Raw genomic sequence first — 56,888 nt, forward strand, 5'->3', positions numbered from 1 at the left:
ATTCTAGTGGGAAAAGGCATCATAACAAAATTTCCCCGAGTTTTTTTATCCTTTTCAATAGAGCTTAGCGCTAAATCTAACGAAATAGGAATGCCTATTTTATCAATACTTAATGGAAGACCATATAATTGCAAAAGCCAAAGAACGTCTTCTACTACTCCTTCTTCAGAATATCCCATTTCTTCTGCTATTTTAGCTTCACATACCATACCTACAGATATAGCATATCCATGAGAAATCTTAAAATTAGATCCTGCTTCTATGGCATGACCTATTGTATGACCAAAGTTCAATACTACTCTTATTCCTTTATTCTCTCTTTCATCTTCTTTAACTACCCCTAGCTTATCATTTACTGATCTATAGATAATTTCTTCTAATGCATCCTCCTCTTTATTTAGTATCCTATCTTTATTTAAAGAAAGAAAATCATATAGATCCTTATCTAAGACCAAGGAATACTTTATAACTTCTGCTAATCCCTTCTTAAGTTCTTCTAATGGTAAAGTTTTAATGAAATTTAAGTCTATTACTATATTACTTGGCTGGTAAAATGTCCCTAGTATATTTTTAACTCCTGCAAAATTAACTCCATTTTTACCTCCTATTCCTGCATCTACCATTCCCAAAAGTGTAGTAGGGACGTTTACCAAATTTATACCTCTAAGATAAATAGACGCAGCAAAACCTGCTATATCAAGTACAGTTCCTCCACCAACTGCAATAACATAATCTCCTCTATCGAAATCATTATCAAACAAAGTTTTCACTATATCTAAAACGTTGGATAAATCCTTTGCTTGTTCACCATCATCTATAGGAATCACAACGTCTGCTTTAGGATTTATTCGAAGATTTTTAGAATAGATTATTGCTTTCTTTTTATCAAGCTCAGATAGAAAATCTTCAAACTTTTTTCCTATATCGACGTTAATTTCAAAAGAACATATATTCTCCTTAATATTTTTCATACAGATCTACCGAGAGCCGAAGCTAAAGCTTTTATCCTATTCATAAGAACTTCGAAAGATTCTGGAGTTAATTGTTGCTCAGAATCACTTAGCGCACTTTCAGGATGTGGATGAACCTCTATTAGCAACATATCTGCGCCAGCTGCTACAGATGCTAATGCTAAAGAGTGAACTAACTCTCTTTTACCTGCAGGATGACTCGGATCTGCGCAGATAGGTAAATGGGTCATCATTTTTGCCGCAACCATTCCTCCAATATCTAAAGTAAACCTTGTTGATTTCTCAAAAGTTCTTATTCCTCTTTCACATAATATCACGTTTCCGTCTCCTCCATAAAGCAAATATTCTGCTGCTTGTAACCATTCCTCTACTGTATTAGCCATCCCTCTTTTTAGGAGAACTGGCTTTCCTATTGAAGCCACTTCTTTTAATAAAGAGAAATTTTGAGCGTTTCTTGCTCCAATTTGCACCATATCTACATACTTCTTAAACACTTCAGAATCTTTAGTGTCCATTATTTCTGTGACTATTGGCAAACCTGTCTCTTCGCCTGCAGTTTTTAGAATTTTTACTCCTTCCTCTCCTAAACCTTGAAATGAATATGGACTAGTCCTTGGTTTATAGGCTCCTCCTCTTAAAATTGAAGCACCTGCCCTTTTTACTGCTTTAGCAACACTTACTACTTGCTCTTCTGACTCTACAGCACAAGGACCTGCTGCAACGACTATTTTATTTGTACCTATTTCAGTGCCTTTAACTTTAAATGATGTAGGATCTTTTTTCCATTCGTTACTAGCTAAGATATATGATTTTTTGGTTTTAACTGCAACTTCAATATCCTCATCTACAATCTTTTCTGCCTCACTATCCGGCCATACTAATAGTAAATTTTTTCCATAAAGATTAAGAAATTTGTATGATGAAGATGATAATTGTAATTTTTCCTTTAAGGTAGAGTAATCTCTTTTATCTTTTAATATGAAAAGAATCATTTCTTCTCACCTAAAAATTCATTATAAAGATTATTTAGCTCTTTCATACCTAACTCTCTAGCCTTTTGAGAGTATGGATTTAATTCCTGGATCTCCATTATAACACTATGGAGATCATTAACTCTTTTTATTATCTTATAAATATCCCTAAAATTTGTAGTTTGGAAATTTGAAAAATCTACATCCAACTCTTTAGCAAGTAGCTCTATACTTTTACTCAATGCCATTAAATAAAAATGTGGTAAAACTTGCACTACAGCCATTGCCTTTTCATGATTTTCTAAACTAGTCTGTATAGGAAAAAGACCGCAATTCCTCCAGAAGTCCAAGATTTCTTTTGAATCAGGAAATGTTATCGAAGGAATTACGGCTATTTTTTCACCAACTGGATAAAGATATGGACCAAAGAGAGGATGAGAAGATATATAATTAAAATTATTTTCAAGCGACATTTTTTCTAAAAAGCCAAAAATAGAATGTTTAGTAGATAAAATATCTATAACTTTTTTCCCACTAAAATATGGAAAAAGCTTTTTCATAAAATCCGAAACAATACCAGACGGCGGTAAGGTAATTATTATAATCTCTCCCCATTCAACAGCCTTATAAGGCTCCATGTAGGCATATCCAAATTCGCTTGCGAGCCTTTCAGCTTTTTTTATATCTCTACCAGTTACTACAACTTCTTGTGAAGATATTTTAAATAAAGAAATTAGAGATCTAGCCATTCCTCCATATCCTATTATAGATATTTTCTTTATGTAGCTAGGATTTATCTGAAAAATTTTTGAATAAGAGAAAATTAAATTTAATAACGGATCTATCATTGACTCAGGGATGCCATATTTCTGAGATAAAGACAACCATCTTAACCTAACTGATTCTTCTCTTTTTTCATCTGTTATAGGAAAATTATTTTTTTGTTTTATTTTGCCTATTTTACCAGATAATTTCATTCTTTCAGATAACAAATAAACTAACTTTTCATCTATATTCTCTATCTGTTTCCTTAAGTCGTCTATCTCACTCATTTAATCAGCTCTAAAGCAGAGTTTACTATAGACTTATCAGTTATATTGTAATAGTCTAATAATTCTCTTTCACTTCTTGCAGATCTTCCAAAAGTAGTAGCACCAACAAATCTCATTGGTACAGGATATTTCTTAACTACAACTTCTGATACAGCAGAACCTATTCCTCCATATATACTATGTTCCTCTATAGTAACTATTCTACCAGTTTTTCTAGCATAGTATTCTATTGTAGATTCATCTATAGGTTTTATAGTCTCTAAATTTATTACTGCAGTGCTTATTCCCATTTTCTCTAATTGTTCAGCTGCTTTAAGAGCGTCCCATAAAACTACTCCAGCTCCCATTATAGTTAAATCATCTCCGTCCTTAAGCACGTAAGCCTTACCAATCTCGAACTTGTAATCAAGACCATTGGTTATTGGAGGAGAATATTCTCTTCCCATTCTATAATATATAGGACCTCTCTCCTTCATTATCACTGGCAAACCTCTAATAACATCAGCAGGATCTGCTGGAACTATCACTCTCATGTTAGGAAGAGTACGCATTAAAGCTATGTCTTCTAAAGACTGGTGACTAGAACCGTCTCCGCTATCACTATATCCAGAATGAGTAACCAGAATTTTGACATTTAAGTTCATTCTACTTATACTATTCCTTATTTGTTCCCATGCTCTCATCGTAAACATTGCAAAATCTACTACAGCAGGCTTCTTTCCAGTAGCTGACAATCCAGCAGCAAAATTTACCATATCTTGCTCGGAAATTCCGACATTGAAGTATCTCTCTGGAAATTTTTCCTTAAAGTAAGAAGCCCTAGTAGAATCGCCAACGTCAGCAGTTATTACTATTATGTCAGAATCTTCTTCCCCTAACTTTACTAAAGTTCTACCAAAAGCTTCACGAATTGAAGAGAAACTTCCTTGTAACATCAGGACTCGCCCTTTGTTTTTTACTATTTTCTATTGGAGTGAAACCTTTACCTCTGAGAGTTTTTGCAAAAATTACTGCAGGCTTCTTTGCCTTCATCGCCTCTTCAACACTATTTACTATACTAGAAATATCATGGCCATCACATAAGAAAGTCTCCCATCCTACTGCTTTCCACACATCATGCAGAAACTCTTTAGGTTTAACATCTTGAGTCGAAGCGTCTAACTGAAATCCATTAATTTCTATAAATGCTATTAGGTTATCCACTTTTCTAGCTACTGCATGTGTCATTGCTTCCCAGATCTCTCCTTCGTCTTGTTCTCCATCTCCCATAATTACAAAAACTCTACCACTTCCATTAGACATTTTTATTCCAGTGGCAACACCAATACCAAAACTTAATCCCTGCCCTAAACTGCCTGTAGACATATCTATGCCAGGAATGTATACTTCTGGATGACCTTGTAATAATCCGTTTATTCCTTGAATTTTCCATAATTCTTCCTCTGGTATAAGTCCTTTCTCATGCAATACTGCGTATAAAGCTGGAGCTGCATGACCTTTGCTTAATATTAACCAATCTTTGTCTGTAGGATTTTTACTTTCTCTCACGTATCTGAATAGTAACGTAGTTAAAATCTCTATGCTACTTAATGACGACCCTACGTGAATTGATTGATCATAGAACTGCATTTTTATAACATTCTTTCTAGCTCTTTCTGCAATCTCTTGCAACTTTTTTAATTCTTCTAATGATATTGGAATTCCATCACTTCCACCTTTTCCCATTGGTGCAACAACTAAACCCCCGAATATAGAATAATTCTTATTTTTTAAGCTTTCATTATTATCTATGGAACGATATTCTAGGCAATTATTAGCCTTAGGTTTAGAGCTTCAGGAAAAGATTTCTTCTTTAAAGGTAGCTGTTATAGGATGCGGTGCTTTGGGCTCGGCTCTTGCAGAAATGTTAACTAGATTAGGAGTAAAAGAATTAGTTTTAGTAGATGCAGACGTAGTAGAATTAAGCAATTTACATAGAACTCACATATTCACTGAGAAAGATTTAATGAGACCTAAAGCATTAGTTTGCAAAGAATATTTAAAAAAAGTAAATAGTAATATAAAAATAGACACAATATTAGATATTTTAGATAGCAAAAATGCCGAAGAAATAGTTAAAGGAAACGATATAGTGTTTGATGCTCTTGATAATGTAAATTATAGACTTGTCCTCAACGATGCATGTGTCAAAAATAATATACCATTAATATATGCCGGTGTAACTGGAGAATATGCTTCAGCTAAAATAATAATTCCTGGTAAGACCTCATGCCTCTCTTGCTTTTTAGAACCTATTGATGAGCGTAATGCATGTGAGATAATAGGAACTACTATCGCTACAATAGATATTATAACGTCTATTCAAATTCAATTGCTCATAAATTACCTTAGAGGAAGATACGAGGATGAAATGATTTACATTGATATGGAAGATTTAAGATTGGAAAAGATAAAAATGAAAAGAAATTCAAATTGTGAAGCATGTTCACTACATCAGTATAAATATCTTAAATCAAAATTTTACACATGTGGAATGTTAAGATCTGAAAAAAGTGGGAAAAATATTTTTAGATCTTCTGAAGTAGAAATATATAAGGATAGTGAAGGTACTATTATATGCTATAATGAAAAATGTTTTAAGAAAAAAGAAGCATAAAGCTTGTGCAATTTAAATATGTTTTTACTGCATTATTGCCAATATTAGTCGTTGTAGTATATTCTATAATTTTTAAAATAAATATTATAGAAATAGTAAGAAGTTTAACTCCAATAATTATTCTAGCTTTTGTTCTTTCATATCTTGGACAGATATTAGTAATAGCTCTTAGAGATAAGAAAATTGTAGGAGTTTCTTTTTACACAGCTTTCAAAGCAAGATTATTAGGAAATTCTATAGGACTAATTTTACCTGGCTGGGTTGGTCAAGAACTTACTAGAGCCACAGTATATAGCAAAGAACATGTAGAGCTTATTCAAGGATTTTCATTATCGCTATTGGAAGCTTATTACGATGTAACAGTTGGATCACTTATGTTTCTTGTCCTATTACCTATAAGGTTCATTGCAATAGAATTAATTTATATCTTCATAACAATAGGTAATATAATAGGCTGGTCTTTGGGACTAGCTTACGTATACACTACTGCAGGTAAATCAATTAGAATTGAGAAGAGTATAGTTAAATTAATCGGATTAGATAAGTATTATTTTGTATTAAATAAAGGAAAACAGGCAATGAAAGATAAAATTGAAGGAAAGAACTTTATTACATACTTCTCTCTTACAGTCTTGGGATATTTAGTTCAATCACTATCATTCTTGGCTATGGTCTCAGATTACTTTAAGGATATTCTGATTAATATGACTTTTTTTGCTGCTACTCTCTTCCCCATACCAGGAGCATCAGGAGTTTCAGAAATTGCATTCTCCTTATTTCTTCCTCCGCATTTCGTAGTAGCTGCCGTAGTTTTAGAATTACTTGACTATTTTATAGGTTTCATATTCATTAGGGATATAGACATTAATGAACTTAAAAAAGAATTCTACAAAATTAAAAAGTATGGAGAGTTTTATCAAGGATCCGAATCCTGAAGAAGGCTTAAAACTTATCGAATCTCTATATAACGAAAAATCATTATGTGTAAAAATTCCCTACACTCCAGATTCTATAATATTTTCTAGTTTACTAATGAAATATTTTAATGGCGATTTTGCTATTAGTTTCTCTTCCTTAAATTGTGAAGTCCAATTGCTTCAGAACGAACAAGGAAAATGGATCAATAGTAATGATAAACAAGTATTTTTGGGAAACTCAGCTTTTAGTTCCATATTACCATTAAGTAAAGACGATCTACTACCAATTTTATCAGGAATTTCTATAAGTTCTTTCCTAGAAAGGAGAAAAACTAGTGAATGGGAAAATAAAATAATTGAAAAAGCAAAAGCTATGGGAGTAACTGTAGAGAAAAACGTAAAAATACCTGCCTATAATGAACTGCCGCTCTTCCTTTCTTTAATGCTATCCTTTGATCCATATTTACCACAGATTACTGGAAATAGAGAAAATGCTATCAATTTTATTAAAGAGCTTGGGGTTAATGAGACGACTAAATTAAGTGAATTAAACGAAACACAACTCAATACATTTCTTTATAAAATAATGACAATAGCAATCAAGCTAAATCCTAGAATTTCCAGAGATGACATAATTTCCGATAGAATATTTTACTTTAATTACGATCTTCTTGAGGTATCTCTGGCATTAATCTATTTTATGGATATTATAGGAAGCAAATATTTAATTCAATTTTCATTAAATCCATCAATAATAGGAATATTAATAGATAAATTTAGAGAAAATGTAGCAAAAGGATTCAAAATTGATATTCTAGATAATAAAGGAAAGTACTACATAGTAGATTCAGAGCTTAAATCTCCTACTCTAATATCAATTTTCTTACAGCAAATAGAAAAAAACAAGATAATTAAGACAATAGTTATAAAGGATAATGATACATATCTAACTTCAAGATATTTTTTATCATCAGAAGAAGAAGGTTTGATAAAAATTGATATCAAAGATAAAAATTAAGTACAATACGGAGAATTCAGAGGAAATATATAGAAGTATAAAAGTAGATAACATAGATCTTCCTGATGGCATGAAAATTAACGTTAATAAAGGAGATAATTATATAGAAATCTATATAGAGATGGAGATAAAATCTTCCAAAGACATTTTAACTCTTCGTAACACTGCAGATGAAATATTAGCACATATAGAAGTTATAGAAAAAGTAATTAGTAACGTTAATTCTTGATTATCCACTACTCCAGTTAATCAATTAATTTAAATACTTGAGACAGCTAACTCTAATTTATGCCATTAAGACCAGGTAGGTGTTACAGACATTTTTCAGGCCCAGCTTATACTAGAAAAGAGTATATACCGGGTGTACCTCAACCAAAGATAACTAAATTCACAATGGGAGATCCAAATAAGGATTATGATTATGTGATAAAATTAATAACGAAACAAATTGGTCAAATAAGACATAATTCACTCGAAGCAGCTAGAGTTATAGCATTAAAACAGATTTCAAGCGCTATAGGAAACGAAACAGATTTCTTCATATGGGTATTAAAGTATCCCCATCATGTAATCAGAGAAAATAAAATGATGGCTTTTGCTGGAGCAGATAGATTACAAGATGGAATGAGACTATCTTTTGGAAAACCTATAGGAACAGCAGCAAGAATTGAAAAATTAGGAGAAGTAATAATGCTATTAAAAGTAAAGAAAGAACACTTAGAGATTGCTAAACACGCATTTAAAGTTGCTCAATCAAAACTTCCTCTTGATACTGAAATAGTAGTAGAGCGTATACAAAAAGGTGCATAAAATCAGTGAGTTATTTTTTTGATTACGACAGAGTTATAGAAGAAATTGAAAAAAGAGGAGCTAAAAAGGTTCTTTTACAATTTCCTGAAGGTTTAAAATATTTTTCTACTGAAATAGTTGAGAAAATTCAATCTAAAATGCCAAATGTTGAATTAATAATATCTGGAGAGCCTAGCTGGGGAGCCTGCGACGTAGCTGAGGACGAAGCTAATATAATCAATGCAGATTTAATAATTCACTTTGGACATACTCCGTATACTTGGTATTATCCAAAGTTTCCTACAGTTTTTATAAATGCTGAAAGTAGAATTGAGATAAATGGAGAACAAATTTCTGAATTAAAAGAAATTCTAAAACAATACGACGCTAAGTCTGTAGCACTAACGTCCACAATACAACACCATAATGTTCTAAACAAAATAAAGGAAAACCTTAGGGAATTTGAAGTAATAATTGGAAATCCCTCAAATCCTTTCATGTTTCCCGGTCAGATATTGGGATGTGACTATAAAGCAGCCACTTCTGTTAATGCCGACGTATATGTAAATGTGTCTGGAGGAGAATTTCATGTTATAGGTCTTGGTCTAGCAACTATGAAACCTACCATCAAGTTGGATCCATACACAATGAAAGTAGAGGACATGACTAATGAAGTTAACAGAATTTTGAAAATAAGATATTCGAAAATATTAAAGGCTATGGACGCAAGAAATTGGGTAATAATACAAGGTGTAAAAGTGGGCCAAAATAGGCCCTTAATGGTAAAGTATTTTGAGAAAAAGCTAAAGGAGAGAAATAATAACGTCTTTATTGTAACAAATAAGGTATTAAATATAGATAACTTAAGAAATATAGATAGAAGTTACATAGATGCTTATATAGTAACTTCTTGTCCAAGGCTTCCAACAGATGATCTATTTGAGTTCGAAAAACCGGTCTTAACACCTGGAGAAGCAAAAATGATTATAATCAATAAATTAGAACCATATATATTCCCGTGGTAAAAAATGAGAGGACAAGGAGACTTTGTTTACCCTGGAGAGGAAATCGCAGTAATAGAAGAATTCTCTGCAGGAGAAAATACATATGAAGATAATGGGCAAGTAAGAGCTTCGTCATTGGGTAAAGTTTTTTATGATATGATTAATAGAAGGAGTAATATTTTATCAGTAAAAAGGCCTATATTATTAAATCTCAAAAAGGCAAAATATGTATATGGAACAGTTACACTAGTAAAAGAAGATTCTGCTACAGTTTCTATAAACAGCATAGAAGAAAGATTCATAAGTCCATCAATAACTGGATATCTTCATATTTCACAAATTTCTAATAAATACTTAGAAAAAATAACCGACGGTATAAAATTAGGTGATATTATTAAAGCTAGACCATTATCTATCTCAATACCTCTTCCCTTAACATTAAAAGGAAAAGATTTAGGAGTTGTACTAGCTCAGTGCTCAATTTGTGGAACGTTAATGATAAAAACAGACGAAGAACATTTAAAGTGTCCTAACTGTGGTAATATAGAAAAAAGAAAACTTGGTAACTATGCGGTGAAAAAAGTTGGAAATTAAAGTAGTAAAATTATCAGGAGATTACCTAGAACTTGAAATAACTGGCGAAGATCATACATTAGGAAATCTAATAGCAGGATCATTAAGAAAGGTTCAAGGTGTAAAATACGCGTCTTATTATCAACCACACCCTTTAATAGATGCCATTTCAATAAAACTAATGACTGATGGGACTATAAAACCATTGGATGCGTTATTGAAAGCTATCGAAATTGCTAAGGGAACTTCAGAGAGATTTGCAGAGGAAATACAAAAAATATGAAAAAAGAAACAAGAATAGGAATATTATCTGAAAATAATAAGTTATCCTGTATTTGTATTTTTAGAGGATCCTTTTTGGAACATTTTATATTAGCATCTAATAAAGAAGACGCTCTAAGGAAATTGGAAAAATCTAAAGTAAAACATGAAATTAATATGAGTAATTTTGGCATAGGAGAAAAATATTCAGGAGACCTAGAGAATACGTGCAATATGATCCTTGAGAAAGTATCGGAAAAAATAAATAAAACAAATGAGTAGGATATTAATATTGTCTCGGTGATTTACCATGAAGTTCTGCCCAAAATGTAATTCTATGATGGTACCTAGAAAGATTAATGGAAAATCAGTATACAAATGTCTAAAATGCGGATATGAAGAAGAAGTTAAACAAGAAGAGGTAATAACTACAAAGATAAAGCATGATGTAAAGGAAAAAACTATAGTTTTAGAACAAGACGAATTACCTGTTGGAACTCAAATAATAAAAGGTGTTGTATGCCCAAATTGTAAAAATGATGAGGCATACTTCTGGATACTACAAACTAGAAGTGCGGACGAACCAGCAACAAGATTCTATAAATGTACAAAATGCGGAAAAGTATGGAGAGAGTATGAGTAAAACAAGCGTAAATCTTATTTTAGTTTGTTGAAATGTTAAAATGGACCCGTAGCTCAGCCAGGATAGAGCGCCGGCCTTCTAAGAAGGTCGAAGTAAGCCGAGGGTCCCGGGTTCGAATCCCGGCGGGCCCGCCTATCCTCAAAAATTCTTCCTTGGTTTTACTACAGTAAATTTTTGCCCTAAAAATTCAGAATAATAAGTACCTAAGTCTCTATCATATTCCTTGGCCATAGGCTCAAGTTCTTTAATCTCCTCTTCTTCTAATTCCCTATATTCGTATGTAGGTATACCAACTTTTTCCTCAAACAAGCTTTTAGCTAATTTTTTGGCATCTCCTTGTAATCTATTCATTATCTCTATATATGGAAGATTTCTCAAATCTTGATATTCTTTATCAGATATTAGTTTGTCTATCAATAACGCTTTTAGTAGCCTTAAAACTTCAAATCTGTTTGGCTGAAGACCAAGTTTAGAAGGATCTAATTTTCCTCTAATATAAATTCTTCCACCAACCATTCCACTTCCAACATAATTTCCAGTAGGTTCTGCCTTAGTATTATTAAATATTAATATAACACCACCAGCCATATATTCCCCCAAGTAATCGTCTACTCTTCCTCCTATTATAAGGTAAGGTCTATTTCCCTCATATTCCCTCATCTGAATACCTACTCTATTGCCAGCATTTCCCTTAACAAATATTTTACCACCCTGAAATGCTTGACCTAGGACATCTCTTGCGTCTCCATAAATAACTACCTTTCCTCCATGCATTGTATCACAACAATCGTCTGCAACGTTTCCATAAACATATATTTCATTATTCTCGTTAAGATTAGCTAATGCATTCCCCACATAACCATATAGCCTTATTTTTTTACCAGCTTTTGGAAATGATATTCCTATATATCTATGAGAAAGAACATTTATTACTGTAATTTCAGACTTATTCAATTTTAATATCTCTTTATTTAAATCTTTATATCCAATATTCGAAGCATCTATATCATAGGTACTAGAATCAAAATGAGAAGAAGAGAAACTTTCTATTTCTTCCCTACTTCTTCCATAACTAATAACTCCCTTTTTTAACGATGCTATAAAATACGAACCAGGGGCTAAAGTCCATACTTTAGCTTTTTTATTTAACAGTCTAATTTGATTTTCTTCACTTGCTATATAATAATAATTTTCATCTTCGCCTATAATTATAGGTCTAAATTTAGATCTATCAGCAATACCTATCATATAAAGATCATCTCCAGAATCATAACCTATAATAGCTGTGAATGGACCATCCAATCTAGCGTTTCTATACCTATAATCCTCTTCTGTAGTCAATACATTGGCCCTCCTAGAGGGATTCATCATTATTTTTACTGCCTCTTCTATAGAAAGTCCCTCACTTATTAGCTCTTCAAAAAGAAAAGCCATAACTTCACTGTCAGTTCCAACGAATCCTTCCCATCCCCTAGATTTTAGAAATTCTAAGTTAGCACCAAAAGAACTTACGTCACCGTTATGAACTATAGCTATATCAAAAGTTGAAAAAGGATGAGACCAAAAAGGATAATGCCCTGGAGAATTTGTCGGTTGTCTAGTATGAGCTAACCATAGATCTCCAGAATAATCTTGAACATTATAGATCTTAGCAATATCTTTTGGATATCCTACACCTTTAAAGACATCTAAAGATTTCCCAACACTATATATCCTTCCTTTGTGTTTCTGCCATAATATCTCATTAATATTTCTAGTAACTTTTTTAATTTGGGCAACGTTACCTAATGTAATCTCGAATTTACAATCACAAACATCACCATCAACATAAGAAGAACTCAAAACTCTAACACCATATTTTTCTATCATTCCCTTAATTTCGTCTATATCGCCAGAATAGAATGCCTTGACTAGATATCTATTCTCACTATTTAAATTAAAAACAGCAAAACCTGCTCCCTTATCACTTCCCCTATAACTTACTGCATCTATAGCGTTGACTACTTTTTCGCCTTCTATTTTAGGAGAATTAACTTTCCTTAATATTCCGAAAACTCCACAACCCGAAGGAGAAATCATAGAGAACCAGCCTGTTTAACCCTTATTTTTTTAGCAATATAAGAATTCAAATTAACAGCTCTAAGAAGTTCCCTATTTCCAGTCAAACTAGATTGAACACTAAATACTCCGGCTGCCCCTGCCAATAGTGCAATCTCCTTCTTCATACCTACTATAATGTTAAAGGCCTTCTCCTTTAGATTTCCCTTACTTCCCTCACCTATAGCAACCTCAAGTATCTTATAGGGCACTATAACAGAGTCAGCACCCAATAGAACTAATTTAAATACATCACCTGCATCTCTTATTCTAGAAGACTTAGCTATAATATCAAATTTATTCCTAATACCAGTTTCTCTTAGCTTAGTATCAAACTCTGATAAAAGAATTTCTAAATCCTCATCCATAATTTCCTCATCAAGTATATATCCATTTACTTCCTTAGAAAAACAGTCAAAGCAATCTGATACTAAATAATAACTATCCTTCTCTATTTTTGTGCTCCAATTTGCTATACCTTTCTTATCTCTACTTAGATAGACCTCCTCATAAGGAGATAAAACATTTTCGTCGAAAACCAAAGATCCCCCAGCAAGTGCAGCCCATGCAAAAGCTTCTTTAAACTCCAAAGGAGCTTCTGAAATATCAAAAATTATAGGTAATGAGATATAAACTCTTCCCTTATTAAGCAGGAAACTAGTATCAATATCCTCTCTATATGGATCTATAGGCGGTCTGGTCACTTGAGCACCATCAGTTCTCAACCAATCTATTATCCTAGCAGGTTTTTCAACATCTGGCGGAGAAGTACTACCCATACTAGTTATCACTGGCTCACCTTTGTTAGCTAATTCATGTATATTAAACTTCCTCCTTTTTGTCCACAATTCCCCAAGTTTAGGATTAAGTTCCTCAGATTCACCCCTAATTTTCAATATATCCAAGACATCCCTAGAAAGCCCATAACCATATAGCAAATCTCTCCTACTTCTTAATTCTCTTATACTATTCAAACCTAAATTCTCAACTATACTACCCAATTCCATTTTAAAACCATTAATAAAATTGATCAAAGATTTAGTACCGAACTCCATATCGAGAAATCTAGATCCATCAATTTTATTTGTAAGAGCAGTTGGACATGATCCAATATGGCATTTATGCACCATGACACAACCCATGGCTATTAAAGCCCCAGTACCTACACTTACAATGTCTGCTCCTAGAGCTATTAATTTAGCTGCGTCAGTAGCATCTGCTATCCTACCTGCAGCAATTATAGTAAAATTATCTCTCATACCTTCTTCTTTTAAAACAGAATCAGCAGATGCTACAGCTAATTCAATAGGAATACCTAAATTATCTCTAATTATTGTAGGAGTGGCTCCAGTACCAGCTCCATGACCGTCAATTATTACACCGGCAGCTCCCATCCTAGCTATTCCAGATACTATATATGGCACATAATTAGTAGCTGCAACTTTTACAAAAACAGGTTTTCCAGTAGCCTCCTTTAATGCTTCTATCCTCTGTCCTAAATCCTCAATAGAATAAATATCATGATGTGGAGCAGGAGAAATTGCATCCATGCCTATAGGAATTCTCCTTGTCTTTGAAATAGCCTCGGTAACCTTACTACCAGGTAAATGACCTCCTATACCAGGCTTTGCACCTTGCCCTATTTTTATAACTACACCCAATCCAGCATTCAAAACATCTATATCTACACCAAATCTAGCAGAAGCCCATTGAACAAATATCCTCTTGTGTTTAGCAACTTCAGGATGCAATCCTCCTTCTCCAGTACCTGCTAAAGTTTGCGTAAGATCAGCAGCTTCTGCTATAACTATATTAGGATTCCCACTTAACGCACCATAAGACATATCACCTAAATACAAAGGGGCCGCCATATCAATTCCAGAAAATCTTAAGGAAAGATCTACATCATTTTCATAGAGAGTGTTCCTTTCAACTTTAAATTCAATCCTATCTAGAATTCTTAAACTCTCCCTTCTTTTCTGCATTATTTTGAATGGTCTTCCTGTCAAAGCCAAATGTCTTATATGATCTATCTTATCAACAGTCCAAAATTCTGAATCAGTCTGTTTCGGTATAGGTAAATACTTATTTATTATCAGCATTATCAGTCGCAGATTTAAATTTGATAATATTCTTATATATTTGTTAATGAAAATCTAAAAGGTATTTTTTAGTTTAATCCCATGCAAATTTAGGTTTCTATTTATGATGTATATAGTTCGTATTCATAATCATTATCTTTTATAAGTTACTATATAATTATTGCAGTGGATAATTTTAACAATAATTTAAAGAATAACGTAATTCATTATAAATTAAACAAGCTTCGACAGAATAAGATAAACATAGTTTAGAACAGAATATCTATTAAGAAAAATATATAATTTATCATTAAGAATGGTCAAGATAGTTTACATTACCTTGAAGAAAATTTACAATAGTTCCTCTACCTACATTATCAGAAGCTAAAGAAATTACATAATTTCTATATAATATCAATATTATATAAGAATCATTTTTTTCAAAATTCATTTCTTCATTAACATTCTTAACTAATTTAACGTTATTATAAGAGAAATTATAATGCTTTACTGATTGATTATAGAATACCGAAACCAAATTATTATAGAAATTTCTTGCCGACTCGTTGGTAGTAAAATTATATACTATTACAGAAAAATTTCCTTTAGGTCCTAAATAGATTGCCTCATATCTATCCGGAGTCTCATTCATTATACACATTTTCTTAAAATTATCGTACTTCTGAGGTAGAAAAAAGGATGGCTCATGATCAATTAACAAAATAATTGATAAAAATACTAATGCTATAGCTACAAACAAAAAGACATATCTATACTTCATATAAAAACACCAAAATAACTTAAAAAAAGAGATTAACTTATTTTCCTTAATACTAAAATTATCGCTACTATACCTAATATTAATCCAACTATAGCTGCTGCTAAAGCTCCGTAAACTATTCCCGAAAGAGAGGAGTAATCAGACTTTAATGTAGTTTCAGTATTACTTAAACTAATTACTGTAGAATTAAGTGAACTTTCTTCAGACTTTAACGTATTTACTTCGGTTGACAGAGAACTTGCGGTACTAGATAAGCTTGATACTGATGTACTTAGACTACTTATTGATGAATTCAAACTCTTTATTTCATGATTTATAGTACTAATGTCATTATATAAGGTACTAATATTACTATTCAAATCAGATATCTTAGTTAAAGTTTCATTAATCAAGTTTGTCAGAGAGTTTATTTCACGATTAATCTGAGTAAAGTAAGGCATAGGATTAAGCTGGACATCTGTAAATATCTCCTTCATTGCACTGTATCCTGAATATGATGCATTAATCATTAAGTATCCTTCTGTTGGCACATTAGATATATTGTACGTAAACTCATACATTCCAATAGTAGAATTATAAGTTGCAGACTCTGTCATACCATTAAATGTGACTGTTACAGTTGCAGTACTTACTGGGGCTCCTTCAAAATCTACTGTCACGTAACCAGTTAACATTGAATCTCCTATAGTTATTATCTCATTAGGATTGGAAACCTTAGCGTAAGTAGTTCCATTATAATACATTAGATTTACCTGAGTTAACTCAACTTGTAATTCTTCGACTAAAACTGTATATTTAAACGTATAAGTTTGAGGAGCTACTACAGTTATAGTCTTCGTTAGAGGAACATATGGCGAAGGAGGTACTATACTAACGGAATATGTTCCAGAAGGTAGCATGAACATTGCAACACCAGTAGAATTAGTAGTCTTAGTTATTCCCATTATAGTTACGCTTGCTCCAGATACTGGAACATTCTCAGGATTATAGATCTCTATATATACAGTAGCTAATTGAGGTTCATATTGGATAGTAGTCGAATTCGTAAAACCTTTTGAATTTCCTACTAAAACGCTATACGTACCATATGCTGTATCAGTTGTTGGAAATGTAAATAGATCAATTTCATAAACGCCAGTAGAAGATGAATTGCCAGATTGAACAGCTATGGTTGTCCCATTAGGAGCTTTTAACACAGCATTAACTTCGACATTTGGCGCCGTAGTACCTAATACTATTACTGTTTGTCCAGGATGATATATCTGTTGGGAAGTAGCTACAGTTATACCTACAGTGGAAGCAAAAACAGTAGAAACTCCAGAAACTACGAACAACGCAAATAATATGGAAATTAGATACCTAAATGATTTCATACTTAATCACCTAATCTAAATAAAACAAAAGAAATAAAAAACATTTTAACTTACAACTTGGACCTGCTCTGTGAATTCTGCTGGTATATATGGAATGGTCAAGTTAGCATTCCTTGCTAGGAACATTGTCACATTATATGTGCCAGGCATAGATGGAGTCCATACTAATCCTTCTGTAAATGTTGATCCAGCTGGTACTACAGTTTGTCCAATTAATATTGGAGTTACTACTGTGGTTCCTACATGAACTTCTACTGCAAACCATACTGTTGCATTAACATCTCCAGTATTCTTTACTGTAAATAATAGATCATATGATTGATTAGCCGTTAATTGAGTTACAGCAGCTCCTGTTGTCTCACTAATTGCCTGGAAGCTTACTAACTGGAACTTTATAACTATTTGCCCTACGTAGAAGTACGCATTACTAGATTGTTCTAATAGCACAGATTTGCCATTTATATATAGAGATGGAGTATATTGATTAGGTATTTCTGTTACACTAGTATTTACTAGGATTGGATTAACTACTCCAGTCTTTATTGGTAATACACCAGGCATTCCTTCATATGATCCGTATGCACTATATGGTACAACTCTTAGTTCTCCTGAATAGTTATCTGTTGGAACTGGTATTCCGTCAATTATTTCGTATTGTTCTACCAATGGTAATGTAGTTAAAACTCCAGTAACTGGATTCCTTACAGTTACATTAAATGTGGATTTTAATCCTACTAAATCTGGTGCAATTACTGATACTGTTACTAATTCACCAGCAGAAGTTGTTGGGAATGGAACTACATTAACAGTGCTATTAGTAATTACAGTTCCATTATACATTATTTCAGTTTCAGGCTGAACTTGAGCAAAGTCTACTTGTCCTACAGTGTATGTCTTTACGCTACCATATGCTGCTACTATTCCCTTACCTGGTGCTGTTATTTGAGTGAAAGACCATTGATTACCTATTACCGTTGCAGTGTCAGTTATGTTAACGTTCAAAGCTGTTAAACCGTTTAAGGTTGTAAATACTCCTGGTTCTCCTTCCCAAGCGGTTGTCGGAATATCAATTGACCAATATCCTGTACCATTTAAGTTAACATAATACCCTACTCCAGCTGCAGATACCATAGTACCAGACGTAAATGTATCTCCAGCAACTTCAGAACTTGCCTCTGCTAATTGTGCAGATAATATTTGTCCATACACGTCTAAAGCTCCATTAGGTGAGACTAAATTATCATTTGTATTGTTAGATGGATGCTGGAATAATGTGAATAATGGGCTTCCTAATAATATCTCTATTCCACCATATGGACCTTCTACTGGAGGAGCTACTACCATAACTTGAGGTACTTCGTCATTAACGGATATTGTCTGAACATGATATTGAGTTACGGAAGATGTTATTGTACTTAATGTGCTAACTGGATTAATTACATAGAAGTATGCTGTAGTGCCTGGAGTAAATGTATATCCAGCAGTAGTTAATCCATTCATTGGTGCTGTAGAATTGCCCATATATACAATACCACTAAATATGGAGTTTCCAGCAGAATTTTCACTAATTATAGCAGACTGATCATTTTCCACCTTTACTAAAGCTCCTGTTCCATTCCATGCAGTAAAGTTGGCATATAAGAACGCTAAGTTTGTTATTTTTATGTTATGAGCTTGAACTAATCCTGGTGCATATACTGTCACATTAACTGGAGCTCCTGGATTCGCAGAACCTACTGAAGACATTATTTTCATTGGTGCAGCTAATATTTCATCAGACGCTAGAGCTGATAATTTCGATACTGGAGATGTATATGCTACAGTGAACGTCATTCCTATTAATTGATTTGCAGTTAAAGGTTTCCCAGTTATATCGCTTTCAGGTATATAATTACTATCAATAACTAAGAAGTACCCAGTAACTCCATCATATGTTCCCTTAACTAGCTCATAATTAAATGTTGTAGTGAAGTTACCGCTATCTGGTTTTGTCTCAGTTGCTGATAAAGATATGTTTTGTACAGTAGCACCAGTTGGTATATAATATAATGGTAACGTTAAATCACTACTAGAGTTGACCACAACCAAATTTCCAGTAACGCTTAATACTGAATTTGGCAATGTTTGACCTTCCTGTGTATCTATTATTGAGACGTCTACATAGTGAGTATCAGTAAATACTGCAGGATTTGCTACATATGATGGTATATATGCTACACCAGATGTTGTAAAGGTTGACTGTGTTGGTGGTTCTAAGTATACTACTGGTGCTATAACCTGGAATGTAACTAACACGCTTAATGGAGAATCTACTACATAGTCATATATTTCGACTTGCATCGTTGTGCCTGGAGATATTGGCTCTATATGTAATAGGAATAATGTGAAGTTAAATTGTCCGTTTCCTGTTGGAGAAGTTATTGTAGATGGAACTTCAAATTGTCCTAAGTTATAATATGCTACTGTTCCATTAGAGAATGTTACTTTTACTGTAGCATTAGCTATTTGAGTACCGTTGTATTCCAATAATGAGTAAGTCTTTTCATTAATTACATTCAAGGTAGTTAATTTACCGAATGCTAAATTAGGTTCATAGTAATTGAATACTATGTGAGTTGTAGTATTAGGTAAGGTAGTTACAGTAGGACTTACTAACGTCAAGTTAGGAGTTAATGTTTGAACTGCTACTAAAGATGATGTATTAGTTGGTATGAAAGTGCCAGTAATGTACCAATATGCAGCTCCTATATCATTTGTTGCGTATGCAACAATCTTTGTAGTGCTGAAGTCTTGTGCTGGTAATACTATTGTTGTTACATTATAGTAGGAATTCTGAGTAACTACTATTTGAGGTCCAAAACTTAACTGTATTAAAGTACCAAACATAGGACTACCTGGAGATACTTCTGGAACTGTTATCTTTGCTGTTTTAATTACAGCTCCAGTTATAGTGCTTATAAATTGTAGATATACTGCATGTAAGTAGTTAGTTACGCTAAAGTTTGTTACATTGTCAAAAGCAGATATATATAGCTCACTTGGAGTTGTTGAAGATACAGTTACAGACTGTGGGACAGTTTCTTTAATCTGCCCAGTTACCATATATGATGAGTTATAACTAAATGGATCATAGAATTCCTCACTTATTACAGTTGCAGTAGTAAAATATTTACCAGTTATAAGTGTATAGTAGTTAACTGGGACTCCATCAGTCTCATAAGTAGAGTTTGAGGTAGCATAAATAGTGTAATTACCAGTATATACACTATTCTGGAATACTGTAGTAGTTGAAGAGTCTCCAACTGCGAACGTGGTAGTATTCCTTGTATTAGATATTAGTGTAGGCAAGTAAGATACGTTCTCGTAAAATGTCATAGAATCCTTACCTATCATAGTTTGATTGAACGGATCATACTGGAATGCAGGATCATATACAAAGGATTCCCATGTAGAGTTTATCGGTACATAATTTTCAGTAGTATATACACTTATCGTATATGAGGAGGCACTATTTTGTAATACATTTAATGTTAACGACTGACCAGAAGATACTACTGTAACACTCGTAGCAGAAGAGGCTGCTGGATCTTGAGTTGGAATATTATATACGTTTAATATGTCAGTTGTTGTCTTGGCATAATCTTCTACTTTTACAGGAGAAGAATTTAGTGTATTTACCTTCAATGCATAATTAACATAAACTGGCATACCCGAGGGATAGAGAACATATCCGCCTGTCGAATTTACTACTTCTTTATAAGTAACACCATTAATTTTTACTGTAGTATTTTGGTTGAAACCTAAGAGTAAGTAGAATGTGTTAGTACCTGGTACCCAGTAGAAATCTTGATAATCTCCAGCTAATGAATAATGTACACCATTAGCTACAATATATGTGTCTGTAGCTAATTCTACTAATGCTTGAGTTACGTTGCTAGAAGCTACTGATCCTAAAGTTGGATTGTTTATAGCAATTAATGTTACACCTGCTAATGGCAATACTGGTATGTTAGATACTATCTGAACATTGCTAGTTGCGGCATTTGTTGGGAATGGTATTCCCATGAATATTTCAAATGATAGCAAGAACAAAATACCTATAGAAATACCTTTTAAGACTTTTAGATCCATACTACTTTTCACTGGTCATTATCTAACAAAGTATCGTTTATAAAATATATGACACAAAATGTATACTATGAATTTAAACATAAATTGAAAGTAAAAACAACGATTTAAAAAGATTTCTTTTTTATTTTTAACGCGTTTTTTATTTTGTCCAACATTTAACATATATTACAGTTAAGTTCTAATTATAGGATAAATTACTATCATTTTTAAATAGTATACTACAGTAAACTTATGAATAATTTTAAATCTAGAGTATGGAGATTCTTATATGAAAAGTGTTTTTGTAATTATAGCGATTATTGCTATAATATCTTTATCTTTACTGAGTTATGTTTTATTATATCCGAAGACTATGTTCTTAAGCTCAAATAGTATAGATAGCATTCTAGGAGGAAAATGGAAATTAACTAATGATGGTGAGATTAAATCTATTCAAGGTTCAATTCTTACATATTTTCAGGAAAATAGTCAAAATTCGTTCTTAGCTAATTATTCGTCTAATTACGCTAGTATGCAATTTTACATTTTCAAATATAATTCAAGTAAAGTTTCTTTACAAATTTATTTTACGTCGTTTAAATTATATAATGAACTACATTGGAATTTATATAATATTTCGTCACGAAATATTTATGCTTATTTTACGCAAGGATCCTATTATGAGTATATAATTTCTTCTAATGGGGAATACGTCTTAACTATAATATATCTTGGTAAAAATGTTCCTACAAGTTCTGAGGCTTTTCTTCTTGCTTATAATGAATTAAACTTGATTAATGGGCCTGCCGGGATTTGAACCCGGGATCACGACGACCCGAACGTCGCATCCTAGTCCAGGCTAGACTACAGGCCCAACAACTTATTTTGCACTTCTACATAAAAATCTTATGACAAATGATTTCATTATCGAAAGTGTAGGAAAAAGAATTTCTGGAGATATAGTTTGGAGTTCTAACATAGGCCTTTCTATGAGAAAGTGGAGGGAAACTTTTGGTATTTCGCAAGCCGAAATTGCAAGGATTCTAGGAATATCTCAATCAGTTATCGCAGATTATGAAAGAAATAAGAGACAGCCAGGCTCTTTGTTTATCAAAAGATTTGTTGAGTCTTTAATACAAATAGATGGTAGAAATGGATTTAAAGTAATTAAAGAGCTTGCAAAATCCTTTACTCTCAATTTTTCTTTTATAATTGATATGAGAGATTTTGTAACTCCACTTCATCTTCAAGACATAATAGTAGCTTTGGATGGAGTTCCAGTAAATTCTACAGTTAATAATGATCAAATTTACGGTTATGTTATAACAGATAGTATAAAAGCTATAACTGCCTTAAACGGTATGGAATTTTATCAGTTTTTATCTATATCTTTTAATAAAATAATAGTATTTACTAAGGTTACTTCTGGTAGATCTCCTGCAATAGCTCTTAAGATTGCACCAATAAAGCCTCAAATAATAGTTTTACATAGACCTATAAGGATGGATCCTCTTTCAATATATCTCATGGATAAAGAAGGTATAACAGTTATAGTATCTTTTAAGAAAAATGAGGAAGATATAATGAAGTCACTTAGGAGTCTTGGCTCCCTGTCAGAATCATAATTGCTTTTGCTATATCTCCGTTTGCTTTTTCTAAAGCTTCTCTTGCTTCAGCTTCGCTCTTTCCTGTTTGTTCTGCAATAAACTTTACATCTTCTTCCTTAATTTCTTTCCCTGTACTCTCCTCGTTCTTCTCTTCTCTTTTTTCTCCTCCCATAATTATTATAGCTTCTTGTCCCATTGCAACTGTTTTTGTTACAGTTGGGGATTCGATTATTATCTTCCCATTTTGTGTCTCAATTATAACTCTAGTAGCGTCAATATTCTCAGTTTTTATTCCCATTCTTTCCAAATTTTTCATATCTTTTGGCTTTATCTTCATCATTATAATATAGTTATACTCAAACTTAATATTTGCGGTTACGGATTTTAGCAAAATGAATTACAAAATAAAGATACTAGGTGGAGGACAGGAAGTAGGCAGAGCTGGAATAGAAGTATCTAATGAACAAGAGAGCATTATATTAGACTATGGAGTTAATTTTAGTCCAGACGATTCTCCTAATTTTCCTTTGCAAGAAATGCCTTCTAAAGTTGACGGTTTCGTAGTATCTCATGCTCATTTAGATCACGTTGGCGCTTTGCCAATTTATCAGATTTCAACAACAAAACCAGTTTATGGCACAAGACTAACTAAACAAATTGCAGAATTGATAATAAAAGACTTTCTTAAGATCTCTGGAGCTAAGGTTCCATATGAATGGGTTGAATTAAGAAAGACTATGGATAATTTCCAGACATTTGATTATAATAAAGAGTTTCAAATTGGTTCCTTTGCTATAAAAACCTCTAATGCAGGCCATATTCCTGGCAGTGCAATAACTTTAGTTAAGACTGAAAAAGGAGATGTAGCATATACTGGAGATATTAATTTGGCTAATACTAAGTTAATGAGGCCTGCTGATTTAGAAATAATGAAGTCAGCGAAAGTGATAGTTACTGAAGCCACGTATGGTAGATTCAATCACCCTGAAAGAAAGAACGTTATTGATGAGTTCTATAGTTCTATCCTTGAGGTTTTAGAAGGTGGAGGAACCGTCTTAGTTCCAGCTTTTAGTCTGTCTAGGAGTCAAGAAATTTTAGCTATATTGGCTGAGAAAGAAATTCCTTATCCTGTATATTATGATGGTATGTCTAGGACAATCATGGAATTGATGATAAATAATCCAGAGTATATTAACGATATAGACAATCTAAGAAAAGCATACAATGAGTTTAGATATGTAAGAGGATGGGAAGATAGGAATAAAGCATGGAAAAATAATGGAGTAATAGTAGCTAGTGCTGGAATGCTTAAAGGAGGACCTGCAGTCTATTATTATAAGAAACTAGCGGAAAATCCTAAAAACGGTATTTTCCTAGTAAGTTATCAGGCTGAGAATACTCCAGGTAGAAAATTACTAGAAGCAGGTAAGTTTACTGATGAATCTCCTTTGCTTAAAGCCAGATTTGAGATGTTTGATTTTTCAAGCCACGCAGGTAATAGACAGTTAATGGATATAGTTAAATCCTCGTCTGCTCTAGAGAAAGTTATAATAGTTCACGCATCATTAGATAACGCTCAACATTTTGCGGAAATGGTTAAGGAAGAACTAGGGGTTGAAGTTAAAGTTCCAGAAAACGGTGAGGAGATTGATGTATAGGTGTAAGCTAAATGATACTGCTTTTTATTCATGCAGAAAGCTTCTCATTTAAGGTTAAGGAAAAGGCTGTAAAAAGCGCAGAAGAAGATTTCCTAGATTACTTGAAAAAGGATAATACACTAGTTGTTTTTACTACTGTAGAAAAGAATGATAATGATGAAATAATAAATAAGGCTTTGGATAATATTTTGGATATTTTTACAAAAGTTAAGGCTTCCAGCGTAGTAATCTATCCTTATGCTCATTTATCTAGTGATTTAGCCGATCCTAAAAATGCCGTAACTATTCTGAAAAAATTGGAAGATAATTTGAAAAATAAGTTAGAAGTATATAGAGCTCCTTTTGGATGGTATAAGGCTTTCTCTATATCATGTTATGGCCATCCATTAAGTGAGTTATCTAGGAGAATAAGGAACGAAAAGGATATTCAGAAGGCTCAAGAGATGAGTTTATGTGAAAAATTCGGTTTTCCTTATTCCCCGAAAGCATCGTTTATGAAAAATGCTGTAATAAAATTCTTGGAAAACTCGATAAATCCTAAAGGTACCATAATAGGAAGTAAGGATGTACCAAAGGGTTATTTATCTATCGTTTATTCTAAACCTGAAGGACGTATTTTGCCCTGTGTTAATGAAGATCCTATAATCGAATTATATTATAATGGACTTAAATTAGATTATCCTAAATCTTTTAACGATTCTAAGAACACGCTTATAATTTGGGATGATAATAGAGTTAATATTGGAAATCTTATTTATTATATTTTATTAAAGTCTAAGGAAATGCAAACTCCTAGTCTTCCTCTTTGGATGTCGCCCATTCATGTTAGGATCTTACCAGTTAGTGAGGACTATATTCAGAAGGCTTTAGATTATGCAGAAATACTGAAAAATAAGGGAGTAAGAGTTGAGGTTGATAACAATAACGATAGTCTTGGAAACAAGATTAGGAGAGCAGGAAGTGATTGGATTCCTTTCATAGCAGTTTTTGGTGAAAGAGAATACAAGACTGGGACTTTGACAGTGAGAATAAGAGGAAAGAGCGAACAAAAGAGTTTGAGTTTAGATGAATTAGTTTCAATTATAATGGAAGAAGATAAAATTCTTTTGAAACAAAATACGCCAATAAAGATGAAAGATGATAATAGCTGAAGTCCCTCTTAAACTTACATTATTTGGAGAACATGCAGTAGTTTATGAACAACCTGCATTAGCCATGGCAATTTCTGAAAAAATGATTATAAAGGTAAAAAGTAATGAGAAAATGATTATAAAATCAAACTCTCTTTCTATAAAGGGAATAAAGGTAGACCTTAATGATCTTAAGTTAGAAAGTGAAGAGACTGGTAAAATTCTATCCTATGTGATAGGCGCTTTAAGTTATTTCAAGGAAAAGAAAAATGCATTAATTGAAATAGAGTCTCCAGTAGATCCTTCGGTAGGTTTAGGTACTAGTGCTGCTGTTATTGTAGGAATAGTTTCTGCATATTCAAGATTTTTAGGTTACGAATTAACAAACGAGGAAATTGCAAAAATATCTCATAATATAGAGTTATCTATACAAGGTATTGGTAGTAGGATGGATACGTATACAACCGCATTAGGAGGTCTAATTTACTTTCCTAAAGATGGAGGATACGAAATTTTAGATCAAAATTTGGAGTTAACGGCTGGATACATAAAAAGAGTAACTACGACTAAAGACATTTTGAAATATGTTAGAAATATGAAAGAGAAAAACTTTGAAATATTTAATGATATAATAAACACTATAGGCAAAATCACTGATAAAGCTAAAAATTTGATAAAAGATGGAAACGAAGAAGAGTTAGGAAACTTGATGTATATAAATCATGGTCTTTTAATGTCATTAGGAGTTACATATCCATTAGTTGATAATTTAGTTTCCACCGCAAAAAACTTGGGAATAAGGGGATGTAAGATAAGTGGTGGTGGTGGTGGAGGTGCTATTATTTGTACCAACGATGTGAAAGCTGAAATTCTTTTAAATACAATAGGAGCTAGAATTATAAATTGTAAAAAATCAGAGCATGGAGTTATGATAAAAGAAATAAATTAGTATAAAATTAGTTTCTCTTATATGTGCGGAATAATAGGAATAATAGCCAAGGATAAATCTCAACATTTAGCTTCTATAACTTACGAATGCTTACAAAGGCTAGAGTATAGGGGTTATGATAGCGTAGGTATAGCATCATTAGGAAAGAAGGGAATAGAGGTAAGAAAAGCAAAAGGTTCTGTTGAAGAAGTTGTAAAGAAATTTAATGCACTATCAATGACTGGAGAAATATTTTTAGGTCATACAAGATGGGCAACTCATGGAGAGCCTTCAGATTACAACGCTCATCCTCATATGGATTGCAGTAACTCGATTGCCGTGGTACATAATGGCACTATAAGAAATTTTATGGAATTAAAAGAAGAATTGGAATCGTTAGGTCATAAGTTTAAGAGTGAGACTGACACTGAAGTTATACCTCATTTAATAGAGGAATTCAAAAAAAGAGGTATGAGCACATTTTCGGCGTTTAAATCTGCTATAAATACAATAAAAGGAACGTATGCAGTATTGGCCTTAATTAAGGATGATTATAAGATATATTTTGCAAAAAAATTTAATCCCCTTGTTATAGGTATCGGCGACAAGGCAAACTTTATCTCAAGTGATATACCTAGTTTTCTTCCATATACAAAAACTATAATAACAATACAAAACGACGATATAGGTTATTTATCATCAAACGAAGTATATATAGAGAATAATGATATACCAGTAAATGTAAGTGAAAGAATTAGGCAAATAGACTGGGACGCATCTGCTGCTTCTAAAGAAGGATTCGAGTATTACATGTTAAAGGAAATTTACGAAACTCCTGAAGTAGTGATGGATACACTATATGGACTAAAAAACGACGCAAATATCGATAAAATAATTGATAAAATAAATTCTTCTAAAAGAATAATAGTAGTTGCTGCTGGTACTAGTTATCATGCAGGCCTCTATTTTTCTCTATTATTGCAAAGAAATGGATATACTACAATTCCTGTTGTAGCGTCAGAATACTATAATATAAAAACAGGGCCTGATGATTCGGTTATAGCTATAAGTCAAAGCGGAGAAACAATGGATGTTATTATGGCCATCAGAAAATTTAAAGAAAATAATAGCTCTATAATTTCTTTAACTAATGTAATAGAAAGTGCTATATCTAGGGAAAGTGATTTCAAAATATATACTAGAGCAGGACCAGAAATAGGTGTAGCTGCAACTAAAACTTTCACTACACAAATTGCAGCATTAACTTTCATTTGGAGTAAGATAGTTGATAAAAAGATAAACTTTGAAAGCATAGGAGACGTCATAAGAAGCTCTTTAGATAAAAGCGGTGAAGCTAGAAGAATTGGAGAGGAACTAGCACAGAAAGAAAACGCGTACTACTTGGGTAGAGGAATTTCTTTACCGTTAGCAATGGAGGGATCCCTTAAAATAAAGGAAATAGCATATTTGCACGCCGAAGCTTATCCAGCAGGTGAAAGTAAACATGGTCCCATCGCTCTCATAAGTAATGGGTTTCCTGTAGTCTTCGTAAATACTGGAGAATTTACAGAAGAATTGCAGAGTAACGTTCAGGAAATGAAAGCTAGAGGAGCCCTTACTTATGGAATAAGCATAAACAGTACTCTTAATACGCATAAGGAAATTTTACTTAAAGTAAGTGACGAAAATTTAGCTGTTTTCGCTTTATCTCCAATAATTCAACTTATAGCTTACTATGCAGCATTAGCAAGAGGAAATAATCCTGATAGACCAAGAAACTTAGCTAAAACGGTGACTGTAGAATGAAAGCTGTAATATTAGCAGGTGGCAGTGGAGAAGGACTTTCTCCCTTCACTCAAAAGGAACAAAAGGAATCAATATCAATTCTTGGTAGATCCATAATTTCTTATACATTAGAAGGTCTCAAGAAAGCTGGAATTAAAGAGGCTATAGTTATAGTTAATGAAAAACAAAAACAAATAGAGGAAAGTATAAGTACTGATATTTCTATAGAATTTGTAAGACAAAAAAGAAACGGGATATCTGGTGCAGCTCTTGATGGGATGGAAAAAGCTGGGGATGATGAAATATTATTGGCATTTGGAGATATAATAGCTTCTAGTGATTTTTATATTAGTCTAATGAATGTTTATGCTTTAGGCGCAAAAGCCGTTTTCTCGTTAGTTCCTGTCTATGAAGGAATGCAAACTTATGGTTTAGCTAAAATAAAAAACGATAGAATTGAAATTGTAAAAGAAGGATCTACATTAGCGTTAGCTGGGGCTTATATACTCCCATACGGTGATTTTAATAATTTACTGGAATATTTTACTAAACTAGCTCCTATTTCAAAATTCTTCGTATGGTCTGGAAATTGGATTGATATAGGATATCCTGAAGATCTTTTAAATGCTATAGAACTTCTTCTTAGAAATTCAAGGACTATAATTTCGAATTCAGCTAATATTTCTAAGACTGCATTAATTGGAAGTAATGTCGTAATAGATGATAATGCAGTAGTAGAAGACTACGCAATAATCAAAGGCCCCACATATATAGGTAAAAATGCGTATATAGGATCCTATTCATTAATTAGAGATTTTTCTTCTATCGAAGAGAAATCTAGTATAGGAGCATATTGCGAAGTCTCTCATTCTCTAATAGAACCGTATTCTGATATAGGCTCTAAATCATATGTTACCTACTCTATCATAGGTAAAAGAGCAAAAATCGGCGCTTCAGTAATAACGTCAAATTATCCAGCTAACATTATAAGAGGAAAAGTAAACAAATTAGGGGCATTAATTTCACCCGAAGAAACAATATCTCATGGATCTGTATTACCCCCAAATTATAGAAAATAACTTAAAAATCTTTTTATTTAATATCATTTTATCGTAAATGTTGTCATTCTGGAAAACCTTCATAGATTTCTGATAAATTATTTAATGTATTACAAGAGTTTAGATAGAACTTAACTAAAATTTATAAGCTTTCGATTATATTTTTTAATTTATTATAAGATTTATAAGATAATAATACAATATAAAAAACTGAAAGAATAAGATACTTTATAAATACGGGGATGTAATTTTGAGGTAAAGAAAAGCTAGATATTATGCCTACAAATTAGAAAATGAAAGAAATTGGGGGTGTGGGTATCCCCCACTATGCGACCGCCGGGATTCGAACCCGGGATCTCAGGCTTGGAGGGCCCGCGTCCTAAATCCAGGCTAGACTACGGCCGCTCTCACTAAATAATAATAATGAACCTTTTTTATATTTTTCTGACCTAAAAAAGGGTTGTTCATTCATAATTATTAACAGAGACTTCTACACAAAATCGTATATAATTAGTTATAATATACTAAGATCAATTTTAAGTTAATTATATTTAATTAACATACAAATTTACTTTATATATATATTAATTGCTAAGCCATTTTTCATTTTAGCAAATACATCTATACTAAATGCATAACTATTAAATACATTTAGCCATAAACTAACTTTGCCTAAACTCTAGATCTATACAAGTCTCATCTTTAGCTTTCGTATTACTTAAAATATACTGAAATCCACTCATAACTCCTTCTATTATTGCGGAATAAAACATAATTCTTTGATTAGAATGTTCGGGAATCTTAAAGTTTGCAAAGACCTCTAATTTATCTGAATTAGAATTAATAATAATATCTACATTATCTGACAAGAAAAACTCTAGAATAGATTTAATAATTTCGTTATTACTATTGGTATTATTTAAATTAATTCCATTAGACATAATATAGGAACTAGTTAAACTTTTGTATATTTTTTTAATATATTCTACTTTATCTTCAATGGACGTGTTAGAAAGCAATAAATCTAAAATACTTACTGGCATATATATGCCAAAGTATTTGTCAAAATATATTTTTTTATCTATATCATCATATAATTCGGTAAATTTTTTTGATTTTTTAATATAATATGAATTTTTGCTAAGTATAATATTAACAAAGTCGTTAAAACTTTTTACAGTGCCATTATCAAGATTTCCATTTTTTACAAACTGAAATGTAGAATTTATTTCGTCAAAATTCCAAATAGGGGTAAGCTTCTTTCCATTGACTTTTTTAGGCATTATTTCTAATATCTTCCAGACTTTATATAAAGATTATCGAATAGTTTACATGACTTGATTAAAATTACTATTAGAATATAACAAATTAAATTAAAACCTAAGTTATTAACAATCAAGTATAGTTAAAGATTAGGATATAACTTAAGTTTTATATTCCCCTATTCAGTAAGTTAATAAAGTGGGCCGGTAGCTCAGCCTGGAAGAGTGCTCGGTTTGCACCCGAGAGGTCCCGGGTTCAAATCCCGGCCGGTCCATATCATTTGATAAGTTGTTTTCATTATAACTATGTAATATTTGCTATTAATTGTCCAATACTTTAGCATAAACAATATTAATAAAATGAATTTTTCTGGATATGAATAAAAACATATATTAAATAAAAAGGATAATATTGACAATAGAAATTGAAAGAGTATAGTTAAAAATATATGTTTAAGGATTTTAGTAGAAATCATAAAATAGAAATAGACTTCGTTAGGAAAATCATTAGACCACAATGCTAGCAGTCTCCTAGAAATTGAAAAATAAGTATTCAAAAGTTTCAATATGTGGAGAAATAATCATATTAAGAATTTAGAATGATTACAATAAAAACTATATACGATATAAAAATTATTATTTTAAAATTATATCTAAATATCCATAGTAAATATACTCTCCCTTGTTAGTAAAAATGTATGCCACATAAGCATAGCCAGGATTACTATAATATTCGTCACTTGAAACCAATGTTTGCAAAGCATTTCTTAAACCAGATCCAGGATATATATCATTATTTTCACTATTTGCTATATATTCATGACCATTATATGTAAGATTTAGAAATATAGAAGAAGCCTGATATGATAGAGCGTTCTCATATATGCCGTAAAATATCACTACGAACCCTGTTCCGTTCATATTTAATGGAACAATTAGACTCAAACCATCTATGTATCCAGAAGATAAATATAGTGTTAAGCTATCTGGCTGAATATTAATTTTTGGGTCACCGTCCTCAGAGTTTAACGGAAGACTCTGTGGGTATACTATATTTCCTAATTGCGTTACAATTGAGATATTTCCGCTCAAAGGAATTTTTATCGTAGGATATCCACCATAATTAGCGTTTGCATTGGAACTGATCACATATATGTTTTCATTAATTACTTTATTATTATCTATTATATGTTTTACAATTATCGGAATTGGAGGATTCTGATATATTACAAGGTAAATATTATGATTACCTTCATAAAAACCTACATCACTTCCGAATTCTTGTAATTGTTCTTGTGCTTGTGTGAAATATGGTTGTGCATTTTCTTGTGCTTGTGCCTCGTTTGATGGCATTGAGTTAATGTAGTATGTTAATGGTATTATTATTGCTATCATTATCATTAGGACGAATATCATCCCTATCGGTGCGGATAATCCTTTTTTCATCATTTTACCACCTCGTATCCTATTCTGTAATAGTTTCCTTGTATGTTTACCATTATCCATATTATGCTGTCTGGTTTTGCAAAATATACTGAGCCTTGTTTATAATCTTGTATAGGGATACTCCCTTGATAAATTATGTTTCCTTGTGTAGTGTAAACTGTAACTTCAGTGTAACTATTGCCTACTTCTTCGCCCATTGATGGAGTTACTACTGAGGCTGAGTTTAGAAGGGATGGACTTACGACAAAATCTGTAATAAGCAATGTTCCATTGTAATTGTAGTCTTCTATTACTACTGGAATTGGATTGCCTTCTCCTAATTCTACGTGAAGCCCTTCTGAGTAGTATTGTGCCTCCTTTAGTATTGTTGCTTGTGAAAATTCTACTCCTGCATATGCTGAGAACAAAGAGAGTACTGCAATTCCTACAACTACAGTAGCTATAACTATAATGAAGGAACTTATTGATTCCATGATTTTATATCACCTTCAATAATTTTATATAAATCACTATTATTTTTCAAATTTTCAGTAAATATATCTACTATAGCATAATCCTTGAAATCACGCAAAAATATTAATAAAGAACTTAAATTGCCATCCTTTGCTAAAACTATGTTATATAAATTACGTAATATTAAGAAATTTACTTTATAACCATTTATTTCCAATGATCTCTTTAATTCTTGTAAGTTTTTTCTCAATATGTTTTTAGATGTCTCAAGGTCTCCGTTTAAATATATTCTACTAATCAAGGTATTCATGGTCTATTTAACTTTTTAAATAAAGAATAAGGGACCCTAAAACGAAACTTTATATTAAAAAACGCTATTCTCAGATTATAATATTAAAAGATCGTATTTATAAAATTATATAACTGTAAAATTACTTATAATTTTTAATAATATATTTTAAATTAAGATATATGATATATATAAAAATCATTTCCTCAAGTTTGATAAACTAATATAATGAATACGAAAATGCTCTAACTACAAAGTTTTGAAAAGTTATAGTAGCTTATTAAGAATACTAATATTATTGAGATAAGCTAGTAACATTGTGAACTCCTACGGTGATTTTCACGAACAACACTCCTAAACAAGAAGACAAGCTTTACAAGAGTGAGACTAAGAAGACTAGGTATAGGGGAGGAGGTGGTGAAGGCCCTCAAGTTGACCCCAATCAAGTAGTTCCTTCGGCTCTTCAAGCCATCGCCTAGCCATGTTAGAGGCAAAGCATGTGGAGCCTACTACGCCCTTACCGGTAGACCCAAAATCATTTTAAAAATACAAATTCAACACTAAACCTCATATTTTCTTCATAAGTAAAAGAACATATTTCATTATACTTATAATCAGGAGCAGTAAGAACAATGTATTAAATAATCAATGTAAATAAAACGGATTCTATCATACTCATCTCATCATTTTTAATATTATAATAATATTTCTTAGTTTACTTTCAGAAATATAAAAGATCCAATATAACACTTAAAAATTTCTAAAAAATATTGCAGAGTTAATTATCTAATTTCATTAAATTCACATGAATTACTAATAATAAATAAAAATTATTTTTACTAATCAGATTTTGGGTATACCGCATGGTGGAGTCTTTCGCCTCCTTTGAATTCCCTGTTAAGATAAAGAGCCCTACTTAACAATTTATTTATAAATATAACAAAGTCTATTTTATGAAGTGGTATACAGGTACTGGAGATTCAGGAAAAACTAATGTGCCTTCTAAGGGAAACGTATGGAAATTTGATGAAATAGTAGATGCTCTAGGCGATTTGGACGAGCTTAATGCCTCTTTAGGAATTTCAGTCTCCCTTTATCCAGAGATAAAAGATGTAATAGAAGATATACAAAACGATATATTTTCCATTTCATCAGAAATTTCTGGTTTTAAGATGAATTTCTCTAACGAAAAAGTTAGAAAAATTGAAGAGGAAATAGAAAAGATTGATAAGGAAATAGATCCTTTACATAATTTTGTTTTACCTGGTGGACATATAGCATCATCTTATCTTCATCTATCGCGAGCAATATGCAGAAGAGCTGAAAGAAAAGTAGTAAAATTAATGACAGAAGGTATTTCGAATGATATTCACGTAAAATATCTTAATAGACTTTCTACTCTTCTTTTTGTTTTAGCGTTATGGATAAATAAAAAAACTGGCAATAAAAATGTAATATGGAAGTCAAAGTGAATACTTATATGCATAATATGCTGATAAGTTGTCCTGCGCAGATATTCCTACGGATTTGAAAATTGATGGTCTCTCAATTTTTATTTTATTTGATATGATATTTCCTATTTCTAAAATATTTTTGTTCTTAAGCAGTCCGCTTTCTTTTGGCTGAATATAATCTCCGCTTTCTTTTGAAACAGCGTCCAATGAGTCTACAATATATGTTTTAATTTTCCTTATTGTGCTGTCGTCCACTTCTCTAGCATCTGGAGTAAAAGCACCTATACTTACTAAATGAAAATCTTCTTTCAGCTTGTCTCCATATACAACCGGTGTTGTTGATGATGTAGTAGAAAAAATAACATCAGATTCTTTTAGCAAAGTGTCTAAATCTACTGCTTCCCCTCCTACTTTTTTAGCTAAATCCACGTGCCTTTTCCTAGCAGAAATAAGTAATCTAGAAACAGAAAGATATCTCAAGGCAGTTTTTGCATGATATTCTGCCTCTAGACCAGCACCTATTATTCCTAAAGTGCCAACTTTTTTCCCATAAGAAATCTCTGTTGATAATACACTAGCAGCAGAAGTTCTTATTGCAGTTAAATATGTGCCATCGATATAGGCTAAAGGTTCACCATTATCAGGCGATAAGAGAATAACTGCGGCCTGAACTGGCGGTAATCCTTTTTCTTTATTTTTATTTATAACATTCACTATTTTTACTACAAAAGAAAAATCGGTATATGAGGGCATTACCCCCCACCAATTTCCTTTAATAATAAAGGATTGCCTTATTGGTTGATTTACTTTACCTTGAGAGAAAAGTACGAAAGCTTCTCTTACTGCATTAACTGCTCTATCTGGTGTCAATATCTCGTCTAATTTTTCCTTATCTATGAAAATCATTTAGTTACTTAATCAGTTTAAGGTATAAAATGTATGCTTTAACTATGTTAAAGCACTATTAGAAAAAAATTGAATAGAAACTTTATGAATAACTTTCTATAAAATATTTGTTATGCGATTAGTATCTCAGGATTTAGAAAACGGAGACAGTTCAGCGATAATAAACTGGGCTAAAAATACTGATAATTTAATTTCTGTAATACCAAGTGTGGTAGAAGTTGAGAAGAATATGATAAAAATGAAATTTACAAGGATGTTCTTATTCTCGTTTGAATCGAAGTTTTCCATTCAACCTTCTTTTATAGGTAATGGGCTTGTTGAGTATAAACTTATTGATGAGAAAGATAATACATTTAAGATAATATTTTCTGCTGAAGGTAAAAAAGGAGTTAAAATTTCTCTTTCATACTCTGGAGAAAAAGAATGGATAGTAGGCAAAGGATTACAGAAAATCCTTAATGAAATAAGCAATGGTGTGAATAAGGAAATACCAAAGGTTCAAATTAAAGAATCAGAACAAGATTATTCAGAAAATTTATCTAAAATATCATATTTATCAAAATTAATTATGAAGTCAAGATTAGTTAAGTCGCAGGAGACTTCAATAACTGAAGGAGGACTTATAGACTATATTCAAGAACTAATATCTCAATTCTCAGAATATCCAGTAATATATATTTCTGGAAGCGGATCATCGACTTTTAGGATTCTTTTTGTCAACGGAACATTAAAAGGCATATATGTATTAAAAGAAGGAAAAGACTATTTCGGAGACGAAAATATACTGAATAAATTATCTGGCAATTTTAAGATTCACGTTTATGTAGTAATATCTCCTGAGATTTTAGAGGTGATTAAATGAAAGTTCATAAACCGTTTGTTTTATACGAAGATGGAGATCATAAGTTTGTATGGCTAGGTCTTGACGAATCTGAACATGAAAAAGGAATACTAACAAATCAGTATCTTGTAGTAGATGGAGATAAAGGAGCTCTATTAGACGCTGGAGGTTACTTTGTATTCGAAAGAGTTTACGAAAATGTAAAAGAATTCATAAAACCAGAAAATGTAGTTGCATTGTTATTTTCTCATCAGGATCCAGACGTTATAGGATCATTGAACTTATGGTTAGATGTAGCACCTAATGCCACAATTTATGCATCAGTATTGTGGGAAAGATTTCTTCCACATTTAGGCTTTGAAGCTGGAGGAAGAATAACAGATATCCCAGATGAAGGAATGGAAATAAAGATAAATAAAGATTCGTTAAATGCGATTCCTGCTCACTTCATGCATTCACCTGGAAATTTCCATTATTATGATCCAGTATCTAAAATTTATTTCTCTGGAGATTTAGGTGCTGCCGTTTTCCCTGAAGGAAAATGGTATCTAATGGTAGAAGATTTCCAAGAACATGCAAAATATATGGAACCTTTCCATAGGAGATACTTAGCTTCAAGAAAGGCAATAGACTTATGGCTGAAGAGAGTTAAAAATCTTGATATAAAAATGATAGTCCCTCAACACGGTTCAATTTTTGATGGAGAAAATGTAAAAAAATTCATTGAATGGGTAAATAGTCTAGATAAGGTAGGATTAGATTTAATGGAATAGCCAAACTACTTTTTAAGGTTTTTTGATAAGCTCATAATTGTGAGATTAGAATTAGGTTCTCCTCCTGAAGATGGAGACCTATATAATGCATTTATTAATGCGCTTTATGCAGCAGGAGCAGGAAAAGGAACTATAAAAATGTACAGCGTAGCTATTAGGGAATTTCTTGAATTTGTAAAAAAAGATCCTAGGAAAGTAACTTCAGATGATATAAACAGATGGATAATTGAATTATCTAGTAAAGCCAAGGACAATAGATCTAGAAGCGTGACAATGCGATATTATGTAATAGCAGTAAGAAGATTCTTAAAATGGCTAGGTATAAACGTTAAGCCCGTAATGCCTAGGGCTAAAAGAAAGGAAATCAAAGCTCTAAGTGAAGAAGAAATACAGAAAATTTTAGCTAGTGCTAGAACCCTTAGAGACAAGCTTATTATAAAACTTTTAACAGAAACTGGAATGAGGGCAAATGAGCTTCTTAATATTAATATTAGCGATATTGATTTTAACAGAAAAATGATAAGATTGAGAGTTACAAAGAATGGAGAAGAAAGAGTAGTTTTCTTCACAGACGATACTTTAGATCTAATGAAGAAATATTTGAAAATTCATGATGGAGAAAAATTATTTCAAATGACTTATCCAGCTCTTTATAAGGCAATAAGAAGATTAGGAGAAAAGGTAGGTATTAATGGGCTAAGACCACATATGCTAAGACATTCTTTTGCTACTAATGCTATAAGAAAAGGAATTCCTCTTCCTGCAGTTCAAAGAATTTTGGGACATAAAGATATAAAAACAACTCAAATTTACACTCATCTAATTCTTGATGATTTAGAAAAAGCATATAGAGAGGCTTTTGGCTAAGCTCTTCCTGTAAATCTCCACTTTACCATTTCTGCAGCGTAACTTGCTAGATCGGATATGCTATTAAAAGATGCAGTTTGTAAATGAAGATATTCGAATCTAGCTTGATTTTCTAACATTTTTTGTCTTAACTCCTTAACTTTTTGAGAGGAGAGTATTTTATCAAGCTTTTCTTGAGATAGATTTCCCACTATTTCTCCATTCATATCGTCAGGATATGGAAGATCGCCATTAGGATATATAGTTATAGCATAACTTACTAACCTTTTTGGAACTTTACCTATTAATGCATTTATGAATCCCCAAGAATTATTTAACGTTGATGAATATTTCTTCTTTAATTCTGATAAAACTTTATAAAGCTCCATGTTATCTGGGGCAAGCTTTACTTTAGCATTTGGATAATCTACTGCAGGCAAAACTAGGATTTTATAGTTACATTCTCTAACTTTCCTTATTTTGTCTTCTAGTTTATATAAATTATATCTAGTAACTACAGTTTGTACATTAACCTTTAAGCCATAGTTTCTAAATTTACATAAATTTTCTAAAGCTTTAACATTCCAATGGTATTCGTCAATAGAGTAATGTAAAAAGTCTATTTTATCCGAAAGTTTAGAGAGAAAATTTTCATCGTTCAGTTTATATCCGTTGGTAGTTAACATAACATAAAACGATCCGTCATGCGCATATTGGAGTAAATCAAGAATGTCGCTCCTAGTAGTTGGTTCTCCACCTTCAAATGATAATACAACAACTGATGAGTCTCTTAAATTATCTATAATTCTCTTAATTGTATCCGTGTTCTCTACACCTAATTCTCCATTATAATATTCAGGATTACAGAAAGTACAACGTAGATTGCACTTTGATGTCACTTTAAAAGTAGCGTAACCTGGGTTAAAGGGGTCTTTAAGTATCTGAGTTCTAAAAAACCATCTAATTGCTTTAAGGTCTCTGTTCATAATCTACCACTTAAAAATTTCCTTGTGTGATTTAAATATTCTTCAGCATTGTCATCTATCATTTTAATTTCATTCTCCTTTAATCTTCTCACAACTTTAGCTGGTATACCTACTGCGACACTATATGGGGGAATTTCACTACCTTGAGTTACTACTGATCCCGCACCTACTATTGAATATTCACCTATCTTTGAACCGTTAAGAAGTATTGCTCCCATTCCAACTATTACATGAGAGGATATTTTAGCTCCATGAATTATAGCATTATGTCCAATAGTTACTCTGTCGCCTATTTCGATCTTATATCCAGGGTCTGTATGAACTGAAGAGTTCTCTTGAATATTGCTCTCTTTTCCTATATATATTGAATCATTATCTCCCCTTATAACGACATAATGCCAGACACTAGATAAATCCCCTATCTCCACATCACCTATTATATATGCAGTATCATGTATGTATGCCTTATTAGATACTTTAGGTTTTTTACCTAAGTACTCTTCTATTGGCATATTATTTTTTCTTTAATTTAGCTATAAAAAATCCAGTCATATCATGAATATTTGGATGAAATCTTATAGAAAATTCTACTTCAAATCGTGGATCTTCTATTACTTTCTCGTTTTCCCATGTTGTTACAGTACATGTAGAGTATATTACATATCCACCATCTTTCAAAATCTTATACGCTGAGTTTAGAAATTGTTTTTGATAAACATAAAAATTCAAAATATCATCTTTAGTTTTCTTATCGTAAATTTTTGGTCTTATTCCTAATGCTGAACACGGAGGATCAATTATAACTTTATCTACGTTTTTTAATCCTATTTCGTCTGCATATCTAGAGTCTTTTACATATAATTCAGCATTAACTCCAAGTTTATTTAGAAGATTTCTCATTTTTTCTATTTTTTTATGTGTGTGATCAAGACCTATTATTCTAGCTCTAGGCTCCAGCTGATAAACATGAGTTAGTTTTCCTCCAGGGGATGCTGTCATATCTACTATGGTCTCGTTAGGTTGAGGATCTACTATTCTGGCAACATACATAGAGGCTTTACCTTGAGAATAAAGTAACCCATCTTCAATTTCGTTCAATTCTCCTATTTTTACGGAATCATATAATGATTTAGTAATATTAACAACTATATCAGAATTACATAGAATTCCTTCTCCAACCAAAATTCCATTATCACTTACCACTGATACTTCTTTTCCCTTACCTTTTATACTCTTAACGCCAGGTTTATATACATCTGCACCCATCATTACACTTTCGGCTGTTTTTTTATCAACTACAACTACTGTATTATGTAATTCTATCTTGTTAGGTCCTTTGATCTCAGTATAAATTGCTTCTTCAAAATCTTCATCTCGCCTAAAGCACGGAAGTCTCTCTAAAATCTCGTTTGTTGTTGTTTTTAATGTATTTACTCTCAGATAGAGTCTAGAATTCGGCTTTTTTATAGAATCTAAGAACGAATTAAGGTTTTTACCATATACTTCTTCTAGATTACCTAAAACGAAATTATCATAGTCTAACTCCATATTACTTTTGCACCCGTATTATTAGGTTCTGTATAAAAACCGCCAAAATATGATACTAGTTCTTCACACTCTCTTTTATTACAAAACGTGAAAATCGATGGCCCAAATGAGGACAAACCTGCAGGAAAACCCTTGTTTTTCATTTTAGTCATTAATTTCTTTACTTCGTCAGTCTGAAGCGAATTTTCTAACTTCTTAAATCCTAATCCTTGAATTCTATCTAAGGCATCTAGAACTCCTTCTAAATCTTTTTCCGAAACTGATGGAATAAATTCCATTAATACTACTCTACTCAAAATATCTATCCCTTCAACTTTGGCATTTTTAAATATTTCCAACTCTTCTTTTCCAAATATTCTTCTTCCATTAGGAGTATTTACATATATATACCACGGAAAATCAGTTCTTAATATTAATGGAGGCGGCGGAGATGCTGAAAAGTCTGAAGGTAATGCTTCCTTCTTAACTTTTTTAGAATGTCCGCCATCTACTATAAATCCTCCATATTCAAAGGCATATACTCCTATCCCAGATGTAGAACCTCTTTTAACTATCTTTGCTATTTCTGCCGAATTCTTTCTTATCAATCTCTTTTCTAGCGATAATTTAGATAATGTTAAAAGATATTGTGTAGTATGACCTAGACCTATATGGCTATCATAGTCTTCCTCTATGCAAAAATTGACCTTAGGAATTCCTTCATAATTAAATACATTACAATTTCCGTCATTTACCACTATTCTTGGATATTTTAATGCTACACCCATACCTCCATCAAATCTCCCATATTTACCTTCTACATCAAATAATGTAATATGAATTCTTGATAAGCCAAATACCTTAATCATTATCCTTATTAGACTAATGTAAGAAATTAAAACGATTAACTTATGAGTTTTGCAAATCTTCTGTACGAATGGTATAAGAAAAAACCTTCAGCTACTTTCCTTTTAGGTGATACAAATCTAAATTATGAAGATGCTACAAGAGAAATATCTTCCATTGCATCAAACATTTCACAAGGCGAAACAATAGTTCATTTTGAGTTTAATAGTATAAAATCAGTCTTGCATTATCTTGCCGCGTTTTGGGCTGGAGCAAAGATAGTATCTGTAGATCCCTTAACTTCTGCAGAAGACCTAAAATTCATATTAGAGGATTCTCAGCCAGATAGAATATTCGCTGATGATGAAACTTACTCTAGGGAAAAGAATATTCTAAAAGAGTATAGAATATGGAAAGACGAAACTAAAAACGAGTTTATAAAACCATATGATTATATGGAGAACGAAGTTGGTCTAATTTACTATTATGCAGGAATAGCAGGAAGGACAATGCAAGTTCTTCATAGTGCTAATAGAGTTGGACTTAATTCGGCTTCCCTTTATTCCGCTATTAATCTTCATAATATTTCAACAATACTAACTGTCCCATTAGCTCACGTTTTAGGAAACAGTGTATTAGGAATAGTATTAGAAGATGGAGGATCCTTATATGTAATGAAAAAGTTTGATGCAAAACAAACTATAGATATAATTAATAAGTACTCTATGAATTTTCTAGCTACTGTACCTATGGTTTATGACGCATTAATTAAAGAAAATGGAAAATTAGATAGCTTAGAATTATGTATAAGTACTGCGGCACCACTTTTTCCTTCTACAATTAATGGATTTAAGGAAAAGTTTGGTAAGGATATAGTGCAACAATACGGTTTTACAGAAGGTTTAGTAATTACTTTTCAACCAAAAGAATTTTCAAAAGTTATAAGCATAGGCAAACCGTTACCTAATGCAGAAATTAAAGTAGTAAAGGATGACGGTAAAGAGGCAAAACTTGGAGAGACAGGCGAACTTTGGGTTAAAGCTCCATGGCTAATGTTAGGCTATAAGGATATCGAAGAAACTGCCAAGGTATTTAATGAAGGATGGTTAAAAACTGGTGACCTAGTAAGTTATGATAGTAACGGATTACTTTATTTTAGGGGAATAAAGAAAAGAATGCTTAAGTATAAGGGGTATCCTATATTTCCAAGAGATTTAGAAGAAATTCTAAAGTCTAATTCTAATGTTATTGATGCCCTTGTATTTGGGGAAGATTCTGGAAATTTAGGTTCTCAACCAGTTGCAAAAGTAGTAGTAAAGAATAGAAAATCTAATCTTGAAGAAGAACTACTTAATTATGTTAATTCGAAAGTCGCATTTTATAAAAGGCTAAAGAAGATATATATTGTGGATAAAATTGAGTGAACTAGATAATTTAATAAAAGAAATTTCGGAAAAGCTACAAAGAAAAGGAGAAGATTTTTTAGGATCAAAAGAGGCTTTAACGATTACAATAACGGATCAGAATATCAATGAGATAATATCTAAGAACAAGGTTGTGTTAATAGACTTCTGGGCACAATGGTGTTCTCCATGCCACCTATACGAACCAATATTCGATAAGGTAGCTGAAAAATATAAGGGTAGAGCTATTTTCGGTAGACTTAATGTGGATGAAAATCCAAAAACTGCAGATGAGTATCAAGTTTTAAACATACCAACAACGCTAATTTTCGTAGACGGCAAAGTTGTTGATAGCATTGTTGGAGCAGTAGATGAAACTACGCTAGAAAGTACATTGGCGAAATATATATGATAGAAACAAAGTTAGAAAAACATTTTAAGAATTTTATTTTAAATTCAGAACTAAATGATGCTGGAATTATATGTATTACAGGAAATAACGGCAGTGGAAAGACTACATTTCTCAATTTATTATTAGGAATATATAAGCCAGATAAAGGATATGTCAAGATTAATAATAAAGATATAACTAAGTTGCCGGTGGAAAAAAGGAGAATAGCATTTGTTAATCAAGATAGCTATATACCAGAGTTAACTGTAGATTCACATATTTTATGGGGAGCTAAATTAAGGAAAATAAAGATTGATGATAACGAGATTAAAGATCTAAAAGAAGCTTTAGGTATAAAATTCTCTGGGAAAGTAAAAAATTTAAGTTTAGGTCAGAAAGAAAGAGTGGCAATTCTTACAGCAATATTATCTAAACCTTATTTTTTACTAGTAGATGAGGCATTTTCAAATATTAGCGATAAAAAGGATTTCCTATCTAAATTAATAGAAATTCTAAAAAAATATGATATTGAAATGATATTCACTACACAAGATTTAGAGGATGTTAAATTTTCAGAAAAACATTACATAATGAATAGGGGTATTCTTCGAAAAAGTTTTTAATTTTAATTATACTGGAAAGGCCTTAAAACAATAAAGTAGTTACAAAAAAATATAAATAAATAAATAGTTTTCATACTTTATCTTCTATAAGCTTTTATACTCTTTAACAAAACGGCTTAACATGCCATCAAATGCGGAAGAAGCATTAAAGTTTCTAAAAGATAATAAAATCGAGTGGGTAGATTTGCAATTTACTGATCTGCCTGGTAGATTACAACATGTTACTATTCCAGCTTCAGATTTCGACGAAAATAGCTTCAAAGAAGGTTTTGGAAAACTTGATGGAAGCAGTATAAGAGGATTTACTATGATATATGAAAGCGACATGATTCTACAACCAATACCACAGACTATGTCAATAATACCTTGGATGAATGGTGTTGCGAGAGTACTAACAAAAGTATATTGGGGAGGAGGAAAAGGAAGATTTGAAAGAGATCCTAGGTTCATTGCAGAAGAAGCTGAAAGAACACAAGAAGAGCAGGGTTATACTTCGTTTTTTGGGCCAGAACTGGAATTCTTCATATTTGATAGAGTAGATTTAGACGTAGCACTTCCTCAAAGTGGAACTGGTTATAAAATATACGCTAGAGAGTCTCCATGGCACGATAATGGAGGTTTTATGATAAGATATAAAGAAGGATACTATCCAGCCCCTCCAATAGATCAATTAATGGACATAAGAGTAGAGGCAGTTGATACATTAACAAAGTATTTTGGATTCATAATAGAAGCTACTCATCACGAAGTTGCTACCGCAGGCCAAGGAGAAATAGATTTTAGATTTTCGACATTAGCAGACACTGCAGATAAAGTTCAAACGTTAAAGTATGTTCTTAAAAACGTAGCTGCTAAGCATAATATGGTTGCAACTTTTATGCCAAAGCCAATGTATGGAGATAACGGAACTGGAATGCACACTCATTTTAGCTTATGGACAAAAGACACAAAAAAGAACTTAATGTATGATCCTAATGACGAATATGCTGAAATAAGCCAGACTGGAAGATATGCCATTGGAGGAATTTTGACTCACGCTAGAGCTCTTTCTGCAATAGTTTCTCCAACAGTAAATAGCTATAGAAGATTAGTTCCAGGATTTGAAGCACCAGTATATACTGCATGGAGCAAATCTAATAGAAGCGCTATAATAAGAGTACCGTCTTATTATAGAGGAATGGAAAAAGCTAAAAGAATTGAATACAGAGCTCCAGATCCTTCAACTAATCCCTATCTAGCATTTTCCGCAATATTAATGGCTGCATTAGATGGTGTAAATAAAAAGATAGATCCAGGAGATCCAGTTGATGAGAATATTTATCACTTAACTCCAGATAAAAGAAAAGAACTAGGAATAAGAGAATTGCCTAGATCTTTAGACGAAGCCTTAGATGAACTAGAGAGCGATAATGAGTTCCTTAAACCAGTTTTCAATTCATCAATGTTAAATGTATATGTTGACCTTAAAAGAGACGAGGCAAAAACATTACAAATGTATCCTCATCCAATGGAACTATATTATTACATGGACTCCTAAGGTAAGTAAATACCAGATTTTTTTAGATATTTATATACTTCGTTTAAGTCTAAATAACTATCAAATTCATAGTTATTAATTGCCTTTTTCATTATACTATAGTCTTCTCCTATTAGATTTGCGTATTCTGGTATCCATCTATCTTTAGACTCTAAGAACCACGAAAAAGAACTTTCATAAAGATTCTTGATTTTTTCTTCATCTAGATCTGACCTTATAGCCATAGTACAACAATGTACAGGCTCGAAAACATGGCTTATCTTATTTCCTTGATCCTTTAGAATAGAAAGATAAGGTTCCCATATAGCTATGGATTTTATCTTTTTTTCTTGAAAATTAGAGACTAGATCTTCTGGAGAATTAAAAGGGACTATTTTAACATCCTTAAAATCTGCTATAGTCCATGTTTCCATGCTAGAAAGTACTGTAGAACCTACTTCGCATGATTCGCCTATTATGCCTGCGCCTCCCTTTGCACCTCCAGCTATTATCTTTATATCAAAGGCTTTTGAAAAAATAATCTGAGAGACTACTGGAGAGAAGCCTATATCAAGCTTTCCTAGCGCTAAGTCTCTAGTAACGTCTATTCCGTTCTTATATATTATTATACTAGGTGAATATCCACTATCCTTCAGCTTTTTGTAAAAAGGCATTATAAAAGGATATTCGGCAGCTTTTATTATACCGATTTTTATTATTCTGGATTTGAGAGAAACTTCTAAACTTTTCCCAGCTATTATTTTCCTTGATATTATACCTTCCTTTTCTAATTCCGAAAGTATCTCTGAAACTCTGCTTTTGGATATGCCAGATAATTTAACTAAGTCAGTCTGAAGCAGAGAACCATTTTTTGATAATAAATCGATAATTATATCTCGTCCTTTCATTATTTATATTTTTATAAAAAGATCATATTAAACTTAAACTTTTATTAGACGAATCTAGCATCCTTAATACCTTATTAACTAGTGCCTTATCTTTCTTGAAAATTCCCCTAGTTGCTACAGATAATAGTTTAGCCTCCTTATCTTTAACTCCTCTTACATATACACACATATGCAAAGCATCTCCCATTACCATAACTCCTTTAGGTTTAATGTCGCTATTCATTAGCGCGTCTGCTATTTGGCTCACTAGCCTTTCTTGAATTTGAGGACGTGCTGAATAATAATTCACAATCCTAATGATCTTGCTAAATCCTGCAACCTTGCCATTTTCTCCAACAATATATGCTACGTGTATTTTGCCTATAAAAGGTAAAAGATGGTGTTCGCATAACGAAGAAAATTGTATATCTCTCAAAAGAATCAATTGATCTTCCTCGTAGTTCGTATCGTCCTCTTCATTCAGTTTAAATACCTTAATTGTAGGTTGAGATGTTCTTAAACCGTATGTCATATCTAGCAATGCCTTTGCGACTCTAGTTGGTGTTTCTTTTATTCCCTCTCTGTTTGGATTATCTCCCAAAAGTTCTATTATTTCTTTAACGCGCTTCGCTATCTCTTCTACTAGTTTTTCTTGGTTTAATGATGTTTCCATACCTTTAAATGTTAGAGGAGATTGCTATAAATATATTTATTTTAAAAAATCTTATAGTAATTTATAAGCAGTTTCTAAAACTTCTGGTTTTCCAGATGTTACTATCATTGTATCTTCTATTCTTACGCCATATTTACCCTTAATATAAATTCCAGGTTCAACAGTTATTACCATATTCTTCTTTAAAACATCATTAGAATTGAATGAGATATAAGGACTTTCGTGAACATCTATACCAACACCATGCCCAGTCGAATGAACAAAATATTTTCCAAATCCGTTTTTTTCTATTACATTTCTAGCAATTCTATCAATTTCAGAAGCCTTTATTCCATCAGATACTGCGTCTATAGCTTCTAATTGCGCTTCTAATACTATTTCGTAGATTTTCTTTAAATCGTTTGAAAATTTTTTAACTAGCAAAGTTCGTGTGCTATCAAAACAGTATCCCTGATATTTTGCTCCTATATCTATAACTACACTGTCTCCCTCCTTTATTACTCTATCTGTAGGTATGTGATGAGGTTCAGAAGAATTTTCTCCAGAAGCTACTATAGAAGGAAAAGCATAATCTTCTGCTCCCTCCGTTTTCATAGTATAATCAATAAGTCCTGATAATTGTTTCTCATTAACTTGTTCTGTTGCTTTATCAATAGCAATTCTCATAGCCACTGATGTTATTTCTCCAGATTTTTTTATTATATCAAGCTCTTCTAAATCTTTTATTGACCTTAATGCGGATATTTGTGAAGAAATATCTTTTAGTTCAAACTTACTACTTAACCGTAAATATGTGCTGGCATCTAGCGACGAAATATCTGCAAATATACTATTTCTACTAGTAATTTTTTCAATAGCATCAATAATCGATGTATATTGTATATCCTCGCTAACTTTTGTCGGATAATATATTTTCACATCCACTCCCTTAGTTTCTAATGCTCTATTCTCTTCTAGAAGAGGAGCTAAAAGGGTAGCTACTCCGTCGCAATACAATAAAACTCCTGCACCGTTATATCCAGTAAAATAAAAAATATTGGAACTTCCAAATATTGCTCCACATCCTTTTTCTATAATATTAGAGAGCTTGTTTATTCTCATATAACATATACTTGAAATTAGGCTCTCTAATAGATATTGCTATCTCAAAAGCATGCGTTATTACTTCTTCTTTTACATCGTCTTTCAAGTCTGCCTTTAATATACTGAAAATGTCAATAGTCTTATCAGTTTTATATAAACAAGTTTTCAATTTTCCATCTACTGTTAGTCTTATTCTATTACATCCTGCACAGAATATAGGATTAGAATAAGGTTTTACCATTTCTACTATTAGCCCTGATTTCAAATAATATCTAGGTCTAAAATGTTTATTTCGTATTACACTTTTAATAGAATTAGATTTTATATATTCTTCTATTTTGCTTAAACTTTCATGACATGAAAAAGACTCTTTCCCTAAGCCTACTGGATGTAACTCAATCAAATGGACTTCATTTACTCCAAGGTCTTCTGCTAGTTTCAAAAATTCTATAGTTTCTTCCTCATTTTTCTTATTAACCACAAAATTAAGCTTTACTGGTTTTAATCCAACTTCTACAGCTTTCCTTATTCCAGATATTACCTTGTCAAAGGCATCAACGCCAGTAATTTCCTTAAACTTAACTTTATCTATTGCGTGCAAACTTACATTAACTCTATCTAGTCCAGCATCTTTTAGTTTCTCAGCTAAAGTATTTAGTAAAACCCCATTAGTAGTCATTGAGACTTCTTTTATCCCTACTTTTTTTATTGAAGAAATTATTTCTGGTAAGTCTCGTCTTAATGTAGGTTCCCCTCCAGTTAATTTTACGTATTTTATACCAAATTTTGTAGCTACTTTAGTTACTAGAACTATATCATGAAGACTAAGTCCGTTCTGTTTTTCTTGACCTTCGCCTTCCATATGGCAGAAAAAACACGAAAAGTTACAAACATGAGTTAAGGTTATTCTTAAATCCTCTAATGGTCTTCCATATTTGTCAATCATTACCTTTATATTCTTACCTAAATAATAAAAAGTTGTATGAAAGACGTTCTTTGTCCAAGGTGTGGTATAAGAATGGAATTTATGGCAGAAGCTGAGGTTAGCGGAAGTAACAAGAAGGTAAGATATTTCTATAGATGTCCTGCATGCGGAACTAGAATATCAGAATCCGAAATGACAATAGAAAAGAAAGACGGCTATGTATCTATAAAAGTTCTCCAATAGTCTTCTTTAGAATATTTAAATGTAATGGAGGAAACAAACTCAGCAAAGCGATATTTTTTAAATTATTAATATATAGTAATTCTTCTTTTGTTGGAGAATATGAAATAAGGAATTCTCTTAAAATATTTTCATACTCTCCTATTTCGTACAAGAATTTATAACTAAGAAATAAAACAAACACTGCTAAATCCCATGCCCTATATTCCTTTGAGTCTGTCTTGATAGCTTGTTCTGCATCGATAACATATACAGAATCATTTATAAGAAAATTTTCAAATTTAGTATCTCCCATTGCAAACCCAGAATCATGTATATTTCTTAATGTTTTTCCTAACAATTTAAAGTCTTGAATTGTAGCAGGAATTTTGCCTTCTATAAATTCTCTTACTATGCAATTCTCACTAAAGTCAAAATCAATTAATCTTGGAACACTAATACCTTTCCAAGGATTTGTCAAGAAATCTATCTCTCTTCTCATTCTTTCGTTAGGATCTGCTACATAAGGATAAGATCTAAAAAGAGGAGTTATAAAAAACCATTTAAGAGATACATTTGAGCCATAACATTTTTTAACATATTTATTTCCATCATATCGAACTATTTTAGATTGTGTATAGAAAGTTCTAAAAATATTTTCTATGTTCATTGTATATAGAATAAAAAATATGCGTATTTAAATGTAAAACTCTGTAGTTGTATATCTTTACTTTATATCAAGTAAATCGGCCATCTCATCTATATACTTAAACATATCGTCTGGAAATACTACTACTGTAACCTTATCGTCACATATCTTATTGTACGCTGCTATGGTAGCACCTGCACTTAAGCCTATCAAAATTCCAGAAGTCCTTGCTATAGTTTTAACACCTTGAAAAGCCTCGGCTAAAGTTATATCTATTATTCTATCTATTATTGAAGACGAAATTAAACCATCGCCATCTTGCCTTTTTATACCAGGTATTCTTTCTCCTTTAGCTGGCTGGACCCCTATAATTTCTATATTACGATATTTTTCTTTAAAATATTTAGAGATGCCTGCTAGATGACCTCCAGTACCTGCAGTAGCTATTATACGTTCTGCTTTTTTCCCTATTGACTGTAGTTGTTCATCTATTTCCTTAGCAGTTGTTTCATAATGGGCTAACATATTTACTGGGTTTACAAATTGATTTAGATGCAGTGCTGAAGTAGACGAAGAATATTGTCTAACTAGTGGCAATAACTCCGTAGTAGTATTTCCAGCTTGAATAACGTTAGCTCCTAATATTCTCATAGCTACCTTGAATGTTTTAGGGGCAACAGATGGAATAAATGCAGTAAATTTCTTGTTAAAAATAGCAGAAAATGCTGAAAGTGATATACCTACGTTACCTGAGGTGGCCTCTACTATCTCATTAGCATTATTATCTAACGCTTCCCTAAATAAGAACCATGCAGTTCTATCTTTTATGCTTCTACTAAAGGGATTATAGTACTCTAGTTTAGCCCAAACATCTTTACCAACTTTTAACTTCAGTAGAGGAGTAGGCCACATTCCTTCTAATAGTTCTATAGAGTCTTGAAAAACATGCAGATCTTTTGACACAATACGCATCTACCCATCATTAAATTATATTCAGCATATATAAAGTGCTATCTCTTTAGTTTAAGTCTTATTAGTGTCTCACTTCCATTTTTTTCGTATCCTAAAAACTCATTCCCAGTCTCTTTGCACCAATTTTTTAAATCGTCTACCATACCTCCCCATGGAGTTCTAATTATAATTTCTTCTTCCCCTTTGATATTTTTCCAAACTTCCATTAATTGAATAAAACCAGATGGGCAAGCATCCTTTATTTCCAACTCCTTCATATACTTATCACTATATCAGAATCTTTAGCCTCAAGTAAAAATGTTACGGCCCCAGATAATTTTACGCCGTCCATTAAATCCTCCTTAGAGAATCCAGCTATTTTTAATCCAGCTTCATCAACATAAAATTCTACACCTTCCTTTATAGCGTCATTAAGTAACTTTTCCGTTTCTCTTACACCTACCTTTTTCATCTTATATTTTGTGTACAGATTAGCAAAAAATCCTATGCTTAATTTTGCCCTACCTCTTACCTTCTTAGTAAATAAAATTACTGCTTGAGAGGTTACAAAGCATTTAACTGTCCAATTTAACGCTCTACCGTCTATTGCTAATACTAATGCATGATAAAATTTTTCAAAACTATTATCTGAAACCAAAATTGTAAGCTTTGGCATTAGGATATATTTGGCCAGTATATTTTAAAATTATAGAATACAATCTAGAACAGTTAAGAGAGTCTACAGTTTATTAAGTATTATTATATTGTTTTTCATTTTATCTTAGAAACGCTTTTTCCTTTATTTAACTTTATAAATTAATTAACTATAACTTATTTTACAGAACTATGACTAGCTTAAAGTTAGTAAGTTTCTGTTTTCAAAAATAGTTTAAGATTATATTTTCTATAAGCTTTATTTAGATTACATAGATATTTTCATACATATTTAATAAAATTTCAATTTCGGACTTAATTAATACTTTGATCGTTTAAAGAAAATATAATTAGCATGTGAATATCTATAACTACTATGCAAATAAGAGCACTAACAGTATTTGTCTCGTCTTTAGAATATGATAGAATAAGTAATTATGTTGAAAAAATTAAAAAAATTGACAATATATGGACAAAAAGAATTTCATTACCTGAGACAAATCTTTCCATATCAAAAGTAATGGAGTTAATTCCCCAAGATAATAGTGTGCTTTTCAGCGTTTGCGGAATGAGGGATAACGATAATAGAATAATGGAAATACTTGACGCATTAAGATCTGGAAGCAATATTTTTTGTAATATTCTAGTTAATGATATAAAAAACCTAGATAAAATAACGAAAATATTAACAAAGCTAGAACCAGAAGAGGCAACTAGATTGGCTTTATTAATTAATGATGACTTCCTTCTTACGCCTTATTTCCCTGCTTCTACTGCTAATGTTGTAGCAGACTCGTTTGGCTTAGCATTGCTGTACGTTAAAGATTTTATTGAAAATAATATATCTAGCGCGTTTCAACAAGCTAATGAATTCGGTTTAAAAGTATCAAGAAAAATTGGTGCCAAATTTCTAGGTATTGATGTCTCTTTATCTCCATGGATGAATGAAAGTGTAGGAGAAATAATAGAAAAACAGAGCGGGAAAATATTTTCACTAGGTAATACGTGGACTGTAGGAGAAATTAACAAATTAATATTTTCAGAAGCCTGGAGATCTAAAGTAACCCCTATAGGATTTTCAGAAACAATGCTTCCAATAGCAGAAGATAATATTCTTAAAAAGAGAGTCGAAGAAGGTTCTTTAACATTGTCTCAACTAGTTCAATTAACATTTGCTTGCGCTGCAGGAATTGACATGGTTGGAATAAAGGAAGATCCATTACTTTACAAAAATCTTATCAAAGACCTTATAGCAATCCAATTTACTAAGAAAAGACCTTATGCAATAAGAATTATTCCTTCAAGAGGAGAAGATAAAATAAATACAAAAGATTTCGGTATAATACCTACGATTAAAGTAATATAGAGATGTTTTAAATTACTTTTATATACTTCCTATTATATAGAGAAATATCATGGAAGTTAGAAGAGTTCAAAAATTTGGTAAATCAACATTGATGGTTTCTCTGCCTGCAGACTGGGTAAAGGAAGTAGGTCTAAATCCTGGTGAAAGTATATACTTGGAAGTGGACGAGGACGGAAGCTTAAAGGTATATCCGCCAAATTTGAAATCAGAAAGTACATCAAAAGAGATGAAAGTAGCTATTAAAAATAATACATCGGCTGACTTAATAGGAAGACTTATCTATAGTTTATACGTATTGGGTTTTGATAAGGTATCAATAGAATCTACAGACGGTCCTTTTAATGAAGATGTGTTAAGAAAAGTTAAAGATGCAGCAAGAAGCCTTATAGGTTTAGAAATAGTTTCACAAGATGTTACTTCTCTACAAATACAATCGTTTTTAGATCCAACTAAATATAATATGACTAGCCTAATAAGCAGATTAAGTAATACGCTAAAGCAAATGTTACATTATCTAAACTTAGGAATAAAAGAGGCTAGTAGAACATTTTTACAAGAAGTTATAGAATTAGAAAAAGAGATAGACAGACTGTATTATCTATCTTTAAGACAGTTACTAATAGCACAAGTTAATAGAAGTTTAGCATATATGATAGGTGTAAAAAGAATACAAATTGTTGGGAACAGAATATTAATGAAAGCTGTAGAGGAGGCAGCAGACGAAATAAGCGATGCGGCAAACGATTTATTAGCATTACATCCGGAGGATCTCGAAATAATAAAGAACTCGTGGGAAAAAATAGACATGTTAATTGATCAGACTACAGTAGTAATTGATCATGTAGTAAAAGTTCTAGGAAAAGAAGATGTTAAGTTAGTAAATGAAGTAATGGAAGAACTTGAAACATTAAGAAGAGTATTGATAACAGAAGCTTTGGGTATAGAAGAAAAGCTTAGCAAAATAAGTTCGCCTAGGGCTACTATAGCTGCGAGGACACTAAATCTAAGATTATATAATGCTATAAGAAGAATGGAGCCGATAGCTGAAATAGCATTTAATAGAAGCGTGGAAAATTTAAAGGAAATTACTATTGACTAATAGTTTTTAGTTGTGATAATACATATTGTCTTATCTCAGTTATTGAAGGAAGTTTTTCCATAATTTTCCCATTATCCATGTATTTCTTAAGTAGAGGAGTACATCCATCTATTTTTTCATTTAGCAAAGTTATTGTATCATTTAGACTATTACATCTCCATACTTGTTTTGCGCCTGGCCATTTACCTCTTTTAGTGAAAGGAACCCATTTTCCGTCTATATACTTTTCAACAATATCTGCGCTAAAGTCTACACTCTGTGGAAATGCTACACTGGTTCCTATACCAAATCCATCTACATAATCTTTCAATTCTATTACGTCCTCCTCATCTATTCCTCCACTAACTATTATCTTAACATTCCTAAATCCATTAATGTCAAGAGTCCATCTGACCTCTTGAATTATTTTCTTAAAGTTACCTCTTCTACTGGAAGGTGTGTCTAATCTTATTCCGTATAGTTTATCTCCTAAAAGTTTAGCAGCTTTTAATGCTGCAAAACGTTCATCTTCAAATGTATCTACTAGAGCTATTCTTTGAACTGCCGGATCTATTGCATTATTAAACGCTTCCCATGCCTTCTCATCATCTCCTAATATGAGCATAAGAGCATGAGGCATTGTCCCAGAGGGTTCTAATCCTAAATATTCCTTACTCATAAGACCAGATACTCCATCCATTCCGCCTATATAGGCTGATCTATCTGCTATTATTGAAGAAACTGGATGTAAAGCTCTTAATCCAAAAAATATCATGGATTTATCTAAAGCCAAAGACTTTAATCTAGCAGCCTTAGTAGCTATGCTACTTTCTTGCCTTAATATTCCTAGTAAAGCAGTCTCATATATTCCAAAATCTAAATAATTTCCCTCTATTATCATTACTGGCTCTATTTCCTTGAATAAAGTACCTTCTGGCATTGCATAAACTGTTACTGGCTTTCCTTCTAATAGTTTTAGTACTTCCTCTAAGCCAGCGAAAACTCCCCAATTATAATTTTTAGGAAGTCCATATGAATGAAACTCCATTCTTACTTTTACATCTTTTATGCCTAAGTAAGATAGAGTTTTTACTGTTCTGTCGAAGTATATATCAGTTATTTTTCCATCTAATATTTCTTCTTCCTTTGGTATGAAAAGCTTCATCAGGATTTATTGTATAAGTTAATTTTTAAACCTTAGAGAAGAGCTACATATGAATTAAAATGATTACAGTTAATATGGTGCCGCCAAATATTTATATAGAGAAGCTAGCAGAATATGTAAAAAATAATGTAAAAGAAGTTCAACCACCTGAATGGAGCTTTTTTGCAAAAACTGCTAGTTTTAAAGAAAGAGTTCCAGACGATGTAGAGAATTGGTGGTATATGAGAACTGCATCGTTACTTAGAAAGCTTTACGTTTATAATTCTATGGGGCTCAGTAAATCAAAAACAGTATATGGAGGATTAAAAAGAAGGGGAAGTAAACCACCAAGAAGTGTGAAAGCCCCTGCTCATTCAACTAGATTGATATTTCAACAATTGGAAAATGCAGGCTTAGTTACAAAAACTAATTATGGAAGAAAACTATCTCCAAAAGGTAGGTCTATTCTAGATAAACTTGCCCGCGAAATATTTATAGAGTTGTCAAACCAAAATACTTCTTTGAAAAAATACCTTGAGTGATAAGCTATGTCAGATAACTATGTAGATCCCGAATTAGAAGAAATGTTAAGGAGAAGAGCTCAACAAGAAAGCAGAAGAAATATAGAAGAGCAGCAAAAAAGGGCTGAATTAGAAGCAAAAAAGGAGGCAATACTTAGGGTTATACTAACTCCAGAAGCTAGATTAAGGTTAAATAACGTAAAGTTAGTAAAACCAGATATAGCAACTTCTTTAGAGGATCAACTTATAGCATTAGCCCAAACTGGAAGAATTAAAACACCAATAAGTGATGACGAACTAAAAGAGATACTATCTCAAATAGCCGATCAGAATAAAAGAGATTATAAAATACAAATAAGAGAAAGGGGCTGGAAATGAGTAGAAATAAACCCGCAGGTAAAAAATCAAGACTTGGCAGAGCATTAAAATCTAATAGTGCTATACCTGCATGGATAATATTAAGAACTAATGGAAAGGTAAAAATAAATCCATTAAGAAGAGATTGGAGAAAAAATGATTTAAAGGTGTAAAAATAATGAAAGAAAAAGATAATTTTGAAATGATAATAAATCTAAGAAAGGTTATTATGAGTAAAAAAACTAATAGATCAAAAAAAGCTATAGCTATGATAAGGAAAATTATAGTAAGACATTTCGGTGCAGAAAAAGTCCTTTTAGATCCATTACTAGCTGCTACAGTTTCTAAGAATAGAGAGAAAGTAAGTTCTAGGATACCAGTTGTCGTGTCTAAGATCGGTGAAAAAACATATTTAGTAAAACTAGCAGTTAAACATGAATGAACATTCAGAGATTAAGTGTTTTCGGAACAGATAATATCGGAGTGTATATTTATTCTAACGATAAATATACTTTTATACCTAAAAATTTAGATAAAAACACTAAAGATATCATTATAGATAATTTAGGAACTGAATTAATAGAAACTAGCGTTTCAAATAGCTTCCTTTTAGGGATATTTATAAATGGAAATAATAATACTATAATACTACCAAAAATTGCGAAAGATAACGAAATAAAAGAAATAAAAGAGCAAGCAAAAGACACTAGAGTAGAAGTTCTTAACTTGAAAGCTACTGCATTAGGCAACGTTATACTAGCAAATGATCATGCTGCATTAATTTATCCTGAATTTTCTGATGCAGAAGTAAAAGAAATAAAAGAAGCCTTACAAGTTGAGGAAGCAAAAAGAGGAACTATAGCTAACATAATAACAGTAGGTTCAGTAGGAGTCATAACAAGAAAAGGTGGAATAGTTCATATAGACTCAACTGATGATGAAATAAGAGATTTAAGCTATTTTTTTAAGGTAAAAATAGACGTAGGAACAGTAAACTTTGGAAGCGCATTCATTAGAAGTGGAATGATAGCTAATTATAAAGGTGTGCTAGTTGGATCTTCTACCACGGGTCCAGAGATTTTAAGAATTCAGAGAGCATTAGGTGATTAAGATGAGTGAGATAAAAATATATCAAGTAAAAGGTACTGCAGTATTTAATTTATCAGAATTTCCGACCAAACAAAAATTTGTAAAGTATGTTAGAGCAACAAATGAAAAACAAGCTATAGAATATGTATACACCCAATTCGGAAGTAAAAACAAAATTAAACGGTCTAATATTAAAATAGAAGAAGTCAAGGAAGTAAACTCTAACGAGATTCCAGATAGAACAATAAAAGATATTGGCAAGTTAGA

64 protein-coding genes and 4 tRNA genes (2 of these 68 only partly in view) are annotated in these 56,888 nt (G+C 32.0%); 37 read left to right on the forward strand and 31 right to left on the reverse strand.

The annotated features are described in order from the left end of the window. The 5 genes in view from aroB to DFR85_RS25670 are tightly spaced (each overlapping or abutting the next) and all read right to left on the reverse strand, a layout consistent with a single transcriptional unit that may run on beyond the window. Positions 1-971: the 5' portion of a 3-dehydroquinate synthase gene (gene aroB, locus DFR85_RS25650; protein WP_110270730.1), read on the reverse strand. It extends 70 nt beyond the left edge of the window; 971 of the gene's 1,041 nt are visible here — the first part of the coding sequence; it begins with the start codon at positions 969-971; its stop codon lies off the left edge, out of view. Continuing rightward, positions 968-1,963 (reverse strand): 3-deoxy-7-phosphoheptulonate synthase, encoded by a 996-nt coding sequence (gene aroF, locus DFR85_RS25655; protein ID WP_110270731.1) that lies wholly within the window; start codon positions 1,961-1,963, stop codon positions 968-970. Before aroF ends, aroB begins: the two co-directional genes overlap by 4 nt. Next, positions 1,960-2,994, reverse strand: a complete 1,035-nt coding sequence (locus DFR85_RS25660) for a chorismate mutase (protein WP_110270732.1) — start codon at positions 2,992-2,994, stop codon at positions 1,960-1,962. The genes aroF and DFR85_RS25660 overlap by 4 nt, the downstream gene beginning before the upstream one ends. Then, positions 2,991-3,929, reverse strand: coding sequence for a transketolase family protein (locus DFR85_RS25665; RefSeq protein WP_110270733.1), 939 nt, complete (start codon positions 3,927-3,929; stop codon positions 2,991-2,993). The genes DFR85_RS25660 and DFR85_RS25665 overlap by 4 nt, the downstream gene beginning before the upstream one ends. Next, positions 3,898-4,719, reverse strand: a complete 822-nt coding sequence (locus DFR85_RS25670) for a transketolase (RefSeq protein ID WP_110270734.1) — start codon at positions 4,717-4,719, stop codon at positions 3,898-3,900. The genes DFR85_RS25665 and DFR85_RS25670 overlap by 32 nt, the downstream gene beginning before the upstream one ends. A gap of 64 nt (positions 4,720-4,783) precedes the next feature. Here DFR85_RS25670 and DFR85_RS25675 point away from each other — a divergent pair, with 64 nt between their 5' ends. From DFR85_RS25675 to DFR85_RS25725, 11 genes are all read left to right on the forward strand, one after another. Next, the gene (locus DFR85_RS25675; protein ID WP_168367172.1) at positions 4,784-5,650 is read left to right on the forward strand and encodes a HesA/MoeB/ThiF family protein; all 867 of its coding nucleotides are present in this window, start codon (positions 4,784-4,786) and stop codon (positions 5,648-5,650) included. Positions 5,651-5,655: 5 nt separating this feature from the next. Further along, complete coding sequence (locus DFR85_RS25680; RefSeq protein ID WP_168367173.1) at positions 5,656-6,585, forward strand: lysylphosphatidylglycerol synthase transmembrane domain-containing protein; 930 nt, start codon at positions 5,656-5,658, stop codon at positions 6,583-6,585. Continuing rightward, positions 6,554-7,585 (forward strand): SSO0295 family DNA-binding domain-containing protein, encoded by a 1,032-nt coding sequence (locus tag DFR85_RS25685; RefSeq protein ID WP_168367174.1) that lies wholly within the window; start codon positions 6,554-6,556, stop codon positions 7,583-7,585. The genes DFR85_RS25680 and DFR85_RS25685 overlap by 32 nt, the downstream gene beginning before the upstream one ends. After that, complete coding sequence (locus tag DFR85_RS25690) at positions 7,563-7,814, forward strand: KEOPS complex subunit Pcc1 (protein ID WP_210433912.1); 252 nt, start codon at positions 7,563-7,565, stop codon at positions 7,812-7,814. The genes DFR85_RS25685 and DFR85_RS25690 overlap by 23 nt, the downstream gene beginning before the upstream one ends. Before the next feature lie 59 nt (positions 7,815-7,873). Next, the gene (locus DFR85_RS25695) at positions 7,874-8,395 is read left to right on the forward strand and encodes a 50S ribosomal protein L16 (RefSeq protein WP_110270738.1); all 522 of its coding nucleotides are present in this window, start codon (positions 7,874-7,876) and stop codon (positions 8,393-8,395) included. A 5-nt stretch (positions 8,396-8,400) separates the two neighbouring features. Further along, positions 8,401-9,399, forward strand: a complete 999-nt coding sequence (gene dph2, locus DFR85_RS25700; protein ID WP_110270739.1) for a diphthamide biosynthesis enzyme Dph2 — start codon at positions 8,401-8,403, stop codon at positions 9,397-9,399. Positions 9,400-9,402: 3 nt separating this feature from the next. After that, positions 9,403-9,972: an exosome complex RNA-binding protein Csl4 gene (locus tag DFR85_RS25705; RefSeq protein ID WP_110270740.1), complete on the forward strand. Its 570-nt coding sequence runs from the start codon at positions 9,403-9,405 to the stop codon at positions 9,970-9,972. Then, a complete protein-coding gene (locus DFR85_RS25710; RefSeq protein WP_110270741.1) occupies positions 9,962-10,234 on the forward strand; it encodes a DNA-directed RNA polymerase subunit L in 273 nt (90 codons plus the stop codon). The genes DFR85_RS25705 and DFR85_RS25710 overlap by 11 nt, the downstream gene beginning before the upstream one ends. Before the next feature lie 74 nt (positions 10,235-10,308). Continuing rightward, positions 10,309-10,494: a hypothetical protein gene (locus DFR85_RS25715; RefSeq protein ID WP_162582753.1), complete on the forward strand. Its 186-nt coding sequence runs from the start codon at positions 10,309-10,311 to the stop codon at positions 10,492-10,494. Positions 10,495-10,522: 28 nt separating this feature from the next. After that, entirely contained in the window at positions 10,523-10,855 is a 333-nt protein-coding gene (locus DFR85_RS25720; protein ID WP_110270743.1) for a transcription factor S, read from the forward strand. Positions 10,856-10,897: 42 nt separating this feature from the next. After that, a tRNA-Arg gene (locus tag DFR85_RS25725) sits at positions 10,898-10,986 on the forward strand. Positions 10,987-10,993: 7 nt separating this feature from the next. Here the strand turns inward: DFR85_RS25725 and DFR85_RS25730 are convergent. The 5 genes from DFR85_RS25730 to slaA all read right to left on the reverse strand — a co-directional run bounded on the left by DFR85_RS25730 (position 10,994) and on the right by slaA (position 21,318). Further along, positions 10,994-12,934 carry a class II glutamine amidotransferase gene (locus DFR85_RS25730; RefSeq protein ID WP_110270744.1) on the reverse strand — a complete coding sequence of 647 codons (1,941 nt, stop codon included), beginning with the start codon at positions 12,932-12,934 and terminating at the stop codon, positions 10,994-10,996. Next, complete coding sequence (locus tag DFR85_RS25735) at positions 12,931-15,054, reverse strand: glutamate synthase-related protein (RefSeq protein ID WP_110270745.1); 2,124 nt, start codon at positions 15,052-15,054, stop codon at positions 12,931-12,933. Before DFR85_RS25735 ends, DFR85_RS25730 begins: the two co-directional genes overlap by 4 nt. Before the next feature lie 289 nt (positions 15,055-15,343). Continuing rightward, on the reverse strand, positions 15,344-15,814 hold the full coding sequence (locus tag DFR85_RS25740) for a hypothetical protein (RefSeq protein WP_110270746.1): 471 nt from the start codon (positions 15,812-15,814) through the stop codon (positions 15,344-15,346). A 32-nt stretch (positions 15,815-15,846) separates the two neighbouring features. Further along, on the reverse strand, positions 15,847-17,187 hold the full coding sequence (locus DFR85_RS25745) for a hypothetical protein (RefSeq protein ID WP_110270747.1): 1,341 nt from the start codon (positions 17,185-17,187) through the stop codon (positions 15,847-15,849). A gap of 45 nt (positions 17,188-17,232) precedes the next feature. Next, complete coding sequence (slaA, locus tag DFR85_RS25750; RefSeq protein WP_168367175.1) at positions 17,233-21,318, reverse strand: S-layer protein SlaA; 4,086 nt, start codon at positions 21,316-21,318, stop codon at positions 17,233-17,235. Positions 21,319-21,586: 268 nt separating this feature from the next. Here slaA and DFR85_RS25755 point away from each other — a divergent pair, with 268 nt between their 5' ends. Further along, positions 21,587-22,114: a hypothetical protein gene (locus DFR85_RS25755; RefSeq protein WP_168367176.1), complete on the forward strand. Its 528-nt coding sequence runs from the start codon at positions 21,587-21,589 to the stop codon at positions 22,112-22,114. On the opposite strand, the gene DFR85_RS25760 is transcribed toward DFR85_RS25755, so the two are convergent. After that, positions 22,096-22,171 (reverse strand) — tRNA-Pro (locus DFR85_RS25760). The two genes, DFR85_RS25755 and DFR85_RS25760, sit on opposite strands and share 19 nt — an antisense overlap. A 34-nt stretch (positions 22,172-22,205) precedes the next feature. Between DFR85_RS25760 and DFR85_RS25765 the strand changes: the two genes are divergently transcribed. Beyond that, complete coding sequence (locus DFR85_RS25765) at positions 22,206-22,922, forward strand: helix-turn-helix domain-containing protein (RefSeq protein WP_110270751.1); 717 nt, start codon at positions 22,206-22,208, stop codon at positions 22,920-22,922. On the opposite strand, the gene DFR85_RS25770 is transcribed toward DFR85_RS25765, so the two are convergent. Continuing rightward, positions 22,891-23,244 carry a nascent polypeptide-associated complex protein gene (locus DFR85_RS25770; RefSeq protein WP_110270752.1) on the reverse strand — a complete coding sequence of 118 codons (354 nt, stop codon included), beginning with the start codon at positions 23,242-23,244 and terminating at the stop codon, positions 22,891-22,893. The two genes, DFR85_RS25765 and DFR85_RS25770, sit on opposite strands and share 32 nt — an antisense overlap. A gap of 52 nt (positions 23,245-23,296) precedes the next feature. Here DFR85_RS25770 and DFR85_RS25775 point away from each other — a divergent pair, with 52 nt between their 5' ends. From DFR85_RS25775 to DFR85_RS25795, 5 genes are read left to right on the forward strand one after another with little or no spacing between them, the layout of a single operon-like run. Beyond that, positions 23,297-24,562, forward strand: a complete 1,266-nt coding sequence (locus DFR85_RS25775; protein ID WP_110270753.1) for an MBL fold metallo-hydrolase — start codon at positions 23,297-23,299, stop codon at positions 24,560-24,562. Positions 24,563-24,573: 11 nt separating this feature from the next. After that, positions 24,574-25,713 carry a threonyl-tRNA synthetase editing domain-containing protein gene (locus tag DFR85_RS25780; RefSeq protein WP_168367177.1) on the forward strand — a complete coding sequence of 380 codons (1,140 nt, stop codon included), beginning with the start codon at positions 24,574-24,576 and terminating at the stop codon, positions 25,711-25,713. Beyond that, positions 25,700-26,641 (forward strand): mevalonate kinase, encoded by a 942-nt coding sequence (gene mvk, locus DFR85_RS25785; protein WP_110270754.1) that lies wholly within the window; start codon positions 25,700-25,702, stop codon positions 26,639-26,641. The genes DFR85_RS25780 and mvk overlap by 14 nt, the downstream gene beginning before the upstream one ends. A gap of 21 nt (positions 26,642-26,662) precedes the next feature. Beyond that, positions 26,663-28,426, forward strand: coding sequence for a glutamine--fructose-6-phosphate transaminase (isomerizing) (gene glmS, locus DFR85_RS25790; RefSeq protein WP_168367178.1), 1,764 nt, complete (start codon positions 26,663-26,665; stop codon positions 28,424-28,426). Continuing rightward, on the forward strand, positions 28,423-29,484 hold the full coding sequence (locus tag DFR85_RS25795) for a nucleotidyltransferase family protein (protein ID WP_168367179.1): 1,062 nt from the start codon (positions 28,423-28,425) through the stop codon (positions 29,482-29,484). The genes glmS and DFR85_RS25795 overlap by 4 nt, the downstream gene beginning before the upstream one ends. Before the next feature lie 307 nt (positions 29,485-29,791). On the opposite strand, the gene DFR85_RS25800 is transcribed toward DFR85_RS25795, so the two are convergent. Continuing rightward, positions 29,792-29,868 (reverse strand) — tRNA-Gly (locus DFR85_RS25800). A 257-nt stretch (positions 29,869-30,125) separates the two neighbouring features. Further along, a complete protein-coding gene (locus DFR85_RS25805) occupies positions 30,126-30,746 on the reverse strand; it encodes a hypothetical protein (RefSeq protein ID WP_110270757.1) in 621 nt (206 codons plus the stop codon). A gap of 180 nt (positions 30,747-30,926) precedes the next feature. On the opposite strand from DFR85_RS25805, the gene DFR85_RS25810 reads away from it, so the two are divergent. Next, positions 30,927-31,000 (forward strand) — tRNA-Ala (locus tag DFR85_RS25810). 361 nt (positions 31,001-31,361) lie between these two features. Here DFR85_RS25810 and DFR85_RS25815 read toward each other — a convergent pair. From DFR85_RS25815 to DFR85_RS25825, 3 genes are read right to left on the reverse strand one after another with little or no spacing between them, the layout of a single operon-like run. Continuing rightward, positions 31,362-32,174 carry a hypothetical protein gene (locus DFR85_RS25815; protein WP_168367180.1) on the reverse strand — a complete coding sequence of 271 codons (813 nt, stop codon included), beginning with the start codon at positions 32,172-32,174 and terminating at the stop codon, positions 31,362-31,364. After that, on the reverse strand, positions 32,171-32,644 hold the full coding sequence (locus DFR85_RS25820) for a hypothetical protein (RefSeq protein ID WP_110270759.1): 474 nt from the start codon (positions 32,642-32,644) through the stop codon (positions 32,171-32,173). The genes DFR85_RS25815 and DFR85_RS25820 overlap by 4 nt, the downstream gene beginning before the upstream one ends. After that, positions 32,632-32,925 (reverse strand): hypothetical protein, encoded by a 294-nt coding sequence (locus DFR85_RS25825; RefSeq protein ID WP_168367181.1) that lies wholly within the window; start codon positions 32,923-32,925, stop codon positions 32,632-32,634. The genes DFR85_RS25820 and DFR85_RS25825 overlap by 13 nt, the downstream gene beginning before the upstream one ends. Positions 32,926-33,245: 320 nt before the next feature. Here DFR85_RS25825 and DFR85_RS25830 point away from each other — a divergent pair, with 320 nt between their 5' ends. Together DFR85_RS25830 and DFR85_RS25835 are read left to right on the forward strand one after the other, a co-directional pair. Further along, positions 33,246-33,392 (forward strand): hypothetical protein, encoded by a 147-nt coding sequence (locus DFR85_RS25830; RefSeq protein WP_162582706.1) that lies wholly within the window; start codon positions 33,246-33,248, stop codon positions 33,390-33,392. Positions 33,393-33,866: 474 nt separating this feature from the next. Continuing rightward, positions 33,867-34,385 (forward strand): cob(I)yrinic acid a,c-diamide adenosyltransferase, encoded by a 519-nt coding sequence (locus DFR85_RS25835; RefSeq protein ID WP_168367182.1) that lies wholly within the window; start codon positions 33,867-33,869, stop codon positions 34,383-34,385. Here DFR85_RS25835 and DFR85_RS25840 read toward each other — a convergent pair. After that, the gene (locus tag DFR85_RS25840; protein ID WP_168367183.1) at positions 34,377-35,273 is read right to left on the reverse strand and encodes an ornithine cyclodeaminase family protein; all 897 of its coding nucleotides are present in this window, start codon (positions 35,271-35,273) and stop codon (positions 34,377-34,379) included. The genes DFR85_RS25835 and DFR85_RS25840 overlap by 9 nt on opposite strands. 112 nt (positions 35,274-35,385) lie before the next feature. Here DFR85_RS25840 and DFR85_RS25845 point away from each other — a divergent pair, with 112 nt between their 5' ends. The 3 genes from DFR85_RS25845 to xerA are packed head-to-tail and all read left to right on the forward strand — an operon-like array spanning position 35,386 to position 37,754. Further along, complete coding sequence (locus tag DFR85_RS25845; protein ID WP_110270762.1) at positions 35,386-36,135, forward strand: hypothetical protein; 750 nt, start codon at positions 35,386-35,388, stop codon at positions 36,133-36,135. After that, positions 36,132-36,887 carry an oxygen-binding di-iron domain-containing protein gene (locus tag DFR85_RS25850; protein ID WP_110270763.1) on the forward strand — a complete coding sequence of 252 codons (756 nt, stop codon included), beginning with the start codon at positions 36,132-36,134 and terminating at the stop codon, positions 36,885-36,887. Before DFR85_RS25845 ends, DFR85_RS25850 begins: the two co-directional genes overlap by 4 nt. A 39-nt stretch (positions 36,888-36,926) precedes the next feature. Next, positions 36,927-37,754, forward strand: coding sequence for a site-specific tyrosine recombinase/integron integrase (xerA, locus tag DFR85_RS25855; protein ID WP_110270764.1), 828 nt, complete (start codon positions 36,927-36,929; stop codon positions 37,752-37,754). Here the strand turns inward: xerA and DFR85_RS25860 are convergent. The 4 genes from DFR85_RS25860 to DFR85_RS25875 are packed head-to-tail and all read right to left on the reverse strand — an operon-like array spanning position 37,751 to position 41,115. Further along, positions 37,751-38,719, reverse strand: coding sequence for a radical SAM/SPASM domain-containing protein (locus tag DFR85_RS25860; RefSeq protein WP_110270765.1), 969 nt, complete (start codon positions 38,717-38,719; stop codon positions 37,751-37,753). The two genes, xerA and DFR85_RS25860, sit on opposite strands and share 4 nt — an antisense overlap. Beyond that, a complete protein-coding gene (locus DFR85_RS25865; RefSeq protein WP_110270766.1) occupies positions 38,716-39,231 on the reverse strand; it encodes a gamma carbonic anhydrase family protein in 516 nt (171 codons plus the stop codon). The genes DFR85_RS25860 and DFR85_RS25865 overlap by 4 nt, the downstream gene beginning before the upstream one ends. Position 39,232: 1 nt before the next feature. After that, a complete protein-coding gene (locus tag DFR85_RS25870; protein WP_110270767.1) occupies positions 39,233-40,267 on the reverse strand; it encodes a methyltransferase domain-containing protein in 1,035 nt (344 codons plus the stop codon). Continuing rightward, a complete protein-coding gene (locus tag DFR85_RS25875) occupies positions 40,258-41,115 on the reverse strand; it encodes a beta-ribofuranosylaminobenzene 5'-phosphate synthase family protein (RefSeq protein ID WP_110270768.1) in 858 nt (285 codons plus the stop codon). The genes DFR85_RS25870 and DFR85_RS25875 overlap by 10 nt, the downstream gene beginning before the upstream one ends. Positions 41,116-41,157: 42 nt before the next feature. Between DFR85_RS25875 and DFR85_RS25880 the strand changes: the two genes are divergently transcribed. From DFR85_RS25880 to glnA, 4 genes are all read left to right on the forward strand, one after another. After that, the gene (locus tag DFR85_RS25880; protein WP_168367184.1) at positions 41,158-42,516 is read left to right on the forward strand and encodes a class I adenylate-forming enzyme family protein; all 1,359 of its coding nucleotides are present in this window, start codon (positions 41,158-41,160) and stop codon (positions 42,514-42,516) included. Then, positions 42,509-42,907: a thioredoxin gene (gene trxA, locus DFR85_RS25885; RefSeq protein ID WP_110271862.1), complete on the forward strand. Its 399-nt coding sequence runs from the start codon at positions 42,509-42,511 to the stop codon at positions 42,905-42,907. The genes DFR85_RS25880 and trxA overlap by 8 nt, the downstream gene beginning before the upstream one ends. Continuing rightward, entirely contained in the window at positions 42,904-43,509 is a 606-nt protein-coding gene (locus DFR85_RS25890) for an ATP-binding cassette domain-containing protein (RefSeq protein ID WP_110270770.1), read from the forward strand. Before trxA ends, DFR85_RS25890 begins: the two co-directional genes overlap by 4 nt. A 121-nt stretch (positions 43,510-43,630) precedes the next feature. Next, positions 43,631-45,046 carry a type I glutamate--ammonia ligase gene (gene glnA / locus DFR85_RS25895; protein ID WP_110270771.1) on the forward strand — a complete coding sequence of 472 codons (1,416 nt, stop codon included), beginning with the start codon at positions 43,631-43,633 and terminating at the stop codon, positions 45,044-45,046. Here the strand turns inward: glnA and DFR85_RS25900 are convergent. Genes DFR85_RS25900 through moaA form a run of 4 tightly spaced genes read right to left on the reverse strand, consistent with a single transcriptional unit; the run spans position 45,043 to position 48,614 of the window. Then, entirely contained in the window at positions 45,043-45,933 is an 891-nt protein-coding gene (locus DFR85_RS25900) for a DUF7343 domain-containing protein (protein ID WP_110270772.1), read from the reverse strand. The two genes, glnA and DFR85_RS25900, sit on opposite strands and share 4 nt — an antisense overlap. A gap of 22 nt (positions 45,934-45,955) precedes the next feature. After that, positions 45,956-46,585, reverse strand: a complete 630-nt coding sequence (folE, locus tag DFR85_RS25905) for a GTP cyclohydrolase I (RefSeq protein WP_110270773.1) — start codon at positions 46,583-46,585, stop codon at positions 45,956-45,958. Positions 46,586-46,636: 51 nt separating this feature from the next. Continuing rightward, entirely contained in the window at positions 46,637-47,686 is a 1,050-nt protein-coding gene (locus DFR85_RS25910; protein WP_110270774.1) for an aminopeptidase P family protein, read from the reverse strand. Beyond that, positions 47,664-48,614 (reverse strand): GTP 3',8-cyclase MoaA, encoded by a 951-nt coding sequence (gene moaA / locus DFR85_RS25915; RefSeq protein ID WP_168367185.1) that lies wholly within the window; start codon positions 48,612-48,614, stop codon positions 47,664-47,666. Before moaA ends, DFR85_RS25910 begins: the two co-directional genes overlap by 23 nt. A gap of 36 nt (positions 48,615-48,650) precedes the next feature. Here moaA and DFR85_RS25920 point away from each other — a divergent pair, with 36 nt between their 5' ends. Continuing rightward, entirely contained in the window at positions 48,651-48,836 is a 186-nt protein-coding gene (locus tag DFR85_RS25920) for a hypothetical protein (protein ID WP_110270776.1), read from the forward strand. On the opposite strand, the gene DFR85_RS25925 is transcribed toward DFR85_RS25920, so the two are convergent. From DFR85_RS25925 to DFR85_RS25940, 4 genes are read right to left on the reverse strand one after another with little or no spacing between them, the layout of a single operon-like run. Further along, a complete protein-coding gene (locus DFR85_RS25925) occupies positions 48,817-49,482 on the reverse strand; it encodes a BUD32 family EKC/KEOPS complex subunit (protein ID WP_110270777.1) in 666 nt (221 codons plus the stop codon). The genes DFR85_RS25920 and DFR85_RS25925 overlap by 20 nt on opposite strands. Before the next feature lie 57 nt (positions 49,483-49,539). After that, the gene (locus tag DFR85_RS25930) at positions 49,540-50,424 is read right to left on the reverse strand and encodes a pyridoxal-phosphate dependent enzyme (protein ID WP_110270778.1); all 885 of its coding nucleotides are present in this window, start codon (positions 50,422-50,424) and stop codon (positions 49,540-49,542) included. A gap of 47 nt (positions 50,425-50,471) precedes the next feature. Continuing rightward, a complete protein-coding gene (locus tag DFR85_RS25935) occupies positions 50,472-50,690 on the reverse strand; it encodes a sulfurtransferase TusA family protein (RefSeq protein ID WP_110270779.1) in 219 nt (72 codons plus the stop codon). Continuing rightward, on the reverse strand, positions 50,687-51,088 hold the full coding sequence (locus tag DFR85_RS25940) for a DsrE family protein (RefSeq protein WP_110270780.1): 402 nt from the start codon (positions 51,086-51,088) through the stop codon (positions 50,687-50,689). The genes DFR85_RS25935 and DFR85_RS25940 overlap by 4 nt, the downstream gene beginning before the upstream one ends. A 354-nt stretch (positions 51,089-51,442) precedes the next feature. Between DFR85_RS25940 and DFR85_RS25945 the strand changes: the two genes are divergently transcribed. Then, entirely contained in the window at positions 51,443-52,432 is a 990-nt protein-coding gene (locus tag DFR85_RS25945; protein ID WP_110270781.1) for a DUF711 family protein, read from the forward strand. A 49-nt stretch (positions 52,433-52,481) separates the two neighbouring features. Continuing rightward, on the forward strand, positions 52,482-53,531 hold the full coding sequence (locus DFR85_RS25950) for a phosphate signaling complex PhoU family protein (protein ID WP_110270782.1): 1,050 nt from the start codon (positions 52,482-52,484) through the stop codon (positions 53,529-53,531). Here DFR85_RS25950 and DFR85_RS25955 read toward each other — a convergent pair. Further along, the gene (locus DFR85_RS25955) at positions 53,521-54,675 is read right to left on the reverse strand and encodes a nicotinate phosphoribosyltransferase (protein WP_110270783.1); all 1,155 of its coding nucleotides are present in this window, start codon (positions 54,673-54,675) and stop codon (positions 53,521-53,523) included. The genes DFR85_RS25950 and DFR85_RS25955 overlap by 11 nt on opposite strands. Positions 54,676-54,734: 59 nt before the next feature. On the opposite strand from DFR85_RS25955, the gene DFR85_RS25960 reads away from it, so the two are divergent. The 6 genes in view from DFR85_RS25960 to rpl18a are tightly spaced (at most 6 nt apart) and all read left to right on the forward strand, a layout consistent with a single transcriptional unit that may run on beyond the window. Further along, a complete protein-coding gene (locus tag DFR85_RS25960; RefSeq protein WP_110270784.1) occupies positions 54,735-55,196 on the forward strand; it encodes a 30S ribosomal protein S19e in 462 nt (153 codons plus the stop codon). 6 nt (positions 55,197-55,202) lie between these two features. After that, positions 55,203-55,553, forward strand: a complete 351-nt coding sequence (locus DFR85_RS25965; protein WP_110270785.1) for a DNA-binding protein — start codon at positions 55,203-55,205, stop codon at positions 55,551-55,553. Then, on the forward strand, positions 55,550-55,705 hold the full coding sequence (locus DFR85_RS25970) for a 50S ribosomal protein L39e (protein WP_110270786.1): 156 nt from the start codon (positions 55,550-55,552) through the stop codon (positions 55,703-55,705). The genes DFR85_RS25965 and DFR85_RS25970 overlap by 4 nt, the downstream gene beginning before the upstream one ends. Before the next feature lie 5 nt (positions 55,706-55,710). Beyond that, positions 55,711-55,974 carry a 50S ribosomal protein L31e gene (locus DFR85_RS25975; protein ID WP_110270787.1) on the forward strand — a complete coding sequence of 88 codons (264 nt, stop codon included), beginning with the start codon at positions 55,711-55,713 and terminating at the stop codon, positions 55,972-55,974. Continuing rightward, positions 55,971-56,642 (forward strand): translation initiation factor IF-6, encoded by a 672-nt coding sequence (locus tag DFR85_RS25980; protein ID WP_110270788.1) that lies wholly within the window; start codon positions 55,971-55,973, stop codon positions 56,640-56,642. Before DFR85_RS25975 ends, DFR85_RS25980 begins: the two co-directional genes overlap by 4 nt. A 1-nt stretch (position 56,643) precedes the next feature. Further along, positions 56,644-56,888, forward strand: partial view of a 50S ribosomal protein L18Ae gene (gene rpl18a / locus DFR85_RS25985; protein ID WP_110270789.1) — the 5' portion only. It continues 16 nt past the right edge of the window; only the first 245 of its 261 coding nucleotides appear in the window; its start codon is at positions 56,644-56,646; the stop codon falls past the right edge of the window.

The organism is Acidianus brierleyi (assembly GCF_003201835.2).
In the GTDB taxonomy this organism is placed as follows: Archaea; Thermoproteota; Thermoprotei_A; order Sulfolobales; family Sulfolobaceae; genus Aramenus; species Aramenus brierleyi.

Excerpts from the sequence above, each read along its gene's own strand:
- DFR85_RS25770 (WP_110270752.1), bottom strand. The coding sequence starts at position 23,244 with ATGATGAAGATAAAGCCAAAAGATATGAAAAATTTGGAAAGAATGGGA.
- DFR85_RS25660 (WP_110270732.1), bottom strand. The coding sequence starts at position 2,994 with ATGAGTGAGATAGACGACTTAAGGAAACAGATAGAGAATATAGATGAA.
- DFR85_RS25920 (WP_110270776.1), top strand. The coding sequence starts at position 48,651 with ATGAAAGACGTTCTTTGTCCAAGGTGTGGTATAAGAATGGAATTTATG.
- DFR85_RS25665 (WP_110270733.1), bottom strand. The coding sequence starts at position 3,929 with ATGTTACAAGGAAGTTTCTCTTCAATTCGTGAAGCTTTTGGTAGAACT.
- DFR85_RS25850 (WP_110270763.1), top strand. The coding sequence starts at position 36,132 with ATGAAAGTTCATAAACCGTTTGTTTTATACGAAGATGGAGATCATAAG.
- mvk (WP_110270754.1), top strand. The coding sequence starts at position 25,700 with ATGATAATAGCTGAAGTCCCTCTTAAACTTACATTATTTGGAGAACAT.
- DFR85_RS25840 (WP_168367183.1), bottom strand. The coding sequence starts at position 35,273 with ATGATTTTCATAGATAAGGAAAAATTAGACGAGATATTGACACCAGAT.
- DFR85_RS25720 (WP_110270743.1), top strand. The coding sequence starts at position 10,523 with ATGAAGTTCTGCCCAAAATGTAATTCTATGATGGTACCTAGAAAGATT.
- DFR85_RS25735 (WP_110270745.1), bottom strand. The coding sequence starts at position 15,054 with ATGCTGATAATAAATAAGTATTTACCTATACCGAAACAGACTGATTCA.
- DFR85_RS25980 (WP_110270788.1), top strand. The coding sequence starts at position 55,971 with ATGAACATTCAGAGATTAAGTGTTTTCGGAACAGATAATATCGGAGTG.
- DFR85_RS25960 (WP_110270784.1), top strand. The coding sequence starts at position 54,735 with ATGATTACAGTTAATATGGTGCCGCCAAATATTTATATAGAGAAGCTA.
- DFR85_RS25820 (WP_110270759.1), bottom strand. The coding sequence starts at position 32,644 with ATGGAATCAATAAGTTCCTTCATTATAGTTATAGCTACTGTAGTTGTA.
- DFR85_RS25860 (WP_110270765.1), bottom strand. The coding sequence starts at position 38,719 with ATGAACAGAGACCTTAAAGCAATTAGATGGTTTTTTAGAACTCAGATA.
- DFR85_RS25935 (WP_110270779.1), bottom strand. The coding sequence starts at position 50,690 with ATGAAGGAGTTGGAAATAAAGGATGCTTGCCCATCTGGTTTTATTCAA.
- slaA (WP_168367175.1), bottom strand. The coding sequence starts at position 21,318 with ATGGATCTAAAAGTCTTAAAAGGTATTTCTATAGGTATTTTGTTCTTG.
- DFR85_RS25900 (WP_110270772.1), bottom strand. The coding sequence starts at position 45,933 with ATGAAAGGACGAGATATAATTATCGATTTATTATCAAAAAATGGTTCT.
- DFR85_RS25965 (WP_110270785.1), top strand. The coding sequence starts at position 55,203 with ATGTCAGATAACTATGTAGATCCCGAATTAGAAGAAATGTTAAGGAGA.
- DFR85_RS25940 (WP_110270780.1), bottom strand. The coding sequence starts at position 51,088 with ATGCCAAAGCTTACAATTTTGGTTTCAGATAATAGTTTTGAAAAATTT.
- DFR85_RS25795 (WP_168367179.1), top strand. The coding sequence starts at position 28,423 with ATGAAAGCTGTAATATTAGCAGGTGGCAGTGGAGAAGGACTTTCTCCC.
- DFR85_RS25945 (WP_110270781.1), top strand. The coding sequence starts at position 51,443 with ATGCAAATAAGAGCACTAACAGTATTTGTCTCGTCTTTAGAATATGAT.
- DFR85_RS25815 (WP_168367180.1), bottom strand. The coding sequence starts at position 32,174 with ATGATGAAAAAAGGATTATCCGCACCGATAGGGATGATATTCGTCCTA.
- moaA (WP_168367185.1), bottom strand. The coding sequence starts at position 48,614 with ATGATTGACAAATATGGAAGACCATTAGAGGATTTAAGAATAACCTTA.
- DFR85_RS25745 (WP_110270747.1), bottom strand. The coding sequence starts at position 17,187 with ATGAAATCATTTAGGTATCTAATTTCCATATTATTTGCGTTGTTCGTA.
- DFR85_RS25705 (WP_110270740.1), top strand. The coding sequence starts at position 9,403 with ATGAGAGGACAAGGAGACTTTGTTTACCCTGGAGAGGAAATCGCAGTA.
- DFR85_RS25805 (WP_110270757.1), bottom strand. The coding sequence starts at position 30,746 with ATGCCTAAAAAAGTCAATGGAAAGAAGCTTACCCCTATTTGGAATTTT.
- DFR85_RS25740 (WP_110270746.1), bottom strand. The coding sequence starts at position 15,814 with ATGAAGTATAGATATGTCTTTTTGTTTGTAGCTATAGCATTAGTATTT.
- DFR85_RS25730 (WP_110270744.1), bottom strand. The coding sequence starts at position 12,934 with ATGATTTCTCCTTCGGGTTGTGGAGTTTTCGGAATATTAAGGAAAGTT.
- DFR85_RS25755 (WP_168367176.1), top strand. The coding sequence starts at position 21,587 with ATGAAAAGTGTTTTTGTAATTATAGCGATTATTGCTATAATATCTTTA.
- DFR85_RS25970 (WP_110270786.1), top strand. The coding sequence starts at position 55,550 with ATGAGTAGAAATAAACCCGCAGGTAAAAAATCAAGACTTGGCAGAGCA.
- DFR85_RS25835 (WP_168367182.1), top strand. The coding sequence starts at position 33,867 with ATGAAGTGGTATACAGGTACTGGAGATTCAGGAAAAACTAATGTGCCT.
- DFR85_RS25670 (WP_110270734.1), bottom strand. The coding sequence starts at position 4,719 with ATGGGAAAAGGTGGAAGTGATGGAATTCCAATATCATTAGAAGAATTA.
- aroF (WP_110270731.1), bottom strand. The coding sequence starts at position 1,963 with ATGATTCTTTTCATATTAAAAGATAAAAGAGATTACTCTACCTTAAAG.
- DFR85_RS25865 (WP_110270766.1), bottom strand. The coding sequence starts at position 39,231 with ATGCCAATAGAAGAGTACTTAGGTAAAAAACCTAAAGTATCTAATAAG.
- DFR85_RS25675 (WP_168367172.1), top strand. The coding sequence starts at position 4,784 with ATGGAACGATATTCTAGGCAATTATTAGCCTTAGGTTTAGAGCTTCAG.
- DFR85_RS25880 (WP_168367184.1), top strand. The coding sequence starts at position 41,158 with ATGAGTTTTGCAAATCTTCTGTACGAATGGTATAAGAAAAAACCTTCA.
- DFR85_RS25780 (WP_168367177.1), top strand. The coding sequence starts at position 24,574 with ATGATACTGCTTTTTATTCATGCAGAAAGCTTCTCATTTAAGGTTAAG.
- DFR85_RS25955 (WP_110270783.1), bottom strand. The coding sequence starts at position 54,675 with ATGAAGCTTTTCATACCAAAGGAAGAAGAAATATTAGATGGAAAAATA.
- DFR85_RS25975 (WP_110270787.1), top strand. The coding sequence starts at position 55,711 with ATGAAAGAAAAAGATAATTTTGAAATGATAATAAATCTAAGAAAGGTT.
- DFR85_RS25890 (WP_110270770.1), top strand. The coding sequence starts at position 42,904 with ATGATAGAAACAAAGTTAGAAAAACATTTTAAGAATTTTATTTTAAAT.
- DFR85_RS25685 (WP_168367174.1), top strand. The coding sequence starts at position 6,554 with ATGGAGAGTTTTATCAAGGATCCGAATCCTGAAGAAGGCTTAAAACTT.
- DFR85_RS25870 (WP_110270767.1), bottom strand. The coding sequence starts at position 40,267 with ATGGAGTTAGACTATGATAATTTCGTTTTAGGTAATCTAGAAGAAGTA.
- DFR85_RS25925 (WP_110270777.1), bottom strand. The coding sequence starts at position 49,482 with ATGAACATAGAAAATATTTTTAGAACTTTCTATACACAATCTAAAATA.
- DFR85_RS25765 (WP_110270751.1), top strand. The coding sequence starts at position 22,206 with ATGACAAATGATTTCATTATCGAAAGTGTAGGAAAAAGAATTTCTGGA.
- DFR85_RS25875 (WP_110270768.1), bottom strand. The coding sequence starts at position 41,115 with ATGATTAAGGTATTTGGCTTATCAAGAATTCATATTACATTATTTGAT.
- glmS (WP_168367178.1), top strand. The coding sequence starts at position 26,663 with ATGTGCGGAATAATAGGAATAATAGCCAAGGATAAATCTCAACATTTA.
- DFR85_RS25775 (WP_110270753.1), top strand. The coding sequence starts at position 23,297 with ATGAATTACAAAATAAAGATACTAGGTGGAGGACAGGAAGTAGGCAGA.
- DFR85_RS25950 (WP_110270782.1), top strand. The coding sequence starts at position 52,482 with ATGGAAGTTAGAAGAGTTCAAAAATTTGGTAAATCAACATTGATGGTT.
- DFR85_RS25695 (WP_110270738.1), top strand. The coding sequence starts at position 7,874 with ATGCCATTAAGACCAGGTAGGTGTTACAGACATTTTTCAGGCCCAGCT.
- DFR85_RS25910 (WP_110270774.1), bottom strand. The coding sequence starts at position 47,686 with ATGAGAATAAACAAGCTCTCTAATATTATAGAAAAAGGATGTGGAGCA.
- glnA (WP_110270771.1), top strand. The coding sequence starts at position 43,631 with ATGCCATCAAATGCGGAAGAAGCATTAAAGTTTCTAAAAGATAATAAA.
- folE (WP_110270773.1), bottom strand. The coding sequence starts at position 46,585 with ATGGAAACATCATTAAACCAAGAAAAACTAGTAGAAGAGATAGCGAAG.
- DFR85_RS25845 (WP_110270762.1), top strand. The coding sequence starts at position 35,386 with ATGCGATTAGTATCTCAGGATTTAGAAAACGGAGACAGTTCAGCGATA.